At 66.5% G+C, this 54,904-nt stretch carries 57 protein-coding genes, 1 pseudogene and 1 riboswitch (1 of these 59 cut by a window edge); of the genes and pseudogenes, 36 read left to right on the top strand and 22 right to left on the bottom strand.

The window, feature by feature from the left end:
• The 5 genes from ACQR0U_RS31745 to ACQR0U_RS31725 all read right to left on the bottom strand — a co-directional run.
• Positions 1 to 968 carry the beginning of a putative bifunctional diguanylate cyclase/phosphodiesterase gene (locus ACQR0U_RS31745; protein WP_315753881.1) on the bottom strand. It extends 994 nt beyond the left edge of the window, so only the first 968 of its 1,962 coding nucleotides appear in the window; the start codon lies at positions 966 to 968; the stop codon falls past the left edge of the window.
• Positions 969 to 1,217: 249 nt separating this feature from the next.
• Positions 1,218 to 1,775: an HNH endonuclease gene (locus ACQR0U_RS31740; protein ID WP_006610584.1), complete on the bottom strand. Its 558-nt coding sequence runs from the start codon at positions 1,773 to 1,775 to the stop codon at positions 1,218 to 1,220.
• Positions 1,776 to 1,998: 223 nt separating this feature from the next.
• On the bottom strand, positions 1,999 to 2,970 hold the full coding sequence (locus tag ACQR0U_RS31735) for a peptidyl-alpha-hydroxyglycine alpha-amidating lyase family protein (RefSeq protein WP_434843712.1): 972 nt from the start codon (positions 2,968 to 2,970) through the stop codon (positions 1,999 to 2,001).
• Positions 2,971 to 3,045: 75 nt separating this feature from the next.
• On the bottom strand, positions 3,046 to 4,137 hold the full coding sequence (locus tag ACQR0U_RS31730; protein WP_316186179.1) for a DUF2855 family protein: 1,092 nt from the start codon (positions 4,135 to 4,137) through the stop codon (positions 3,046 to 3,048).
• Between the two features lie 109 nt (positions 4,138 to 4,246).
• Entirely contained in the window at positions 4,247 to 4,900 is a 654-nt protein-coding gene (locus ACQR0U_RS31725; RefSeq protein ID WP_316171817.1) for a DNA-3-methyladenine glycosylase family protein, read from the bottom strand.
• A 93-nt stretch (positions 4,901 to 4,993) separates the two neighbouring features.
• Between ACQR0U_RS31725 and ACQR0U_RS31720 the strand changes: the two genes are divergently transcribed.
• From ACQR0U_RS31720 to ACQR0U_RS31710, 3 genes are all read left to right on the top strand, one after another.
• Positions 4,994 to 5,860: a nucleotidyltransferase domain-containing protein gene (locus ACQR0U_RS31720; RefSeq protein ID WP_434843711.1), complete on the top strand. Its 867-nt coding sequence runs from the start codon at positions 4,994 to 4,996 to the stop codon at positions 5,858 to 5,860.
• On the top strand, positions 5,860 to 6,729 hold the full coding sequence (gluQRS, locus tag ACQR0U_RS31715; protein ID WP_315826746.1) for a tRNA glutamyl-Q(34) synthetase GluQRS: 870 nt from the start codon (positions 5,860 to 5,862) through the stop codon (positions 6,727 to 6,729). Before ACQR0U_RS31720 ends, gluQRS begins: the two co-directional genes overlap by 1 nt.
• Before the next feature lie 324 nt (positions 6,730 to 7,053).
• Positions 7,054 to 8,442, top strand: coding sequence for an ATP-binding protein (locus ACQR0U_RS31710; RefSeq protein WP_434843710.1), 1,389 nt, complete (start codon positions 7,054 to 7,056; stop codon positions 8,440 to 8,442).
• Here ACQR0U_RS31710 and ACQR0U_RS31705 read toward each other — a convergent pair.
• Positions 8,369 to 9,262 (bottom strand): YihY/virulence factor BrkB family protein, encoded by an 894-nt coding sequence (locus ACQR0U_RS31705; protein ID WP_315718152.1) that lies wholly within the window; start codon positions 9,260 to 9,262, stop codon positions 8,369 to 8,371. The genes ACQR0U_RS31710 and ACQR0U_RS31705 overlap by 74 nt on opposite strands.
• Before the next feature lie 130 nt (positions 9,263 to 9,392).
• On the opposite strand from ACQR0U_RS31705, the gene ACQR0U_RS31700 reads away from it, so the two are divergent.
• The 6 genes from ACQR0U_RS31700 to ACQR0U_RS31675 all read left to right on the top strand — a co-directional run bounded on the left by ACQR0U_RS31700 (position 9,393) and on the right by ACQR0U_RS31675 (position 13,288).
• Complete coding sequence (locus ACQR0U_RS31700; RefSeq protein ID WP_315718162.1) at positions 9,393 to 9,587, top strand: twin transmembrane helix small protein; 195 nt, start codon at positions 9,393 to 9,395, stop codon at positions 9,585 to 9,587.
• A 45-nt stretch (positions 9,588 to 9,632) separates the two neighbouring features.
• Positions 9,633 to 10,205, top strand: coding sequence for a cob(I)yrinic acid a,c-diamide adenosyltransferase (locus ACQR0U_RS31695; RefSeq protein ID WP_315736202.1), 573 nt, complete (start codon positions 9,633 to 9,635; stop codon positions 10,203 to 10,205).
• Positions 10,206 to 10,338: 133 nt separating this feature from the next.
• A complete protein-coding gene (locus ACQR0U_RS31690; protein ID WP_315718150.1) occupies positions 10,339 to 11,088 on the top strand; it encodes an electron transfer flavoprotein subunit beta/FixA family protein in 750 nt (249 codons plus the stop codon).
• Positions 11,088 to 12,032, top strand: a complete 945-nt coding sequence (locus ACQR0U_RS31685; RefSeq protein ID WP_316226864.1) for an electron transfer flavoprotein subunit alpha/FixB family protein — start codon at positions 11,088 to 11,090, stop codon at positions 12,030 to 12,032. The genes ACQR0U_RS31690 and ACQR0U_RS31685 overlap by 1 nt, the downstream gene beginning before the upstream one ends.
• Before the next feature lie 99 nt (positions 12,033 to 12,131).
• Positions 12,132 to 13,010, top strand: coding sequence for a 3-hydroxybutyryl-CoA dehydrogenase (locus tag ACQR0U_RS31680; RefSeq protein WP_315718147.1), 879 nt, complete (start codon positions 12,132 to 12,134; stop codon positions 13,008 to 13,010).
• An 80-nt stretch (positions 13,011 to 13,090) separates the two neighbouring features.
• Positions 13,091 to 13,288, top strand: a complete 198-nt coding sequence (locus tag ACQR0U_RS31675; RefSeq protein WP_315718145.1) for a putative motility protein — start codon at positions 13,091 to 13,093, stop codon at positions 13,286 to 13,288.
• 10 nt (positions 13,289 to 13,298) lie between these two features.
• On the opposite strand, the gene tlpA is transcribed toward ACQR0U_RS31675, so the two are convergent.
• Positions 13,299 to 13,988: a thiol:disulfide interchange protein TlpA gene (gene tlpA, locus ACQR0U_RS31670; protein ID WP_434843709.1), complete on the bottom strand. Its 690-nt coding sequence runs from the start codon at positions 13,986 to 13,988 to the stop codon at positions 13,299 to 13,301.
• A gap of 98 nt (positions 13,989 to 14,086) precedes the next feature.
• Here tlpA and argH point away from each other — a divergent pair, with 98 nt between their 5' ends.
• The 5 genes from argH to ACQR0U_RS31645 all read left to right on the top strand — a co-directional run bounded on the left by argH (position 14,087) and on the right by ACQR0U_RS31645 (position 18,252).
• Positions 14,087 to 15,478 carry an argininosuccinate lyase gene (argH, locus tag ACQR0U_RS31665; RefSeq protein ID WP_315826620.1) on the top strand — a complete coding sequence of 464 codons (1,392 nt, stop codon included), beginning with the start codon at positions 14,087 to 14,089 and terminating at the stop codon, positions 15,476 to 15,478.
• Positions 15,479 to 15,561: 83 nt separating this feature from the next.
• Positions 15,562 to 15,855, top strand: coding sequence for an LPS translocon maturation chaperone LptM (gene lptM / locus ACQR0U_RS31660; RefSeq protein ID WP_315718142.1), 294 nt, complete (start codon positions 15,562 to 15,564; stop codon positions 15,853 to 15,855).
• A 275-nt stretch (positions 15,856 to 16,130) separates the two neighbouring features.
• On the top strand, positions 16,131 to 17,396 hold the full coding sequence (gene lysA / locus ACQR0U_RS31655; protein WP_434843708.1) for a diaminopimelate decarboxylase: 1,266 nt from the start codon (positions 16,131 to 16,133) through the stop codon (positions 17,394 to 17,396).
• Positions 17,397 to 17,629: 233 nt separating this feature from the next.
• Entirely contained in the window at positions 17,630 to 17,926 is a 297-nt protein-coding gene (locus ACQR0U_RS31650; protein WP_315826622.1) for a type II toxin-antitoxin system RelE/ParE family toxin, read from the top strand.
• 2 nt (positions 17,927 to 17,928) lie between these two features.
• Positions 17,929 to 18,252, top strand: a complete 324-nt coding sequence (locus ACQR0U_RS31645) for an addiction module antidote protein (RefSeq protein WP_315826623.1) — start codon at positions 17,929 to 17,931, stop codon at positions 18,250 to 18,252.
• A gap of 116 nt (positions 18,253 to 18,368) precedes the next feature.
• Here the strand turns inward: ACQR0U_RS31645 and ACQR0U_RS31640 are convergent, their stop codons facing one another.
• The 3 genes from ACQR0U_RS31640 to ACQR0U_RS31630 all read right to left on the bottom strand — a co-directional run bounded on the left by ACQR0U_RS31640 (position 18,369) and on the right by ACQR0U_RS31630 (position 20,686).
• Positions 18,369 to 18,923 (bottom strand): hypothetical protein, encoded by a 555-nt coding sequence (locus ACQR0U_RS31640; RefSeq protein WP_316204202.1) that lies wholly within the window; start codon positions 18,921 to 18,923, stop codon positions 18,369 to 18,371.
• Between the two features lie 111 nt (positions 18,924 to 19,034).
• Entirely contained in the window at positions 19,035 to 19,421 is a 387-nt protein-coding gene (locus ACQR0U_RS31635; protein ID WP_316192054.1) for an NUDIX hydrolase, read from the bottom strand.
• Between the two features lie 278 nt (positions 19,422 to 19,699).
• Entirely contained in the window at positions 19,700 to 20,686 is a 987-nt protein-coding gene (locus ACQR0U_RS31630; protein WP_434872391.1) for a zinc-dependent alcohol dehydrogenase family protein, read from the bottom strand.
• A 132-nt stretch (positions 20,687 to 20,818) separates the two neighbouring features.
• Between ACQR0U_RS31630 and ACQR0U_RS31625 the strand changes: the two genes are divergently transcribed.
• The 7 genes and pseudogenes from ACQR0U_RS31625 (at position 20,819) to ACQR0U_RS31595 (ending at position 27,576) form a co-directional block, all read left to right on the top strand.
• A complete protein-coding gene (locus ACQR0U_RS31625; protein WP_434872390.1) occupies positions 20,819 to 21,673 on the top strand; it encodes a LysR family transcriptional regulator in 855 nt (284 codons plus the stop codon).
• Positions 21,674 to 21,770: 97 nt separating this feature from the next.
• Positions 21,771 to 22,034, top strand: a pseudogene (locus ACQR0U_RS31620) (N-acetyl-gamma-glutamyl-phosphate reductase); the annotation flags it as partial.
• Between the two features lie 121 nt (positions 22,035 to 22,155).
• Positions 22,156 to 22,557, top strand: a complete 402-nt coding sequence (locus ACQR0U_RS31615) for a hypothetical protein (protein ID WP_434843705.1) — start codon at positions 22,156 to 22,158, stop codon at positions 22,555 to 22,557.
• 139 nt (positions 22,558 to 22,696) lie between these two features.
• Positions 22,697 to 23,080 (top strand): hypothetical protein, encoded by a 384-nt coding sequence (locus ACQR0U_RS31610; protein ID WP_434872389.1) that lies wholly within the window; start codon positions 22,697 to 22,699, stop codon positions 23,078 to 23,080.
• Positions 23,081 to 23,095: 15 nt separating this feature from the next.
• The gene (locus ACQR0U_RS31605; protein WP_434872388.1) at positions 23,096 to 23,476 is read left to right on the top strand and encodes a hypothetical protein; all 381 of its coding nucleotides are present in this window, start codon (positions 23,096 to 23,098) and stop codon (positions 23,474 to 23,476) included.
• Positions 23,477 to 23,606: 130 nt separating this feature from the next.
• The gene (locus ACQR0U_RS31600; protein ID WP_434843703.1) at positions 23,607 to 23,975 is read left to right on the top strand and encodes a hypothetical protein; all 369 of its coding nucleotides are present in this window, start codon (positions 23,607 to 23,609) and stop codon (positions 23,973 to 23,975) included.
• Positions 23,976 to 24,945: 970 nt separating this feature from the next.
• Positions 24,946 to 27,576, top strand: coding sequence for a TIGR02302 family protein (locus ACQR0U_RS31595; RefSeq protein WP_434872387.1), 2,631 nt, complete (start codon positions 24,946 to 24,948; stop codon positions 27,574 to 27,576).
• A gap of 65 nt (positions 27,577 to 27,641) precedes the next feature.
• Here ACQR0U_RS31595 and ACQR0U_RS31590 read toward each other — a convergent pair whose 3' ends face one another.
• Positions 27,642 to 28,472, bottom strand: coding sequence for a MurR/RpiR family transcriptional regulator (locus tag ACQR0U_RS31590; RefSeq protein ID WP_434872386.1), 831 nt, complete (start codon positions 28,470 to 28,472; stop codon positions 27,642 to 27,644).
• Positions 28,473 to 28,683: 211 nt separating this feature from the next.
• Here ACQR0U_RS31590 and ACQR0U_RS31585 point away from each other — a divergent pair, with 211 nt between their 5' ends.
• Positions 28,684 to 31,032, top strand: a complete 2,349-nt coding sequence (locus ACQR0U_RS31585) for a phosphocholine-specific phospholipase C (RefSeq protein WP_434872385.1) — start codon at positions 28,684 to 28,686, stop codon at positions 31,030 to 31,032.
• A 54-nt stretch (positions 31,033 to 31,086) separates the two neighbouring features.
• Here ACQR0U_RS31585 and ACQR0U_RS31580 read toward each other — a convergent pair whose 3' ends face one another.
• Both ACQR0U_RS31580 and greA read right to left on the bottom strand, forming a co-directional pair.
• Positions 31,087 to 31,551: a metallophosphoesterase family protein gene (locus tag ACQR0U_RS31580; RefSeq protein ID WP_434872384.1), complete on the bottom strand. Its 465-nt coding sequence runs from the start codon at positions 31,549 to 31,551 to the stop codon at positions 31,087 to 31,089.
• Positions 31,552 to 31,580: 29 nt separating this feature from the next.
• Positions 31,581 to 32,063, bottom strand: coding sequence for a transcription elongation factor GreA (gene greA / locus ACQR0U_RS31575; RefSeq protein WP_315753843.1), 483 nt, complete (start codon positions 32,061 to 32,063; stop codon positions 31,581 to 31,583).
• Positions 32,064 to 32,284: 221 nt separating this feature from the next.
• Between greA and ACQR0U_RS31570 the strand changes: the two genes are divergently transcribed.
• From ACQR0U_RS31570 to ACQR0U_RS31540, 7 genes are all read left to right on the top strand, one after another.
• Positions 32,285 to 33,100: an IclR family transcriptional regulator gene (locus ACQR0U_RS31570; protein ID WP_434872383.1), complete on the top strand. Its 816-nt coding sequence runs from the start codon at positions 32,285 to 32,287 to the stop codon at positions 33,098 to 33,100.
• Positions 33,101 to 33,128: 28 nt separating this feature from the next.
• The gene (locus tag ACQR0U_RS31565) at positions 33,129 to 34,073 is read left to right on the top strand and encodes a dihydrodipicolinate synthase family protein (protein ID WP_434843701.1); all 945 of its coding nucleotides are present in this window, start codon (positions 33,129 to 33,131) and stop codon (positions 34,071 to 34,073) included.
• 72 nt (positions 34,074 to 34,145) lie between these two features.
• Positions 34,146 to 34,973: an ABC transporter ATP-binding protein gene (locus ACQR0U_RS31560; RefSeq protein ID WP_316202579.1), complete on the top strand. Its 828-nt coding sequence runs from the start codon at positions 34,146 to 34,148 to the stop codon at positions 34,971 to 34,973.
• Positions 34,966 to 35,805, top strand: a complete 840-nt coding sequence (locus ACQR0U_RS31555; RefSeq protein ID WP_316226857.1) for an ABC transporter permease — start codon at positions 34,966 to 34,968, stop codon at positions 35,803 to 35,805. Before ACQR0U_RS31560 ends, ACQR0U_RS31555 begins: the two co-directional genes overlap by 8 nt.
• A 21-nt stretch (positions 35,806 to 35,826) precedes the next feature.
• Entirely contained in the window at positions 35,827 to 36,897 is a 1,071-nt protein-coding gene (locus tag ACQR0U_RS31550) for an ABC transporter substrate-binding protein (RefSeq protein WP_434843700.1), read from the top strand.
• A complete protein-coding gene (locus tag ACQR0U_RS31545; protein WP_315718115.1) occupies positions 36,894 to 37,601 on the top strand; it encodes an SDR family NAD(P)-dependent oxidoreductase in 708 nt (235 codons plus the stop codon). Before ACQR0U_RS31550 ends, ACQR0U_RS31545 begins: the two co-directional genes overlap by 4 nt.
• A gap of 34 nt (positions 37,602 to 37,635) precedes the next feature.
• Positions 37,636 to 38,805 (top strand): mandelate racemase/muconate lactonizing enzyme family protein, encoded by a 1,170-nt coding sequence (locus ACQR0U_RS31540; protein WP_315826641.1) that lies wholly within the window; start codon positions 37,636 to 37,638, stop codon positions 38,803 to 38,805.
• Between the two features lie 389 nt (positions 38,806 to 39,194).
• Here ACQR0U_RS31540 and ACQR0U_RS31535 read toward each other — a convergent pair whose 3' ends face one another.
• Both ACQR0U_RS31535 and ACQR0U_RS31530 read right to left on the bottom strand, forming a co-directional pair.
• On the bottom strand, positions 39,195 to 39,575 hold the full coding sequence (locus tag ACQR0U_RS31535) for a response regulator (protein WP_315718112.1): 381 nt from the start codon (positions 39,573 to 39,575) through the stop codon (positions 39,195 to 39,197).
• Between the two features lie 54 nt (positions 39,576 to 39,629).
• Positions 39,630 to 40,484 carry an MJ0042-type zinc finger domain-containing protein gene (locus tag ACQR0U_RS31530; RefSeq protein WP_434843722.1) on the bottom strand — a complete coding sequence of 285 codons (855 nt, stop codon included), beginning with the start codon at positions 40,482 to 40,484 and terminating at the stop codon, positions 39,630 to 39,632.
• 214 nt (positions 40,485 to 40,698) lie between these two features.
• On the opposite strand from ACQR0U_RS31530, the gene ftsE reads away from it, so the two are divergent.
• The 4 genes from ftsE to ACQR0U_RS31510 all read left to right on the top strand — a co-directional run bounded on the left by ftsE (position 40,699) and on the right by ACQR0U_RS31510 (position 44,068).
• Positions 40,699 to 41,358, top strand: coding sequence for a cell division ATP-binding protein FtsE (gene ftsE, locus ACQR0U_RS31525; RefSeq protein WP_006615648.1), 660 nt, complete (start codon positions 40,699 to 40,701; stop codon positions 41,356 to 41,358).
• Positions 41,351 to 42,319 (top strand): cell division protein FtsX, encoded by a 969-nt coding sequence (locus ACQR0U_RS31520; protein ID WP_316186161.1) that lies wholly within the window; start codon positions 41,351 to 41,353, stop codon positions 42,317 to 42,319. The genes ftsE and ACQR0U_RS31520 overlap by 8 nt, the downstream gene beginning before the upstream one ends.
• A 255-nt stretch (positions 42,320 to 42,574) precedes the next feature.
• On the top strand, positions 42,575 to 43,288 hold the full coding sequence (locus tag ACQR0U_RS31515; protein ID WP_315718108.1) for a YdcF family protein: 714 nt from the start codon (positions 42,575 to 42,577) through the stop codon (positions 43,286 to 43,288).
• A 12-nt stretch (positions 43,289 to 43,300) separates the two neighbouring features.
• A complete protein-coding gene (locus tag ACQR0U_RS31510; protein WP_315718107.1) occupies positions 43,301 to 44,068 on the top strand; it encodes a lysophospholipid acyltransferase family protein in 768 nt (255 codons plus the stop codon).
• A 3-nt stretch (positions 44,069 to 44,071) separates the two neighbouring features.
• On the opposite strand, the gene ACQR0U_RS31505 is transcribed toward ACQR0U_RS31510, so the two are convergent.
• A complete protein-coding gene (locus ACQR0U_RS31505; RefSeq protein ID WP_409977989.1) occupies positions 44,072 to 44,668 on the bottom strand; it encodes a gamma-glutamylcyclotransferase in 597 nt (198 codons plus the stop codon).
• 99 nt (positions 44,669 to 44,767) lie between these two features.
• On the opposite strand from ACQR0U_RS31505, the gene ACQR0U_RS31500 reads away from it, so the two are divergent.
• Complete coding sequence (locus tag ACQR0U_RS31500; RefSeq protein WP_315826643.1) at positions 44,768 to 45,952, top strand: DUF2125 domain-containing protein; 1,185 nt, start codon at positions 44,768 to 44,770, stop codon at positions 45,950 to 45,952.
• 2 nt (positions 45,953 to 45,954) lie between these two features.
• Here ACQR0U_RS31500 and ACQR0U_RS31495 read toward each other — a convergent pair whose 3' ends face one another.
• From ACQR0U_RS31495 to ACQR0U_RS31485, 3 genes are read right to left on the bottom strand one after another with little or no spacing between them, the layout of a single operon-like run.
• Complete coding sequence (locus ACQR0U_RS31495; protein WP_315753824.1) at positions 45,955 to 46,890, bottom strand: prephenate/arogenate dehydrogenase family protein; 936 nt, start codon at positions 46,888 to 46,890, stop codon at positions 45,955 to 45,957.
• Complete coding sequence (gene hisC, locus ACQR0U_RS31490; RefSeq protein ID WP_316176006.1) at positions 46,887 to 47,984, bottom strand: histidinol-phosphate transaminase; 1,098 nt, start codon at positions 47,982 to 47,984, stop codon at positions 46,887 to 46,889. The genes ACQR0U_RS31495 and hisC overlap by 4 nt, the downstream gene beginning before the upstream one ends.
• A 37-nt stretch (positions 47,985 to 48,021) precedes the next feature.
• Positions 48,022 to 48,855, bottom strand: a complete 834-nt coding sequence (locus ACQR0U_RS31485; protein WP_315718102.1) for a chorismate mutase — start codon at positions 48,853 to 48,855, stop codon at positions 48,022 to 48,024.
• Positions 48,856 to 49,052: 197 nt separating this feature from the next.
• Positions 49,053 to 49,132: riboswitch (SAM riboswitch) on the top strand.
• 91 nt (positions 49,133 to 49,223) lie between these two features.
• Between ACQR0U_RS31485 and metX the strand changes: the two genes are divergently transcribed.
• Together metX and metW are read left to right on the top strand one after the other, a co-directional pair.
• Positions 49,224 to 50,438: a homoserine O-acetyltransferase MetX gene (metX, locus tag ACQR0U_RS31480; protein WP_315718101.1), complete on the top strand. Its 1,215-nt coding sequence runs from the start codon at positions 49,224 to 49,226 to the stop codon at positions 50,436 to 50,438.
• A gap of 3 nt (positions 50,439 to 50,441) precedes the next feature.
• Complete coding sequence (gene metW / locus ACQR0U_RS31475; RefSeq protein WP_315718100.1) at positions 50,442 to 51,107, top strand: methionine biosynthesis protein MetW; 666 nt, start codon at positions 50,442 to 50,444, stop codon at positions 51,105 to 51,107.
• A 709-nt stretch (positions 51,108 to 51,816) separates the two neighbouring features.
• Here metW and ACQR0U_RS31470 read toward each other — a convergent pair.
• The 3 genes from ACQR0U_RS31470 to ACQR0U_RS31460 form a co-directional block, all read right to left on the bottom strand.
• Positions 51,817 to 53,856, bottom strand: coding sequence for a S8 family serine peptidase (locus tag ACQR0U_RS31470; RefSeq protein WP_434872382.1), 2,040 nt, complete (start codon positions 53,854 to 53,856; stop codon positions 51,817 to 51,819).
• Between the two features lie 52 nt (positions 53,857 to 53,908).
• Positions 53,909 to 54,139 carry a hypothetical protein gene (locus ACQR0U_RS31465; RefSeq protein WP_315753814.1) on the bottom strand — a complete coding sequence of 77 codons (231 nt, stop codon included), beginning with the start codon at positions 54,137 to 54,139 and terminating at the stop codon, positions 53,909 to 53,911.
• A gap of 114 nt (positions 54,140 to 54,253) precedes the next feature.
• The coding region (locus ACQR0U_RS31460; protein WP_434845282.1) for a hypothetical protein at positions 54,254 to 54,904 on the bottom strand (651 nt) is incomplete at its 5' end.

The raw sequence follows: 54,904 nt of genomic DNA, 5'->3' as shown, positions 1-54,904 counted from the left end.
TGCGCGAGGGCGGCCATCAGCCATTCGGCGAGTGCGACGGACCGGCTCGCCACGTCGTCGCCCTGCATGACGACGACGAACTCGTCGCCGCCGAGGCGGACCGGCAGATCGTCGCCGCGGCAGGCGGATTGCAGCAGTGCGGCGATGGCCTGAATGACCCGGTCGCCGGCATCGTGGCCGCGCGCGTCGTTGATGGTCTTGAAGTTGTCGACGTCGATCAGGAGGAATGCGACCCCGCGTCCGGAACGGCACGCCGCGGCGGCCACGGTGCGGAAGTGGCTGCGATTGGCGAGCCCGGTGAGCGAGTCCGTGCGAACCAGACGCTCCAAAGCGTGGTTGGCCTCGGCGACGGATTCCGCCAGCACGGTCGCCTCGATGGCGGTCTTCTGGCTCGCGATGAAGTTGCGCTCGCCGAGCCGCGCTGCGCGGAACAGCATGAAGGTCAGGAAGGCGACGTCGACCGCGACGATGTAGTCGACGTCGCTGCCCGAGATCAGCATCCGCAGCACGGTCGCGCCCATCAGCGGCGCGCCGAACGCGATCGCCATCCTCGAATAGGCGAGACTCTGGATGATGGCTCCGGTGGTGGTGCCGGCCATGATGAAGACGACGTCGTTGACGTTGTGCGCGTGGGAGAAGGCCGGCAGCGCGATCGGGACGATCGCCCACAGCACGCCGCTGGCGAAAGCCATGATGGTGAGATTGCGCAGCACGCGCTGTGGATCGCGCTCGATCCGTCCGGACGATTTCAGGTACGACACCCATCCGGCGCGGAACGCGGCGAAGACGATGGCGGCGCCCAGCCACCAGAAGATGAGGGTGCCGCCCTCCCTGAGATACAGCAGCAGCGCCAGCGACGTTGCGATCGCCACATTGGCGAACATCGTGAGGGAAATGTTCTGCAGCGAGCTGGCTGCCTGGGCTTTCGCGAGCGCCGCCGCTTTGCACTCGGTGGTTGCGGTCTGCATGCGCGGAACGGACGGCCCTGCTGGATCGGTGACGGAAGCGGGCAGCCATGGCGGCGGCCCATGCGGCAACGCGCGAGCATGCTGAACAGGGACCTAAAGTGGAGTTAATCCAGTCCGATATATGGCCGGACGGCCGGGCCATTCGGGCCTGCGGATCTGGCGGCCGGGCGTTCGCAGACTCCAGCGAGAGCAGCATGTCGCCGCCGCCGGGGCGATGTCCAGCATCAACACCGACAACGGGCCGATCCGCTACGGATCGAGCTCGGTGTCCCAATAGAGATAGTCGAGCCAGCTGTCGTGCAGGTAGTTCGGCGGGAACAGCCGGCCGTTGCGATGGAGCTGGTGGACGGTTGGCGCATAGGGCGCCTGCTTGGGGAACATCTTGGCCTGCTGTGGCGTCAGATTGCCCTTCTTCAGATTGCAGGGCGAGCAGGCGGCGACGACGTTCTCCCAGGTGGTCTGGCCACCCTTGCTGCGGGGGATGACGTGATCGAAGGTCAGGTCGTCGCCGGAGTGGCAGTACTGGCAGGCGAAACGGTCGCGGAGGAAGACGTTGAAGCGGGTGAAGGCCGGATGCGTCGACGGCTTTACGAAGGATTTCAGCGAAACCACGCTGGGCAGCTGGATTTCGAAGGACGGACTTCGGATCGCGCGGTCGTAGTATTCGACAATGTTGACGCGATCGAGAAACACTGCCTTGATCGCGTCTTGCCACGACCAGAGAGACAGCGGGTAGTAACTCAGCGGCCGGAAGTCCGCGTTCAGCACCAACACCGGCCAACCGCCTTGCGAGACATGTGCGTTCAAGTAACGCTCCTGGCCTCCATAACGGCTGCGAAGCAGCATGCCCTGACATACTACATGCAGCGTGACGGGATTGTGAAGCCCCAAGAATGGCTTGACATGGCTTCTCCCGCCTTTGGAGCTGCCGTCCAAAGCGCGTCAGAACCGTGGCAGAGCGCCCGATCCGCCGCACTGCAAATCAGTTGCATGTCTTTCGGCACGACGACGACCAGCAGGACGACCAAGGTCAGCCCGGGACCCGCTCCAGCTTCTGCAGGCAGCGGTGGATCCTGACCTCGTCCGGCATCGGCCGGTCCGGGAAGCTCGTGCTCCAGTTGGTGACGCCGACCTCGCCGACATAGATGTCGCCGCGGCTGTCGATGGCGAGGCCGTGCGGGGCCAGGAAGCGGCCGGTTTCCAGGCCCGGACCGTGCTCGCCGCCGAGCCGGGCGATGCGCTGGCCGGTGGCGTCGGTGATGGTCAGCCGCGGTCCGAGATTGGGAACGTTGAGGTTGACCGGCATGCCGGGACCGAGCTCGCCGATGATGAAGGTCTTGCGCCCCGCGCCGCAGGCGCACAGCGCGCAGGGCCGGTGCAGATTGTTCCACTGCGTCTCGTAGCGGCCGTCGCCGTCGAAGATCTGGATGCGGTGGTTCTCGCGATCGGCGACGTAGACAAAACCGTCGGCATCGGTCGCGATGTTGTGAACGATGTTGAACTGGCCGGGATCGGAGCCGGGCTCGCCCCAGCTGCGGATCAGCCGGCCGTCGGGTGTGTATTTGTGGACCCGCGCATTGCCGTAGCCGTCGGAAACGTAGATCTCGCCCGAGGGCGACAGCGCGGTGTGGGTGCAGCGGTTGAACGGCTCGCCGCTCATGAACGGCGCCGGACGCTCCGGCAGGCCGATGGTCAGCAGCACCTTGCCGTCATCCGTGCATTTGCGCACGGTGTGGTCGCCATCGTCGGTGCAGTAGAGATTGTCCTCGCTGTCGATCGACAAGCCGTGGGCGCGGCTGAACAGGCCCTCGCCCCAGCTCTTGATGAAATTGCCGTCGCGGTCGAACACGATCATCGGATGGGCGCCGCGATTGAAGGCGTAGACGCGATCCTTGCTGTCAACGGCAACCGAGGCGACGTCGGTGAGCGCCCAGCCCTCGGGCAGCTTGGCCCAGTCCTTGACGACGCGATAGCTGTAGTTGCCCGTTCCGAGAATGGACATCGCCTCGCCTCCCTGCCTCTGCGCAACCTCGGTCCGGGCAACGCTACACGGGTTTGGTCGCGGGTGAAAACCTGCTTACGTCGCCATCGTCAGCATGTGGCCCTCATGCGGCGGAATATGACCTTGCAAGGTGTCGAGATAGACGCGCTGTACGGCCTCCGGTCCGCGTCCTTCCGTGATCGTGAGCCAGCCGTCGAGCCGCGGAGCGAAGTCCCGCCACGCCGCGCCGAGCCGGCTTTCGATGCCGCCGGGTCCCCATTCCCTGGCACGCTTCCTGATCTGGTCGGGCGCGAAGAACCAGGTGGGCGGGGCACCGGGAAGCATCTCTGCATCATCGCTGCCGTCCTGATGCGTCAGCCCGACGCGGCCGGAATAGACGAGGTTGTCGCCGTAGTGCCGATGCAGCGCGGCGCGGAGGCTGGCGTTGCCGGCCATGTCGACGAACGCCGCGCGCACCCCAGCGTCGAGCCCGTTGACCGCGTCGTAGGTCACGACCGCGTCGTAGCAGCCGAGCGAGCGGACGAAGGCCGCATTCGATGGCGAGGTCAGCCCGATCACGCGGATGCCCTTGCGCCGCGTATGCAGGAGGTGGGCGAGACCGAACGCGGTCTTGCTCGAGGCCGAGGACAGGATGACGGTTGTGGCGCCGAAATGAGCCTGTTCGGCGAGAAAGTCGTCGACCAGGAACGACAGCATGAACAGCGGGCGCAGCAGCGCCTGATCATCGCCTTGCCGTCCGGCAAAGGCGGGATCGTCGCCCACCCGCGCATAGGCGTTGTAGACCGGCGCGACGCCCTGGCGGTGCGCGGCCGCGTCGCGCAGGCCGCGCTTGCCGACGTCGGCGGCCTCGATGACGAGATGCGTCGCCATCGGGAAGTAGCCGAACAGGCGCTCGCCTTGCGCGACGGCAGGATGGCGGGACGCGATCACGTCGCCGAAGCCCCACACGGGAATGATGCCGAAGCCGTCGGGCGCGGGAAACAGTTGCCAATATTTCAACTGCTCGCCGAGCAGCGCGTAGGTGATGTTGTTGGCGGTGAAGGCGAAGCGGTCGACCTTCACCAGCAGCGCCTCGGCAGGAAGCGCGTCGCCATCGGGAAGCTCGGTGACGATCGTCTTGCACTGCTGCAGATCGCCGCGTGCGACGATGAAATCGGACGATTGCATGATGAAGACCTCGGCCGTTCGTTTGCTGTGCGTCGTGGCGCGATCCTGGCCGACATCGATGACCGTTTTGCAACCCCAACTTTGTTTGAAACGCCGTTCACCGGAGTTGTTAGTTCGCCGGCGTGATCACGCCCTCGCGCTTCTTGACCACGCGGTAATAGCTCCACCACAGGTGCGCCGCCGCGCCGCGCAGCGGGCGCCAGCCTTCCGCAAGCGGCATCATCTGCTTGGCCGTAGGCCGCGTCGCAAGCCCGAGCCCGACCTTGACCGCCTCCTGCACGGCGAGGTCGCCGGACGGCCAGGCGTCGCCATGGCCGAGGCAGAACAGCAGGTAGACGTCGGCGGTCCACGGCCCGATGCCGGGCAGGGCGGTCAGGGTGGCGTGCGCGGCGTCGGCGTCCTCATTGGCGAGCACGTCGAGGTTCAGCCGCCTGGCGCCGAGCTCGCGCGCGATGTGCTTCAGCGTCTTGATCTTGGCGGCAGAGAGGCCGAGCCGTCCCAGCCGGTCGGCGCGGGCGCGGCGGACGGCGTCGGCATCGAACGGATCGAATGCCGCCTGCAGCCGGCCCCAGATCGCGGCCGCGCTCGCGGTCGAGAGCTGCTGGCCGCAGACGATGTGGGCGATCCCGGCGAAGCCCGGCTCACGCCTCCGGAGCGCCGGCATGCCGGTCGCTTCGAGGACGGGCGCCAGCCGCGCGTCCTGCTTCACCAGGTCGCGGATCGCGTCCTCGAGAACGGCTTGGCTGTCGAGGTGAAGGGTCATGGCGTCGCCGAACGCAAGGCTGGGCCATGTCGCGCCGGGTGGACGGCAGGAAGGCCCAGGGCTAAGGCAGCATCAGTCACGGCTGGAACTCTCATGAGCTTGCGTAGCATCCCCTCCGACATGGCCCGCCACAAGGTCGCCGGGATCGACTCCCTGCTGGATCGCGTCGTTGCCGAGTACGGCGTGTTTCTGCCGCTCGCCATCGAGAGCGGCAGCCGCGCCTGGGGCTTTGCCTCGCCCGACAGCGACTATGATTGCCGGTTCGTCTATGTGCGGCGCGCCGCCGATCATATCAAGCCATGGCCGGTGCGCGACGTCATCGAGTTTCCGCTCGAAGATGATTACGACGCCAACGGCTGGGACCTGGCCAAGGCGGTACAGCTGCTGCTGAAGGGCAATGCGGTCATCATCGAATGGCTGCGGTCGCCGGTGGTGTATCGTGGCTCCGCTTGGTTTCGTGATGACTTTCTCGCCTTCGCCAGGAGCGTGGCGAGCCGCGATGCCGTGGCGCGGCACTATCTGCATCTCGGTGAACGGCAACGCCGCGCGTATTTCGGCGACGGCACGGAGGTTGCGCAGAAGAAGATCTTCTACGCGCTGCGGCCAGCCGCGACGCTGCGCTGGCTGCGCCTGCACCCAAGGGAAGCGGTGGCGCCGATGCATTTTCCGACCTTGATGGCGGAGTGCGATCCGCCCGCGGCCTTGCAGGCGGAGGTGGCCGAGCTGATGCAGCGGAAAGCCTCGACCCGCGAGCTCGGCACCGCACCGCTGCCGCCCGTGGTGGCCGCGTTCGTCGATGCCGAGTTCGAGCTGGCCCGGTCGGCCTTCAGCGAATGCCGCAGCAGTACGGCCGAGATGATGCAGCAGGCAGAGCAGTTCTATCGGACCGTGGTCGAGCGTCTGGAACGCGAAACGCAGGCAGGAGAGGCGCAGGGCTCTGTGGCGTCGAACTCATCATGATGCCACCCGTTTTCCGATTTGCCCCCAGCCCCAACGGCTATCTGCATCTCGGCCACGCTTTTTCGGCGCTGTTGAACTTCCAATGTGCGCAGCGGAGCGGCGGCCGCTTGCTGCTGCGCATCGAGGACATCGATCCGACCCGCTGCCGCCCCGAGTTCGAGCAGGCGATCTATGAGGACCTCGCCTGGCTCGGCATCGCCTGGGAGCAGCCGGTGCGGCGGCAATCGGAGCACCTTGCCGAGTACCGCGCTGCGCTGGACCGGCTGCGGGGCATGGGGCTGGTCTATCCGAGCTTCGAGAGCCGGGCCGAGGTCGCGCGGATGGTCGCGCAACGGGATGCAGAGGGGGCTTGGCCGCGCGATCCGGATGGCGCGCCGCTCTATCCGGGGACGGCGACCTCGCTCTCCGAGGCGCGCCGTGCGGCACTGATGGCCAGCGGCGCGCCCTATGCCTTGCGGCTCGACATGGCCGCCGCGGTCGCGCGCGCCGGCCGGCCGGCCTGGGACGAGCATGGCGCCGGGCCTTCGGGCGAGAGTGGCAGGGTCGAAGCAAGGCCGGAGGCCTGGGGGGATGTGGTTCTGGCGCGCAAGGAGACGCCGACCAGTTATCACCTCTCCGTCGTGCTCGACGATGCCCTGCAGGGGGTGACCGAGGTGGTGCGTGGGCAGGACCTGTTTCATGCCACGAGCGTGCACCGGCTGCTGCAGGTCCTGCTCGGCCTGCCGGCTCCGGCCTATCGGCATCACCAACTGATTCGCGACGCGCAGGGCCACAAGCTGTCCAAGTCCTCCCGGGCGACGGGATTGCGCGCCTTGCGTGCGGAAGGCGTCTCGCCGGCGGAAATCCGACACAGGATCGGCATGGTCTAGCCGCGTCCTGCCGCAAGCCCTGATGTCTCCCCACGTTTCCGGCGGGGACAACCTCCGGGGCATCGTGACACCCGGAAACGACCGTGCCATGCTGCTCAATGGCGCGGGTAATCGGGAGCTTCAATCGAAAGCGGCACGACGAGACATGACAGTACAAGTGCCCCTTCGTTTTTCGGAGTTCATGTCACAGGGGCCATGATGAAGCGCGTTCGGAAGATGAGTACGGGGCGTCGGGCCCGACCGGCCAAGCCGGCTGCGCCCAGGTCCGCCGGCGCGTCCAGAGCGCCCGCGGAAAAGGCGCCCTCCAGGACGACATCCCCGAGGATGCCGTCGTCCGTAGCACAAGCGCCGAAGACTCAAACGCAGAAGACCAGGGCCGCGAAGGCGGCGCCGGCCAAGGAGCGCACCAAGGCGCGACCGCTCAAGAAGCACGTTCCTCAGGTCACGGCGATGGCGGGGAGCCGGCGAAGCGCGGCCAAGTCCGGAGTGAGGAAGCCCGAGACCGCGAAGTCCGTGCCCAAGGCTGCCGCTGGATCACCAGGAGTCGTCGAAGCCGCGCTGGCGGTGTTCGCCCATGAAGTGCGCACGCCGCTGACTGGCATTCTCGCCATCAGCGACCTGCTCGCCACCTCCGAGCTTGGCGAGCGCGAGCGGCGCTGGGTCGATACGATCAAGGCCGGCGCGGAGCATCTGTCGAGCCTCGCCACCCTGTTCGTCGATGCCGCCAAGGACGAGACCACCGGCGCGCTGCCGCGTGAGGATCTGTTCGATCTGCGCGTGCTGGCGCGGGCCGCCGGAGACTCGCTGTCGGGCCGCGCCGCCGCCAAGGGGCTGGATGTCAAGGTCCACGTTTCCGACGACTTGCCGGGACTCGTGATCGGCGACCCCGTGCGGCTGCGCGCTGCGCTCGAGAACCTGATCGACAATGCGGTGAAGTTCACCGAGCAGGGGGGCGTGGCGCTGGAGGTCGTTCCGGCACGCCGCGGCGGTCGCGGCAAGCCGAGCAGGGGCGCAGGCCGAGGCGCGGGCAGGGGCAGCGCCGCGATCGCCTTCCACGTCTCGGATTCGGGCATCGGCCTGACCCTGAAGGAGATCAAGCGGCTGTTCCGGCCGTTCAGCCAAGCCAATGTTTCGATTGCCTCGCGCTTCGGCGGGGCCGGACTCGGACTGTCCTCGGTCCGGCAACTGGCGCGCGCCATGGGCGGCGATGTCGCAGTGGCGCCGCATGAAGGCGGCGGCACGACCTTCACCCTGACGGTGACGCTGACCGTTGCGGCCACACCGCACGCCACCGCCGGCGGATCGGAAGATGGTGTCGCCCTCGCGCCGGCGCGGCCCCTGCGGATCCTCGGGGTGGAGGACAATCCGTTCGGCCGCGTGGTGCTCAACACCATCCTCAATGAACTCGGCCACCAGGCCGAGTTCATTGGCCGCGGCGAGGCGGCGCCGGAGCGGATCGCGGCCGGCAATTACGATGCGGTGCTGATGGACATGGTGCTGCCCGGCATCAACGGCGTCGAGGCGATTGCTCGCATTCGCAAGCTGGACGCGCCCCACGGGACCATCCCGATCATCGGCGTGTCCGGACGCGGCGAGGACGAGGCGGCCTCGCGGGCTGCCGGCGCGGACGCGTTCCTGCTCAAGCCCGTTTCGCCGCGGGCTCTAGCGACTGCGCTTCTTGGAGCGACACGCCGCGCGGCAGCCGCGACTTGATGATCGAAGCGTTCAATTCGCCGCCATACACGAAGATCGCGGCGATGAAATACAGGAACACCAGTGCGATGATCACCGATGCGAGCCCTGCATACATCGTGACGTAGTTGTTGGCGAAGCGCGCCAGGTACTGGCCGAACACGATCCCTGACACCAGCGAGGCGATGAAGGTGAAGACGATGCCGGGCAGGATCTGCATGAAGCTGCGCCGCCCCGCCGGCAGCCAGGCGTGCAGGATGAACAGCGCGACGACCAGCGCGCTGATGGTGATGCCGTAGCGCGTCAGGTTGACGAAGCGCTCGTTGGCTTCGACCGCCAGCGGCAAATAGCGCCGGGCGGTGGCGAGCATCAGCGGGCCGAGCACGATCAGGAACGACATCGCCAGCGCCGTGAACGCGGCGACCAGGGTATAGCCGATCGATTCCAGCCGCAGCCAGTACCAGCGGCGCTGTTCGATCACGCCGTAGGCGCGGTTGAGCGCGACCCGCAGCGCCTCGACGCCGTTCGAGGCGAAGTAGACCGCGAGCACGGCGCCGATGGTCAGCGCATCGGTCCGGGTCGTGGTCAGCACGTCGTGGATCTCGCCGGTCAGCGCATCCGCCACCTGCGCCGGCCAAGTCTCGAGCATCAAGGTGGCGGCCTGGTCGGCCAGGTCCTTGGAGCCGAGAAAGCCGGCGAGCGAGGTCAGGACGATCAGGAAGGGAAACAGCGCCATCAGGGTCGACAGCGCGATATGGCTGGCGATCGCCCAGCCGTCGTCGGCGAGGAAGGTGTAGAACGCGTCCATGACGACGTGGAAGATGTAGCGAAGCGCCTTCACCTGTCCCTGCACTCCGCGAAAGAACGTGATTTGTACAATCCGATATTACGGGTCCAAAAGCCAGAAGTTGCAGCGCCGGCTGCGCGGATCCGCCATGGCGCTCTTGCGTTTGCGGTGTTATCTAGCACCGATGGCTTCACTTCTTGGTAAATTCATCCTTCCCATCGCCGTTGGCGCGGTCGCCCTGGTGCTGTTTCTCGGCCTCGTCAACATGACGCGCGGCGGCTCGCCGAACCTGTCGCAGAAGCTGATGCGCTGGCGGGTGATCCTGCAGTTCGTCGCGATCGTCGTTGCCATGGCGGCGATCTGGGCAATGGGGCGCTGAGACCGAGACGCCGAGGCGTCGAGAAACGGACGTTGAGAACGCAGCATGGTGGTCCTGAATCGCATCTACACACGGACAGGTGACGACGGTACGACCGCGCTCGGCAATGGCGAGCGGCGTCCCAAGTACGATCTGCGCGTCTCCGCCTATGGAACCGTTGACGAGACCAACGCTGCGATCGGCGTGGTCCGGCTGCATCTGGCCGATGCGCCCGAGATCGATGCGATGCTCGGCCTGATCCAGAACGATCTGTTCGACCTCGGCGCCGATCTCGCCGTGCCGCAGCGCGAGGGCAAGGCGGAGCGGCTGCGCGTCGTCGCGAGCCAGGTCGACCGCCTGGAGCGCGACATCGATACGCTGAACGAGCGGCTCTCGCCGCTGACGTCGTTCGTGCTGCCCGGAGGGACTGCGGCGGCGGCGCATCTGCATGTGGCGCGTACCATTTGCCGCAGGGCGGAACGGATCATGACGGAACTCGCCGGCAAGCCTGACGAGCCGGTCAGCGAGGCCGCCATTCGTTATATGAACCGGTTGTCGGATTTCCTGTTCGTGGCCAGCCGGGCGGCAAACCGGAACGGCGCCGGCGACGTGTTGTGGGTGCCGGGCCAAAACCGTTAACCCGCAAAACCGTTAACGCGGGGGCGTGCGGGCCTGCGTTTTTTCCCCCTCGCGCGTTGACCGGGGGGTACGGGGGCTTTAGGTTCCGCGCCCGAAAGGTCAACCCCGGACAATTTAGAGCGAAAGAGGATCGATGAAGGTTCTGGTGCCGGTCAAGCGGGTGGTCGATTACAACGTCAAGGTCCGCGTCAAGAGCGACGGATCGGGCGTTGAGCTCGCCAACGTCAAGATGTCGATGAATCCGTTCGACGAGATCGCCGTCGAGGAAGCGCTGCGGCTGAAGGAAGCCGGCAAGGCGACCGAGGTGGTGGTGGTCTCGATCGGGCCCGCGCAGGCGTCCGAGACGATCCGCACCGCGCTCGCGATGGGCGCCGACCGCGGCATCCTGGTCAAGGCCGAGGGCAACGTGGAACCGCTGGCGGTCGCGAAGATCCTCAAAGCCGTGGCGCAGGACGAGCAGCCGGGTCTGATCATCCTCGGCAAGCAGGCGATCGACGACGATTCCAACCAGACCGGCCAGATGCTGGCCGCGCTGCTGGGCTGGGCGCAGGCGACCTTCGCCTCCAAGCTCGAGGTCGAGGGCTCCGATTTCAAGGTCACCCGCGAGGTCGACGGCGGCCTGCAGACCGTGAAGCTCAAGGGGCCGGCGATCGTCACCACCGACCTTCGCCTCAACGAGCCGCGCTACGCGTCGCTGCCGAACATCATGAAGGCGAAGAAGAAGCCGATCGCCGAGAAGACCGCCGCCGACACCGGCGTCGATCTCACGCCGCGGCTCGAAGTGCTCAAGACCACCGAGCCGGCGGGCCGCAAGGCCGGCGTCAAGGTCAAGGACGTCGCCGAGCTCGTCAACAAACTCAAGACCGAGGCGGGGGTGCTCTGATGGCCACGCTGCTGATTGCCGAACACGACAATGCATCCATCAAGGACGCCACCAACAAGGCGCTGACGGCGGCGACAGCCCTCGGCGCCGATGTCGACGTGCTGGTCGCGGGCCAGGGCGCCAAGGCTGCGGCCGAAGCCGCCTCCAAGCTCGCCGGTGTCAAGAAGGTGCTGCTCGCCGATGACGCGGCCTACGCGCATGATCTCGCCGAGCCGCTCGCCGACCTCGTCGTCAAGCTCGCCGCGAACTACGACGCGATCGTCGCGCCCGCGACCTCGCGCTTCAAGAACGTGATGCCGCGCATCGCCGCTTTGCTCGACGTGATGCAGGTGTCGGAGATCATCAAGGTCGTCGCGCCCGACACGTTCGAGCGGCCGATCTATGCCGGCAACGCGATCCAGACCGTGAAGTCGAAGGACGCCAAGAAGGTCATCACCGTGCGCACCTCGACCTTCGCCGCCGCAGGCGAGGGCGGCAGCGCGTCGGTCGAGACCGTGGCGGCGGCCGGCGATCCGGCGCTGTCGACCTTCGTCGGCGAGGAGGTCGCCAAGAGCGACCGTCCCGAGCTGACCTCGGCCAAGATCATCGTCTCCGGCGGCCGCGCGATGCAGAGCCGCGAGAACTTCGCCAAGTACATCGAGCCGCTCGCCGACAAGCTCGGCGCCGGCGTCGGCGCCTCGCGCGCCGCGGTGGATGCCGGCTATGCGCCGAACGACTGGCAGGTCGGCCAGACCGGCAAGGTGGTCGCGCCGGAACTGTATGTCGCGGTCGGCATTTCAGGCGCCATTCAGCATCTGGCCGGCATGAAGGACTCCAAGGTGATCGTCGCGATCAACAAGGACGAGGACGCGCCGATCTTCCAGGTGGCCGATTACGGTTTGGTGGCCGATCTCTACCAGGCGGTTCCGGAGCTGACCGAGGCGCTCGGCAAGCTCGGCAAATAACGCTGCTGGCACCGGCCGCGTGGGACCGCGGCGGCCGGTGTTCTCACTTCCAAGGGCATGGGCGGGCGCAGCAGGCGTGCCGTTCGGGTGGATGACAACATGGCTCAGATCAACAAGCTCGGAGTGATCGGCGCAGGACAGATGGGCAACGGCATCGCGCACGTTGCCGCGCTGGCCGGCCTCGACGTGGTGCTCAACGACGTCACTGCCGACCGGTTGAAATCGGGCATGGCGACCATCAACGGCAATCTGACCCGCCAGGTCGCGAAGAAGGTGATCTCCGAGGACGCCCGCAACCAGGCGCTCGGCCATATCTCGATCAGCGAAACCCTCGATGGCCTCGCCGATTGCGATCTCGTCATCGAGACCGCGATCGAGAAGGAGGACGTCAAGCGCAAGATCTTCCACGATCTCTGCGCGGTGCTGAAGCCGGAGGCGATCATCGCCTCCAACACCTCGTCGATCTCGATCACCCGGCTCGCCGCCTGCACCGATCGCCCCGAGCGCTTCATCGGCATTCATTTCATGAACCCGGTTCCGCTGATGGAGCTGGTCGAGCTGATCCGCGGCATCGCCACCGACGACGCCACCTTCGAGGCGGCCAAGGAGTTCGTCGGCCGGCTCGGCAAGCAGGTCGCCGTTTCCGAGGACTTCCCGGCCTTCATCGTCAACCGCGTCCTGCTGCCGATGATCAACGAGGCGATCTACACGCTCTATGAGGGCGTCGGCAATGTCGAGGCGATCGATGCGGCGATGAAGCTCGGCGCGCATCACCCGATGGGGCCGCTCGAGCTGGCCGATTTCATCGGTCTGGATACCTGTCTGTCCATCATGCAGGTGCTGCACGAGGGGCTGGCGGATTCCAAATACCGGCCGTGCCCGCTGCTGGTGAAATATGTCGAGGCCGGCTGGCTCGGCCGCAAGACGCAGCGCGGCTTCTACGACTATCGCGGCCCCAAGCCGGTGCCGACCCGCTGATTTTACCGCCGCCGGGCTCGAGCGATACGCTTCGTTAAGGCACACGGCTTAACCTCGCCGTAACGAGAGGTTGTACGCGTATGGACATGAGCTTGGTGGCTGCGGTCATGGCGCAGCAGGCGAGTGCGACACAGCAGCAGGTCGCCACGTCGGTGCTGAAGCAGAACCTGAACGCCCAGAAGGATGCGGTGCTGACGCTGCTCGGCGGCGCGCAGCAGACATTGTCGCTCGCCAATGCCGGCCCCGGCGTCGGCGGCAACCTCAACATCGCCGCCTGAGCTCTCCCGATTAGAGTCCCGCGGCGGCCTTCGATGTCGCCGCCTGGATCAGCTTGACCGCGTCGGCGCTGTCCCACTCGGCGGGACCCGCGATGGTCGCGATCTCGCATCCATTGCCGTCGACCAGCACCGAGGTCGGCATCCCCAGCGCGCGGCCGACCGCCTTCAGATCCTGGAACACCTTGGCCTTCGGGTCACTGAAATAGGTGAGCTGCGTCAGCTTGGCGTCGGCGAGGAACGTCTTCGGCTTCTCCGGGTCGCGGGTGTCGATGTTGACCGCGACCACCTGGAAGGCGTCGCTGCCGAGCTTGGCCTGCAGCCCGTCCAGCGCCGGCATCTCCTTGCGGCAGGGCACGCACCAGGTCGCCCACAGGTTCAATAGCACCGTCTTGCCGCGGAAATCCGACAGCTTCTTCGCTGCCCCCGTGCCGTCCTCGAAGGCGAGATCCGGCAGCCGCAGCGGCACTGTTGCCGCCGTCAGCGCCGCCACCTCGCCCTTGATCAGCGGTGCGATCCGCTTGGCGGTGTCGACCGCCGCCTGACAGGCCTGGTCGCCCGCCGGCCGTCCCTTCAGCAATCCGCCAAGGGTCACCGCCGCGATACCGGCCACGGCGACCACCGCCACGGCACCGGCCGCGAGCAGCGTCCGCCGCGAGGATGCGGGGCGGGCAGGGGACGGGTCAGGCTTATCGTTTGTCATCTCGGGTCGGTTGCGGCTATCAGAGGCGCGAATTTCGGGATACCGGACGGTGTGTCCCATCCAGCGGCGGTCAGCAAGGTCTTGGAAGCGGTTCAGGCATGAGCAACACGATGTGGGGCGGACGGTTCTCGGAGCGTCCCGACGAGATCATGGAGGACATCAACGTCTCGATCGACGTCGATCGCCACCTTTACGCGCAGGATATCGCCGCTTCCAAGGCGCACGCCGCCATGCTCGCCGCCCAGGGCATCATCACCGCGGGTGATGCGAAAAATATGGCTAAGGGTCTAGACACGATTTTGTCAGAGATCACCAAGGGTTCGTTCGAGTTCAAGCGGGCCCTGGAAGACATCCATATGAATGTCGAGAGCCGGCTCTCCGAGCTGATCGGCCCCGCCGCCGGCCGCCTGCACACCGCGCGCTCGCGCAACGACCAGGTCGCGACCGACTTCCGCCTGTTCGTCCGCGACACCATCGACGACATCGACGCGGCGCTCGCCGCCTACCAGCACGCGCTCGCCACCCGCGCGCTCGAATACGCCGGCACGGTGATGCCCGGCTTCACCCATCTGCAGACCGCCCAGCCCGTCACCTTCGGCCACCATCTGCTCGCCTATGTCGAGATGGCCGGGCGCGACCGCGGCCGCTTCATCGATGCCCGCAAGCGCCTCAATGAATCGCCGCTGGGCGCCGCCGCGCTCGCCGGCACCTCGTTCCCGATCGACCGCCACGCCACCGCGGAAGCGCTCGGCTTCGACCGCCCGATGGCCAATTCGCTCGACGCCGTGTCGGACCGCGACTTCGTGCTGGAGACCTTGTCGGCCGCCTCGATCTGCGCCGTGCATCTGTCGCGCTTCGCCGAGGAGATCGTGATCTGGACCTCGCCTTTGGTCGGCCTGATCAAGCTGTCGGACAAGTTCACCACCGGCTCCTCGATCATGCCGCAGAAGCGCAATCCGGACGCCGCCGAGCTGGTGCGCGCCAAGACCGGCCGCGTCATCGGCGCGCTGAACGGGCTGCTGATCGTGATGAAGGGCCTGCCGCTCGCCTACCAGAAGGACATGCAGGAGGATAAGCAGGGCGCGATGGAGGCGTTCGCGGCGCTGTCGCTCGCCATCCGCGCCATGACCGGCATGGCGCTCGACCTCGTGCCGGACGAGGCCCGCATGAAGGCCGCAGCCGGCGAGGGCTACGCCACCGCGACCGACCTCGCCGACTGGCTGGTGCGCACCCTCAAGATGCCGTTCCGCGAGGCCCACCACGTCACGGGCCGGATCGTGGCCTTGGCCGCCAAGCAAGGCGTCGCCCTGCACGAGCTGCCGCTGAAGGCGATGCAGGAGGTCGAGCCGAAGATATCAGCCGAGGTGCTCGGCGTGCTCTCGGTCGAGTCCTCGGTGAAGAGCCGCACCAGCTACGGCGGCACCGCGCCGAAGAACGTGGCCGCGCAGGCCAAAGCCTGGCTGAAGCGGCTGGAAAAACAGCGAAAGTAGGGCTCGCGTTCGAAATTTGATCGGCCCGGCGTGGCACTCCCGCACTCGTCAGGCCGGTGCATTCTCTGTATGGTGCCGCCCGCATGGGGATTTCACACGTGAATCGCGCTCGCCGTCCAACCTCCGCCGCCCGGGTCCTGCTCGTCCTGGGCGCTTCAGCCCTTCTGCTGGCCGCCTGCGGCCGCAAGGGCCCGTTGGACCTGCCGGCCAACTCCCCGCCGGCGCCGCAGATGTCGGCCGCTCCCGCCGACACCGCCACGGATGCCGCCAACAAGCCCGGCCTGTTCAACTCCGGCTACGGCGCCGACGCCGCCCCCGCCGCCACCCGCGGCCAGAAGAAACCCTTCATCCTCGACCCGCTGCTCGACAGCAAATAGAGCTCGAACTCCCTCTCGATCAGCGCTCGATGCCACCCTCCCCTGGAGGGGGAGGGTCGCCTCACGGTGAGCGAAGCGAAACGCGAGGCGGGGTGGGGTGATCTCTCCACGCGCACCGTCCTCGCGGCTTCACCCCACCCCGCTCGCCCGCTTCGCGTGCGATCGACCCTCCCCCTCCAGGGGAGGGTGGCAGCGCGGGTTTGACAATCCGCCCCATTTCCCGGCAATTCGCCGCCACAATCATTCATCTCGCAGCCCGCGCGCGGACCTGACCCATGAACCACTTCGACTACCGCGACGGCGTGCTGCACGCCGAGGCCGTCAATCTCGCCGAGCTCGCCGCCACCGTCGGCACCCCGTTCTACTGCTACTCCACCGCCACGCTGGAGCGGCACTACCGCGTGTTCGCGGACGCCTTCGCCGGCCAGGACGTGCTGATCTGCTACGCGATGAAGGCCAACTCCAACCAGTCGGTGCTGCGGACGCTCGCCAAGCTCGGCGCCGGCGCCGACGTCGTCTCCGGCGGCGAATTGAAGCGCGCGCTGGCGGCTGGCATCCCCTCGCGCAAGATCGTGTTCTCCGGCGTCGGCAAGACCGAGGCCGAGCTGCGCGCCGCGCTCGCGGCCGACATCCACTGCCTCAACATCGAATCCGAGCCCGAGCTCGATCTGCTGGCGCGCCTCGCGGTCGAGACCGGCCACACCGCCCGCATCTCCGTGCGCGTCAACCCGGACGTCGATGCCGGCACCCACGCAAAAATCTCGACCGGCAAGTCGGAGAACAAGTTCGGCATTCCGCTGGAGCACGCCCGCCGCGTCTACGCCCGCGCGGCGAAGATGCCGGGCATCAAGGTCACCGGCGTCGACGTCCACATCGGCAGCCAGATCACCGATCTCGGCCCGATGGAGACGGCGTTCCGCATCCTCACCGAGTTCGTGCAGACGCTGCGCGCCGACGGCCACGACATCTCCCATGTCGATTTCGGCGGCGGCCTCGGCATCCCCTATCACATGGACCGCGCGGTGCCGCCGGAACCCGCCGCCTATGCCGCGATGGTCAAGCGCGTCAGCCACAATCTCGGCTGCACCCTGATGTTCGAGCCGGGACGGATGATCGTCGGCAATGCCGGCATCCTCGTCGCCAAGGTGATCTACGTGAAGCACGGCGAGGCCAAGAACTTCGTCATCATCGACGCCGCGATGAACGACCTGATCCGCCCGACGCTCTACGAGGCCCATCACGACATCCTGCCGGTGATCCAGCCCGCGCCAGGTGCGCCGTCGTTCGTCGCCGACGTCGTCGGCCCGGTCTGCGAAAGCGGCGACTACCTCGCGCTCGACCGCACACTGCCCGAGCCTGCGCCCGGCGACCTCCTCGCCATCATGACATCAGGCGCCTACGGCGCCGTCCAGGCCTGCACCTACAACACCCGCGCGCTGGTGCCCGAGGTGCTGGTCAAGGGCGACCAGTCCGCCGTGATCAGGCCGCGGATCGAGGTGGAGCAGCTGATCGCGATGGACACGCCGGCGCCGTGGCTGTGAGGGGCTGCCGCGCATTGAGCTGACAGCGTTGTGCCCGTCTGCTTCCACATCGTCATGGCCGGGCTTGTCCCGGCCATCCACGTCGTCCGGCATCCTGGGAACGACGTGGATGCCCGGGACAAGCCCGGGCATGACGGAGTAACTCATCGGCAGGCGTTCCTGCCGCGATTGCTCGGTTCAGGCTTGCACATCGTGCTCTTGTGCGTCTGTAATCCATAGATTACATTCCCCAGATGGTCGACGTTCGCGAAACGCCCGGCTTCTCGCGTTGGCTGGCCGCGTTGAGCGATCAGCGCGCTCGTTTGTACATCGTCCGGCGGATCAGCCGGGTGGCCGCCGGAAACTTCGGCGATGCCAAGTCCGTTGGCGGTGCGGTCAGCGAGCTTCGCGTCGACTACGGCCCGGGCTACCGCATCTACTTCACGAGGCGCGGCAAGACCGTCGTCATCCTGCTCTGCGGTGGCGACAAGCGGACCCAGGCGAGGGACATCGAGAAGGCCCAGGACCTCGCGGCGACATTGGAGGATTGAGGATGAAGGTCAGCAAGCTGAAGAAGTTCGACGCCGCCGAGCACCTCCGCACACCGGCCGCCCGCGCGGAGTATCTCAACATCGTGCTTGCCGACGGCGATCCCGCCGAGGTCCGCGACGCGCTCAATCTGGTCGCCCGCGCGCAGGGTATGAGCCAGGTCGCAAAGGCCGCCGGCGTGACCAGGGAAGGGCTCTACAAGACGCTCGGCGAAAACGGCAACCCCGAATTCGCAACCGTCCTGCGCATCATCGCCGCGATGGGAATCCGGCTGACCGCCGAGCCGGCCCAAGCCAAGCCGAATACGAAAGCCGCGGCGTTGCGGTGACGATGAGAGACTGCGGAGAGGGCGGTCTTCTGGTCGGGGATCGAGATCGAGACCTCATTTTCAATTGATGCGCGGGAGTCCGGGCTGTCAGGCAAGCTATCGCCATTGGACTACGGCTATGGTGCCCTTCGGTACGGCCCACGCGGTGAGATGGATTGGTGAGGCCACGGCCGCTCGAAGACCGGGCCCTCGAACCTCGTCCGGCCGTCACATGACTTCACCACGAAGCGGAAGCGGCCGTACATCGGAAAGTTCCTGTCGCAGCCCCGGGCGCATTGGGCCGAACAGGACATGCCGGTCCACGGCTTCGGTCGCAGACCGCGTTCGTCGATCCTCACGCATGTACCGGGCGGTTGGTCGCACGACGCCACGAGCTTGAGCGAGTCGCGATCGAGATCACCAGCGCGCTCGAAGGTGCCGTCGGCGCGCTGCTCCTCGACGATCAGTTCGGAAGCGAGCTCGACCGTTCCATGAGCGCGAAGTTCGAGTTCGCCGAACGTCGGTCCGTTGCGAATTTCGACGGCGGCGTCACCTCCGGCGTCTGCCGCGGGCGCGCGCGCCGGCCAGGCGAGCAGCATGGCACAGCTCAGCAGGCCGATCAGAGCACGCATCGGCGCCGCGATCGTCCTCCGCCTAAGCGCCAACTGCGCGATCGACATGGGCATGGCCATGATGCTCCTGGCTCGCCTGATCATGCGCATGGCCTACGGTGACAGTGCGCCCGATCAAAGGCCAACGCAGCGGGACCCAGGACTTGAGGGCACTGTTGCGCACTCCTCGACTCAGCGCTCGCGGCGCAGGGCCCGCACAGCCTGCTGCGTTGCCAGCGTGAGTGGATTCGGAAGCTCGTGCAAGGCGAACCAGCCGAACGCGGCGTGCTTGTCGGGCTCGGCCAGCCTCGGCTCACCCTTGAAGCCCGAGGCGAGATAGACCGGCGCAACCCAATGTTCGCCCCTCAGCCGGTCGATCTGGTCGACAACGCAGATCAGCCTGAGATCGCCAAGCGTGATGTTGAGCTCCTCTGTCGTCTCGCGCCTGACGGCGTCCTCCACCGGCTCCAGCCAGTCGACCTTGCCGCCCGGCAGGCCCCAGCAGCCGGCCTCCGGGTCGCGAAGGCGCTGGACGAGCAGGATCGCCCCGCCATCAACGATCACAACACCGCAGCCCAACCGAGGCTCGTTCATCGCCATGTGTCGGCCGCTGAATCCATTTCGTCGTTGAGGCGGATCGTAGCAGAATTGATGTGGGAGGCCTTGGCAGTTTCGGATGTCTGGGCGCACTCACTGTCCGGTCTCGTCATTCTGGTGTGGTGCAGTCAACTGCCCGTCCGCCTCACATCCATCCGAAACGGGTCGAGAAAACTGCAGCGTCACCGTAATTCGTCCATGAAGTCGGTCCGGAAGAAGCCCGGCTCGATCGCCGTGTGAGGCTCGTGGGTCGCGCCGGCTCATGCCGCCGCGATGTCGATGGCGATCTTGCCGGTGCCGCCCGTCTTGAGCGCGTCATAGGCCGCACCGACGTCCTCGAGCGCGAACCGGCGTGGGTCGAGCAGCGGCGTGAGCTTGCCGGCTTCCACCAGCTGTGCGGCCTGGGCGAGGATCTCGCCGTGATGCCGCCGTCCCTTGCCGTCGAGCAGCGGCAGCAGCGTGAAGACGCCGGAATAGGTGCCGCCCTTGAACGACAGCGGCGCCAGCGGATGGGTGCCCCAGCCCAGCGACGAGGTGACATGGCCGAACCGCGCGACCGCGGCGAAGGCGGTGTCGAGCGCGCCGACCGTGTCGTAGACGATGTCGAAGCCGCGGCCCGCCGTGATGCGCTCGACGGCGTCGGCGATCGGTTCGTTGCGGTCGATGAAAACAGCGCCCAGGCGCTCGATCACCGGCCGGCTCTCTGGACGTCCCGTTGCGAAAACCGTTGCGCCGAAGGCGAGGCCGAGCTGGACGACGATGTGACCGACACCGCCGGCGCCGCCCAGGACGAGCAGCGTCTGTCCCGGCCGGATGCCGACGCGATCGACCAGACCTTCCCAGGCCGTGATCGTCACCAGCGGCAGGACGGCCGCCTCGCGCATGCTGAGGTTCGCCGGCTTGGCCGCGAGCAGATCCGCGTCGGCGCTGACATATTCGGCCAGCGTTCCCGGGTGGCCGCCGACCCCGCCGACCATGCCGTAGACCTCGTCGCCCGGACGAAACCGGGTGACGCCTTCGCCCGTGGCCTCGACCGTGCCGGCCATGTCCAGGCCGAGGATGGCCGGAGCCGGTTGCCTGGCATGCGCGGCCTGGCCGGCATGGATCTTGGTATCGAGCGGGTTGGTGCCGGCCGCGGCGATGCGGACGAGGACCTCGCCGCGTCCCGGCGCGGGGCGGCTGATCGCGGTGACGCGGAGCGGCGCGCCGGTTTCGTGGAGAATGGCAGCCTTCATCGAGATGGTCATGGCGACCTCCTGTTGTGATGGAGGCATCATCGGCCGTCGTGCCATGAATGGACATCATCGAGTTCGTATGTAATCCATTCAGTTTTGAATGGGCGTCTCGTGTCCGTCGCCCCCGTCGTCGAAAGGCCTCGCATGGAGTGGAGCGACCTGCGGATCTTCCTCGCCATCGCGCGCGAGGGCACGCTCGGCGCGGCCGCGCGCCGGCTCGGCCTGTCGCAGCCGACCATGGGACGCCGCCTGGCGGCGCTCGAAGCGGCCGTGAGCCAGACGCTGTTTCAGCGCACGGCCGAAGGCTTCGTGCTGACTCACGAGGGCACGGCGGTGTTGGCCCACGCCGAGCGGATGGAGGAGGAGGCGCTCGCGTTCGAGCGGCGCCTGGCGGGCGCGCAGGCGCAGCTCGACGGTTTTCTCAGGATCTCGTCGTCGGATTGGTTCGGCCGCCTGATGCTGACGCCGGTTCTGGCCGAATTCGGCCGGCTGCACCCGCGCGTCTGTGTCGAGCTCTTGACCGACGCGCGGCTCTACAGTCTTCCCCGCCGCGAGGCCGATCTCGTGTTTCGCATCCGCGCGTTCGACGAGCCGGAGGTGATCTCGCGCCGGCTCCTGCACATCCCCTATGCCGTGTACGGCCCGCTCGACGGCCCGCAGGCCGTCGAGGGCGATGGCCAGGGGGTCAGGGTCGTCACCATGGACACGGCCTTCGCCGACATGCCCGATGCGCGCTGGCTGGCGAAGCGACTGCCGAAGGCCGAGGTCGCGATGCGCAGCAACAACCGCGACGTTCAGGCCATGCTATCAGCGCAAGGCGCGGGGCTCGCCGTGCTGCCCCGGCCGCTCGGCGACGCGACGCCGGGCCTGCGGCCCGTCGACATCGGCGAGCAGCCGCCGGGGCGGGACACCTATGTCGGCTATCACCGCGATCTGCGCCGGCTCGCCCGGCTGCGGGCGCTGCTCGACCTCGTCATCTCGCAACTGGCGTCCGCGTGAGATACGTTTGACACTGCGGCGCTCTCGATCTCGTCGGCGCTCCGGATCTCGTCCCCCGCGTGCCTCAATTTTTATGCAGTGTCACCGTAATCCAGCGCAGGGCCTCGACGCCGCCCGCCGCTTCTATGCCGACAGCGCCTTCGTCCGCGTCACCGACCAGCCGCCGCAGACCAAATGGGCCACCGGCTCCAACCTCGCCTTCGTCAGCTACGCCGCCGACCCCGACCGCAACCTCGTGATCGCGCTCGGCGTCGTCGACAATCTCGGCAAGGGCGCGGCCGGGCAGGCGGTGCAGAACGCGAACCTGATGTGCGGGCTGCCGGAGACGGCGGGGCTGGAAGGGGCGCCGGTTTGGCCCTAAGGCGGCAAGCGCTTCGATAATGCTGCGCTGCATCAGCGGTTGAGCGCTAGTCACAATGAATATGCCCGCGTAGTGATTGTGATAGACGGTAGTTCATTTGAGCGGCCGAGGGGGGAGCAAGATGAAAGCTATTCACATCATCTGCCGTCGTGAAGGTATCTCACTGCGCAATTTAACCCACTCAAAGAACGAAAAGGGCGTCTACACTTCTAAGTGTTGGGCGCTTCACAAGCGCGACGACCCACAAGAACTCGTCGGCGGCTGGATATATCTCCATCCGACGAATAAGAACTCTCCTTCTGAAGTGGGCGGACTTGTCATCGCCGTGGCAAGCTGCATTAGAGAAGACGCAGCAACGGAAGGAGGCTTTTCCTTTACTTTTCTGCTTCGAGCAGAGGGAAGAGGACAGCACTGGCGCGGAGCCGACCACGGAATGGCGTGGACGGGCGGCATCGTTGAAGCCAACCTGCCGCACGAAGTAGTTGTCTCCACAAAAGCTTCCGGAAATGTCTCGCCTGGATGAGTAACGCCCCCACACACATACACACACACGTCAATCGCGATGAGGGCTGTGCCTGTAGAGCGACGAGTTTTGGAGAGCTGAGTACAATAATTTGGTGAGCAAGAGGCTTATCAGGGAAGCCCTGTCGAGGTGAAGCCGAATGAAATCGCTGTACACGATAGCGCAGTTGATGACCGCAATCGAAGGTTTGTCGGCCCGAACCCCACTCTCCGATGAGCTGCCGCTGCCTACTGGTCACGTCAATTTCCGCAGCCAGTGGCTCGCCTGGTTGAGCGAGTATCTCACGCCGGGCTACTACGATCGAAACAACGCTGTCGACGATGCGAAATGGGCCTACAACCATCTTGGTAATGGCAAGATGATTGTGTGGCTCAACGAGGCGGCCGGTGAGGATTCTCGCATTATCCGCGCAGCTATAGTTGCAATGGAGGAGCGCGAGCCGCCGCAGACTCGAGCAAGCTATGCGCGCCGTGTCCTGCCCTGGGAAAGTGCGGCAGGTCTGCTATTCCGGCCGAAGACGTGAAACGCAGTGCCTTCAATGGTTGCATTGTATACCGCTGGCACGATGCGCTGGACGCTTTGCATTGGCTCCTTCGCTTTCAAGTTCGCTAGATCGGACAGAGGCCGCGCAGCGAACCAGCGCGAATATATTGAATGGGACCGGGCTACGCCTATCCGGCGTGAAATGCTTTGCCCGATAATTTGGGCGGCGCCCTACGGTCTGTTCAATGTCATGAGACGGGCGGTGCCTCTGACGCCGGAAGACCAACAGAAACGTCTCGATTCCGGCGATTTTCCAGACTGGGATTACATGCCGGGTGGGCCGAAAGAGCCGTTTGAATATAAGGAGAGCGATTGGGGCTACTTGAACGGCAGGTTAGTTTCTCTAGACTATGCTGGATGGGATCGCGACGAGTGACGGTATTTCTGTCGCTTTGCTACATGGCAGCGCGGGGTGGTTCTTGCGTGGCCGATCACGCTTCACGGTACTATCAATATGCCTATTCTTTGGAAGATTTCCCACGATCGATTTATTCCCGGAGAAGCCAATGCGGAAATTTAATCCGAAAGCGACCCACCCTGCTCGCGCCATTCAGGCGTGGCAGATACTGATTGGAATGGCAAAGAATAGGCAGACTACCACTTATCAGGGTCTATCTGTTCTAATGTTTGGGAAAGAGGCCGCCGGAGTCTTGGCGCAGATTCTAGGTCATATTGCATTCTACTGTATGGATAATGATCTCCCGCCTCTTACGTCTATTGTTGTTGATAAAGGGCGGGGAACTCCTGGGCATGGTTTTCCTATTGAAGCTCCGAGCCTGGATCAGCGACGCGAGCAAGTTTATGCTTATAATTGGTACGATGTGTATCCACCCTCAGAAGAGGAATTGGCAGTGTCTTACTCCAATCATCAATAGACGCCTGATATGGCGACAGTGCGTTAAGTGGCCTGTTGAGACATGCCTCGATCTCGGCTAACGGCACGGCTCTCGCCGCGTTCGATCTCGACGATCGCCGTCTTCGGTACGGACACGGCGAGCCGCTCACAGCAGATGAAAAATATCGCGCTTCACCCGATCTTCGTTGTTGCGCTTTATCCGAAATCATGCTCTACTCTCCGGCATCCCGTCCCGCTGAGGGGGCGCTTCGCGATCGTCACGGACGTCGGGTGCGGGATGCGGTGGGCGCATTGGGACGCAGCGTGGGCTTGCTCGCGCGGACGAACGATCCCGGTGCGACGACGAAGTCGCGTGGTTCTGGCATCCCGGTGCTGATGCCAAGTGGGCGATGACGTGTCGTCCGCGACGGGGCCAACAAGCCGGTCCCCGGGAAGAGCGCGTATAAGTCGTAACACCATCGCGCAGGGAAGGCCGGGTGATCTCGGCTGAGCCTGTGGTTCTGCCGCGTGCTTTTTGTTGCACGCGGACCATGGGCGCCGGCCGGCGCCCGGTCTTCCCTGCGCCCTCTGTTCGAGGAGGGTGAGATGTCGGGCATCACTCGGGCGCGGATCGCGTCGCGAGAACGACGGTGCTCGTCTCGCCGATGGTTTCTCCGCGGGGATGTTTGATCATGTGCAACGTGACGTTCGCCACGACGTCATTGCGAGGAGCGCAGCGACGAAGCAATCCAGAGTCCCGCCCGCAGCCCCTGGATTGCTTCGCTGCGCTCGCAATGACGGGAGTTTGGGGTGGGCGGCGGGCGTCACACTCGGATGTCGATGTCGTCGGGATGCCCCGCTGTCGTCTGGATGCCCCCGTAGCTTTCCGGGAACCCGGCCGGTCACACTCCCGTGTGAACCGCGGCCGGCGGCGGGAAAGCCCGCGCAGAGCGGGTGCCTCACGGCTGCCTTTGTGCTAGGGTGAACATCCGGGCAACCTGGAGAGATTGTTGAGCGGCATCACCCCCGAGCCGGCCGGGCCGGCAAGCAGCACGCCCGATGGCCTTGCGCATGATGGCCTGGCGCGGCTGAAGCTGGCGCAGGCGCTGAAGCGGGCGCGTCTCGCCATCGCCTGGGAGCGCGGCTGGCCGCATCTCGCCCGGCTGCTCACGGTGGTCGGTCTGTTCCTGATCGTCTCCTGGGCCGGCCTCTGGCTCGGCCTGCCGTTCGCGGTCCGCATGATCGGCGTCGGGCTGTTTCTGCTGCTCCTGCTCGGCGCCGCCGTGCCGATGCTTGGATATCGCTGGCCGACCCGCGACGAGGGCCTGGCGCGGCTCGATCGCGGCTCGGGCATCGCCCATCGCCCCGCCACCGCGCTCACCGACACGCTGACCACCAAGGATCCGATCGCGCACGCGCTGTGGCAGGCGCAGCGCGAGCGCACTTTGGCCTCGATCAAGCGCATCCGCGCCGGCACGCCGCGGCCGCGGCTGTCGCTGCACGACCCCTGGGCGGTGCGCGCGCTGGTGATCGTGCTGCTGGTCGCGACCTCTATCGCGGCCGGCGACGAGCGGGCACTGCGCGTGGCCTCGGCGTTCGACTGGAACGGCGTGCTGACGCCGGTCACGGTCCGCGTCGATGCCTGGGTCAAGCCGCCGCTCTACACGGCGAAGCCGCCGATCATCCTGTCCGCCGCCAACAAGGAAGGCGCGGTGCCGTCGAGCGGCCCGATCGTGGTGCCCCAGGGCTCGACGCTGATCGTGCGTTCCAGCGGCGGCAATCTCGACATCATCACGTCAGGCGGCGTCGCCGAGGCGGCGCCCGGCGAGGTCGCGGTCGGCGAGGCCGCGCCGAAGGGCACCACCGAGAAGCACTACACGATCAAGACCGACGGCACCGTTCACGTCCGCGCGCCCGCAGGGCAGCCGCAATGGGTGTTCGCGGCGACGCCAGACAAGCCGCCGGTCATCAGCATGGCCAAGGACCCCGAGCGGCAGGCGCGCGGCTCGCTGAAGCTGTCCTACAAGCTCGAGGATGATTACGGCGTCACCGAAGCCCGCGCCAAGGTGGCCGCGCGTGCGACGGAGACCAAGCCGGACGCCAAGACTGCCGACACGCCTGCGGTACGGCCGCTGTTCCAGCCGCCGGAGTTTCCGCTGGTGCTGCCGAACGCACGCACCCGCAACGGCGTCGGCCAGACCGTCAAGGATCTCAGCGAGGACCCGTACGCCGGCGCCGACGTCACGCTCACGCTGACGGCCAAGGACGAGGCCGGCAACGAGGGCACCAGCGAGCCGTTCGAGACCAGGCTGCCGGAGCGGCTGTTCACCAAGCCCCTGGCGAGGGCGCTGATCGAGCAGCGGCGTCTGCTGGCGCTCGACGGCAACCGCAACGGCGACGTGTTCACCGCGCTCGATGCGCTGGCGATCGCGCCGGAGCTGTTCACGCCCGAGCCCGGCCAGTATCTCGGCCTGCGCTCGGTGACGCGCCAGCTCGAGGCGGCGCGCACCGACGATGCGCTGCGCGAGGTGGTGGCGAGCCTGTGGGCGCTCGCGGTCACCATCGAGGACGGCAACATCTCCGACGTCGACAAGGCGCTGCGCGCGGCCCAGGACGCGCTGAAGCAGGCGCTGGAGCGCGGCGCCAGCGACGAGGAGATCAAGAAGCTCGCCGAGGACCTGCGCAAGGCGATGGACAACTACATGCGCCAGCTCGCCGAGCAATTGCGCAACAACCCGCAGATGGCGCAGCGGCCGCTCGATCAGAACACCAAGATCCTGCGCCAGCAGGATCTGCAGAACATGATCGACCGCATGGAGCGGCTGTCGCGGCAGGGCGACAAGGAGGGCGCGCGCGAGCTGCTCGAGCAGTTGCAGCAGATGCTGGAGAACCTGCAGATGGCGCAGCCCAACCAGGGCGGCGACAACGACATGGAGCAGGCGCTCAACGAGCTCGGCGACATGATCCGCAAGCAGCAGCAGCTCCGCGACAAGACCTTCAAGCAGGGCCAGGACTCGCGCCGCAACCGCAACAAGCAGCAGGGCGACCAGGACCAGGGCATGGGCGACCTGCAGCAGGACCAGCAGGCGCTGCGCGACCGCCTGAAGCAGTTGCAGGACCAGCTCGCCAAGCGTGGCATGGGCCAGCAGGGCGAAAAGGGACAGAAGGGTCAGAAAGGCCAGAAGGGGCAGCCCGGCCAGCAGGGCGAGCAGGGGGATCAAGGCGACCAGGGCGATTCCGGCGACGGGCTCGACGACGCCGACAGCGCGATGGGCGATGCCGGCAGTCAGCTCGGCGACAACAATGCCGACGGCGCCGTGGAATCGCAGGGCAAGGCGCTGGACGCGCTGCGCAAGGGCGCACAGAGCCTCGCCGAGGCGATGCAGCAGGGCGACGGCGACCAGCCCGGCGACGGCCCCGGCCAGCGCGCCGGCCGCCAGCAGGGCGCGCAGCAGACCGATCCGCTCGGACGTCCGATGCATCCGGGGCGCGACATCGACGATTTCTCGCAGAAGATTCCCGGCGAGATCGACGTGCAGCGCGTCCGCCGCATCCTCGAGGAGCTGCGCCGCCGGCTCGGCGATCAGTCGCGGCCGCAGCTCGAGCTCGACTACATCGAGCGGCTGCTGAAGGACTATTGAGGATGGATCGGCCACGGGAGATCATCCCCGTGGCTCATCGTTGTTTTGACCGGAGGCCGCGCAGTTCAGTAGCGCTTCTCGGACAGGATGCGCGCCGCGTGCTGCAGCCGGTCGACCGAGCGCTCGGTGTCGGTCAGCGCGCAGCAGCTGACCAGCGTGTCGATGATCGCGAGCTGCGCGACACGGCTGCTCATCGCCTCCGGGCGATAGCGCGTCTCGTTGGCGACGGTGTAGAGCAGCACCTCGCAATGCGCCGCCAGCGGCGACTTGCCGAGCCGGGTGATGCCGATGGTCCGCGCGCCCGCCGCCTGCGCCAGCCGCGTCGCCAGCACCGTCTCGACCGTGCTGCCCGAATGCGACACCGTGACGGTCGCGACGTCGGGCCCGGTCATCCCAGCGCTGACCGCCTGGACATGCGAATCGACGATCGCATTGGCCGCCAGCCCGAGCTGCAGCAGCCGGTACGACAGGTCCTGCGCAATCGGCGCCGAACTCCCGATGCCGTAGATCTCGACGCGCCGCGCCTCGCGCAAAAGTCTGGCCGCCTGCGCCAGCGCGTCCATCGACAGCAGCCGCCGCGTCTCCTGCAGCGAGGCGGCATGGGCGGCGAAGATGTGGTCGGTGACCGTCGCCGGATCATCGCCGCGATGCAGGTCCTCCTGGATCAGCCGGACCGGCTCGATCAGGTCCCGCGCCAGCATGATCTTGAGCTCCTGGAAGCCGCGTACTCCCACCCGCCGGCAGAACGACACGATCGTCCCCTCGCTCACGCCGCAGGCTTCCGCGACCTCGGTGATCGACATGTGGATGAACGGCTCCGGCCGCGCGACCACCAGCTCCGCAATCTGCCGCGCCTTTGGCGGCAGCTCGTTCTGCAGCTCCCGAATACGAAACAAGATGCCGTTCACGCCCGGCCCAGAACGAAAGGTCGATCCCGTCACGCTGTGCCCCGATACTGAGGAAATCTCATTCAGTTTCATTTCGTAAATAAAAATTTCACAGCTCTGTCAAGTCGCGCTGATACGCCAGGGACGTTCGCAGGAGCAGGTCGGGCTCGCCCCGCCAACCCTGAATACGTTCTTCAAGATTTCAAAAGGTCGTATCAGCATGACAACACGTCGCGATTTCTTGGCAGGCGCCACGGCGGCGGCTGCCTTCGCCAGCATCCGCCAGGCGCTGGCCATTCCGGCACGGCGCCGGACCGGCACCATTCAGGACGTCAAGCACATCGTCATCCTGATGCAGGAGAACCGCTCCTTCGATCACTACTTCGGCACGCTGCGCGGCGTCCGCGGCTTCGGCGACCGCTTCCCGATCCCGCTGGAGAGCGGCAAGCCGGTCTGGTTCCAGTCCGACGGCAGCCGCGAGATTCCGCCCTATCACCGCGACTCCACGACCTCGAACGCGCTGGTCGGCTACGGCACGCCGCACTCCTTCGGCGACAGCCAGGCGGCGTGGAATCAGGGCAAGATGGGCTATTGGGCGAAGTACAAGACGCCCTATGCGATGGGCTATTTCGGCCGCGACGACATTCCGTTCCAGTTCGCGCTCGCCGAGGCGTTCACGATCTGCGACGCCTACCACGCCTCGATCACCACCGGCACCGATCCCAACCGCATCGTGTTCTGGTCGGGCTCCAACTTCAATCCGGCGCTGCGCGCGCAGGGCATCAACTCCACCACCAACGATTCCGAGCCCAACAACCTGCGCTGCTGGCCGAACCCGCACAATTGGGTCGCGGGTCAGGCGCAGCCACAGGCGACCTACAAATATGTCGGCAGCGACTTCGCCTGGGACACGCTGCCCGATCTGCTGAACAAGGCCGGCGTCAGCTGGCACATCTATCAGGACATGAACGACAACTGGACCGGCGCGATGCACGGCTGCCTGGCGTTCTCCAGCTTCCGTCATGCCCAGCCGGGCGATGCGAACTACGTGCACGGCCTGACCGGCGGCCCGGATTATCTCGACCGGCTGAAGGCCGACGTGATGGCCGGCACCTTGCCGCAGGTGTCGTGGATCCTGCCGACCCAGGCCAACTCCGAGCATCCCGGCGGCGGCAGCCCGACCCGCGCCGGCAATTTCACCGACCAGGTGCTGGAAGCCCTGACCGCCAATCCCGAGGTCTGGAGCCAGACCGTCTTCTTTCTGACCTTCGACGAGAATGACGGCTTCTTCGATCATCTGCCGGCGCCCGCAGTGCCGTCCTACGACATCAACGGCAAGCTGATGGGCAAGGCGACCTTGCCGCTCGACGGCGAGTATTTCTCCAACACCGTCGGCAACGTGCTGACTGCGACCGACACCATCAGCGGCAACATCCGTCCCTGGGGCCTCTCCGCGCGGGTGCCGATGTACGTCGTTTCACCCTGGAGCAAGGGCGGCTGGGTCAACTCGCAGGTGTTCGACCACACCTCGATCGGTCGTTTCCTCGAGAAGCGCTTTGCGATCAAGGTCGACGCCATCAGCCCCTGGCACCGCGCCGTCTCCGGCGATCTCACCTCGGCGTTCGATTTCGCCAGCCCGAACGATCCGCGCTTCCCGGAGTTGCCCGACCAGAGCAACTGGCAGGCCTCGGACGCGCACCAGAAGACGTTGCCGGCGCCGGTTGCGCCCGCGACGCCGCAGCCGCTGTTCCAGGAGAGCGGCGCGCGCTATTCGCGCCCGCTGCCCTATATCCTGCACGCCACCGCGAAGGTCGACGCCGCCGCGGGCAAGGTGAAGCTGTTGTTCGCCAACACCGGCTTTGCCGGCGCCGTGTTCCACGTCTACGACAAGCAGCATCTCGATCTCATTCCGCGCCGCTACACCGTCGAGGCCGGCAAGATGATCGACGATGAATGGAGCGTCGGCAGCGATGGCCTGTATGACCTCTGGGTGCTCGGCCCGAACGGCTTCCATCGTCATTTCAAGGGCGACCTCGACAAGGTCAGGCCGTCGAATGCCGCCAACCCGGAGATCTTCGTCGGCTACAATGTCTTCGAGGGCGGCCTGCACATGCAGCTGCGCAACGACGGTCATGCCCGCGTGAGCTTTACGGTGAAGTCCAACGAGATCTATGGCCCGTTGCAGGCCGTCACCGCCTCGGTCTCGGCCGCGCTGGAGCCGCAATGTCCCGGCTTCGGTCCGCGCCCGGGCTTCCATCCGGTGGGTTTTGGCGTGGTGCCGGGCTTCCGGTCGGCGCCCGACTTCGATGCTCCCGGCTTCGGCTTTGGCGCACCGACCTTCTTCCCCGGACCGAGCCATGGCGGCCCATCGACGTCGTGGACCGTCAAGGTGTCTGCGCCCGGCCGCCACGGCGAGCTCTACTGGCATTTGCGCAAATCCGGCCTGTGGTACGACTTCGTCGTCACCAGCGACACCGACGACAGCTTCTACCGGCGCGTCGCCGGACATGTCGAGACCGGCCGTCCCTCGTTCAGCGATCCCGGCATGGCGCTGGCCGACCGCTTCTGATCCCTGCATCCACGAGACTTGCGGAGGGCGCCCATGGGCGCCCTTTCGCTTGCGTCAGGCGCTGCCGAGATCGTGGATCGCGGGTGACAGTTGGCCCGAGGAGATGTTCAGCGTCGCCAGGGTGATCGGCAGCCTGAAGCGGCGCGGCCCTGCGCTGCCCGGATTCAGGTAGAGCACGCCGTCGCGTGTCCCGACGCCTGCGCGATGCGAATGACCGGACACGACGATGTCGATACCCGCCGTTGCAGGGTCGATCGCGAGGTCGTGGACGTCGTGCACGACATGGACGGCACGCGTGCCAAGCCTGACGGTCTCGGTTGCAGGATATGCATTCGCCCAGTCTGCCGTGTCGATGTTGCCGCGGATCGCAGTCACCGGTGCGATCAGGCGAAGCCGCTCGACGATCTCGTGCCGGCCGATATCGCCGGCGTGGATGATGTGTTGGACGCCCGACAGACATCGCACTGCCTCCGGCCGCAGCAGCCCATGAGTGTCGGAGATGATTCCAACTTTGAGCATCGTTTCCTGCCGGCGTGATTGGCATCGCCTCAGGCGATCGTGAGAATCTCCAGCTCTTGTCCGGTGACCTCGACCATGTCGCCGGCCGATTTGCCCATCAGCAGGCGAGCCACAGGGGAGACATAGGAGATCATGCCGCGCTTCGGATCGGCCTCGTCCTCGCCGACGATGGTGTAGGTCTGGACGCGGCCGTCGCCGCGCTTGAACGTCACCGTGCTGCCGAACGCGATCTGCTCCGTCGATGTCGGCGCCGGCATCACCTGCGCGGTCCGCACCCGCGCTGCAAAGTAGCGCGCGTCGCGCAGCGGCAGCGCCGACTCCCGTCGCCGCTCGTTGACGTCCTCGATTCCCTGGGCCGCTTCAAACGCCGCCTGCGCTTCGCGCAACTGCTCCTCGAGCGCCTTGAGTCCGGCCGCGGTCACGAGGTTCGGATGCGGCGAGACCGGCCGGTCGGGCAGTTGCGTTTCGGCCGCCGTCTCGGCGCTCTCTTCCTTGGTGAATGCGACGCTCACGCCGGACTCCTGAAAAGGGCCGCGAGATGCCGCGGCCCTCAGGGAGAGATCATGCCGGCTGTGCGGATTTCAAGCCGTGCCGCATGCCGCGCGTGAGCGTGCTTGACAGCAGCGGCGACGCGCATTCTAATATACGAACTATAGTTCGCAATCCGAACCTTAGTCAATCCAAATGCCGGTCGTCAAGGCCGGCGTCAAGCAGGAAACGTCGGAGCCTCCACGTGGACGAGGACAGCAAGGCTGGCAAAAGCGTCGTGCTGTCGCTGGCCAAGGGCTTTCAGGTGCTGAATGCCTTCACCAGCGAGGAGCCGGAGCTGGTGCTCGCCGACGTTGCGCGCCGCGCCGCGCTCGACAAGGGCACCACGTTCCGCCTGCTCAACACGCTCGTGATGCTCGGCTATGTCGAGAAGGTCGGCGACTCCAGGTGCTTCCGCCTGACGCTGAAATGCCTCGATCTGGGCTTCAACGCGATCGCGCGCTCGGAGCTACGCACACAGGCGCGCCCGATCCTGCGCAGCCTGGTCGGCGAGATGAACGAGGCTGCCTCGCTCGCGGTGCTCGACGGCAGCGACATCGTCTATGTCGAGCGCATCCAGGCGGGCCTCGTCCGGCTCGGCGTCGACGTCCGCATCGGCAGCCGCGCGCCGGTCTATTCGACCGCCGTCGGCCAGGCGATCCTGTCATTGCTGCCGGTCGAGACGCAGATCGAGGTGCTCGAGGCGCAGCCGCGCATCAAGCGCACCGAAACCACGATCACCGATCTCGACGCGCTGCTGCAGCGCCTGCGCCAGGTGAAGGCTGCCGGCTACGCGCTGTCAAATCAGGAAAATGCGCCGGGGCTGTGCGTGCTCGCCGGGCCCGTCATCGACCGCGACGGCATTCCGCTCGCGGCGATCAGTATCGCTGCGCCCACCATGCGCATCACCGCGGACGACTTCGAGCGGCTTGGCGTGGCGCCGCTGCTCAGAGCGGCAGCCCAGCTGTCCCGGGCTCTGGAGGCCATGGGCGGGGCGACTGCGACGGTCGCGAAACGATGAACGTCGATGTGACGAAACAGGAGCAAGCATGAGCGTCATGACCAATTTCAAGGGGATCATCCCGGCGATCGCCGTCCCCTTCAACGCCGACCACAGCATCGATGAGGTCGAGCTGTCGCGTTACGCAGCCTGGCTCGGCAAGCGTCGCGGCATCGTCGGCATCATGACCAACGGCCACACCGGCGAGGTGTTCAGCCTCACCGCGAAGGAGCGCGCGGAGGTGACGCGCATCGTCGCCAAGGCGCTCACCGGCATCTGCCCGACCATCTCCTCCGTCGTGTGCGAAGGCATCAAGGACGGCATCGAGCATGCGCTGATGGCGAAGGAAGCGGGCGCGACTGCTCTCGACATCATGCCGCCGCATCACTGGCTGCGCTTCGGCTTCAAGCGCGAGCACTGCCTGGATTATTTCAGCGCCATCGGCGAAGCCGCCAGGCTGCCGCTGATCGTGCATGTCTATCCCGCCTGGACCCGCGCCTCGTTCTCCTCGGAGCTGCTCGCCGAGCTCGCCCGCCTCGACCACGTGCAGGCGTTCAAGATCGGCACCCGCGAGATGAACAAATACGCCCGCGACCTCAAGGCGATCCGCGCCGCGGCGCCGCACAAGGCGCTGCTGACCTGTCATGACGAATATCTGCTGGCCTCGATGGTGCAGGGCGTCGATGGTGCGCTGGTCGGCTTCGCCTCGCTGATTCCGGATCTGATCTACGATCTGTTCGCTGCCGTCACCGCTGGCGACCTTAAGCTTGCGATGAAGCTGCAGGCCATGATCGATCCGCTCAAGGACGCGGTGTATGGCGGCGGCGAGCCGACCGGGGAGGCGCATGGCCGCATGAAGGCGGCGATGCAGGTCGCCGGCGTGATCCGCGATGCCACCGTGCGGCCGCCGACGCATGCGCCGAGCGCCGAGGAGATGGCCGCGATCCGCGCCGCGGTGGCCGCGGCCGGGCTGACGGTGAAGGCTGCGGCCTGAGCTTGCGAGAGGCGACGGCCGGTGCCGGCCGTTGCCCCGTGATCACAACAAAAAGACACCGGGTGGACGCTGATGCTGACGATGGATGTCGACGATGCAACCCGGCGCGCTGCGGCTGCGCCCGAGGCTGTGCTCATCGCGATCGATCAACTGTCAAAGACCTATGTCTCGGCCTCCGGCGCGACGGTCCATGCGTTGAGCCGGATCTCGCTGGATATCAAGCCGGGCGAGTTCGTCTGCGTCGTCGGTCCCTCCGGCTGCGGCAAGAGCACCTTGCTGCGTCTGCTCGCGGGGCTTGATAGTTACAGCGACGGCCGGCTGCTGCTCGATGGCGAGCCCGTCGCCGGCCCCTCGCGCAAGGTCGGCGTCGTGTTCCAGGCGGCCAACCTGTTGCCGTGGATGACGGTGCGCGACAATGTCGGGCTGCCCTTGCGCGTCGGCGGCAAACATGCGCCGGCCGGCGATCGCATCGAGCGGCTGCTCGCCGTTACCGGTCTCGGCGATTTCGGCGACAAATATCCCTATGAGCTGTCCGGCGGCATGCAGCAGCGCGCCGGGATCTGCCGCGCGCTGGCGCGCGATCCCGAGATCCTGCTGATGGACGAGCCGTTCGGCGCGCTCGACGCACTGACGCGCGAGCGGCTGAACCTCGAGCTGCAGCGAATCTGGCAGGAGAACCGCAAGACCGTCCTGCTGATTACGCACTCGATCTCGGAAGCCATCTTCCTGGCCGACCGCGTCATCGTGATGTCGGCGCGTCCCGGCCGCATCCTTGCCGATCTCCACGTGCCGATCCCGCGGCAGCGCAGCTTCGACGACATCGTGCTGCATCCGGACTATGCGCGGCTTGCCAGGGAAGTTCGCGGGCTGCTCAATGCACAGGAGCACGGCCATGACTGATCTCGCCAACGTCGCCGTTTCAGCCCTGTCGCAGAAGCCCGCAAGCCCCCGGCGCCGCGTCAGCCTGGGCTCGCCGATCGCCTGGATCGGCCTCGCGGTGCTGATCCTGAGCTGGATCGCCGCGGTCAACCTGCTGAACATCCCGTCCTACATCCTGCCGAAGCCCGAAGCGGTCGTTCGTGCGTTGTGGTCCGGGCTCGCGGTCAGCCCGGCCAGCCCGCTCGGCTATTACCTGCCGCTGTGGAGCACGCTGAGCAACGCCGCCGCCGGCTGCGCCATCGGCGTCGGGCTCGGCCTCGTCATCGGCTCCTTGATGGCCGAGGTCGAAGCCATCGAGCGCCTGGTGATGCCCTATGCGTTCGCGCTGCAGAGCCTGCCCAAGGTGGCGATCGCGCCGCTGATCGTGATCTGGTTCGGCTTCGGTGACGGCTCGAAGGTCGCGATCTCGGCGCTGCTGTCGTTCTTCCCGGTGCTGATCAACAGCTTCACGGGGCTGCGCGCCGTCGAGCCCGAGCGTATCGACCTGATGCGCTCGCTGTCGGCCTCGCGCTTCGAGACCTACCGCATCGTCAAGCTGCCCAACGCCGCGCCCTTCATTTTCGCGGGCCTCGACATGGCGGTGGTCTATGCACTGCTCGGCGCGATCGTGGCCGAATTCCTCGGCGCCCAGCGTGGCATGGGGGTCGTCATCACGCAGGCGCAGGCGGTGTCGGACGTCGCCGGCGTGTTCGCCGCGCTGATCATTCTCGGCGTGCTCGGCATCGTGCTGCATGGGATCGTGCGCTGGTGCGAGGCCAAGATCGTGCACTGGGGCGCCAACCGGAAAAAATAGGACAACAGGGAGGAACGAAGGATGGTTTCGCGCAGGTCATTCCTGAAGAGCAGTGCCGGCGCGGCGCTGCTGATGAGCGGCGCGCCGGCCGGCCTGATGGCGGCGGACGCGAAGAAGCTTCGCTTCGGCGTCGGGCTCAAGGCGCTCAACGCCACCATCATCAATTGCGTGATCGGCGAGGCGCTCGGCTACAACGCGCAGGAAGGGTTCTCGCTCGACGTCCAAGCGCTCGGCACCAATGCCAACGTCCAGGTCGCGACCGACCGTGGCTCCGTCACCGTCGGCGTCGGCGTGCCGTCGACAGCGCTGCCGCTGCTCGCCAAGGGCGAATGGGGTGGCGCGAAGCTGTTCTATCAATATACCTATCCGTACAAATGGGACATCGCCGTCCCGCCTGGCTCGGGGCTCAAGAGCTACACGGACCTCAAGGGCAAGAAGATCGGCGTGTCCGACTTCGGTGCCACCGAATATCCCGTCACCAAGAACGTGCTGAAGGCGCTGGGCCTGGATCCCGAGAAGGATGTGAGCTGGGTCGCGGTCGGCAACGGCACGCCGGCGGGCGTCGCCCTGCAGCGCGGCGTGATCGATGCGCTCGCTTATTTCGATACTGGCTTCGGCCAGATCGAGGCGGCCGGCATCGAGCTGGCCTATCTGCCGCGTCCGACCACGATCCCGATGGTCGGCGGCCAGTTCCTGATGGCGATGCCGCAGACGTTCGAGAAGGACAGGGATCTCCTGGTCGGCTTTGGCCGCTCGGTGTGCAAGGCGTCGCAATTCCTGCTCGCCAATCCGACCGCCGGCGCCAGGGCCTTTCTCAAGATGTACCCGGAGACGGCGCCGCGCGGTGCCAGCGAGGACGCGGCGGTCAAGGCCGTGCTGCAGTCGATCAGCCGCCGCATCAAGCTCTACGCGCCGCCTTATGCCGATACGAAGATGGGCGGGATCAACGAGCAGGAGTTCCGCACCGAGGCCGCGATGAACGGGCTGGACATCAAGGACTATGCTGCGCTCTACACCAATGAGCTGATCGACAAGATCAACAATTTCGATGCGGTGAAGGTCAAGGCCGAGGCGGCTGCGTACAAGGGATGACGGCACAGGACCACGACAGCAGCTCGGGCCTTCGCCATGCGGTGGTGACCGGAACCAGCTCGGGCATCGGCCGCGCCATCGCCGAGCGTCTGCTGGCGGACGGCTGGCGCGTGACCGGCATCGACCGCGCGGCCTCGGTGCTGTCGCACGAACACTTCGGTGGCTTCGAGGCCGATCTCGCCGAACCGCAGACGCTGATCGCGCGCCTTGCTGACGTCGGCGCCGTGACCGCGCTGGTCCACGCCGCCGGCTACATGCGTGTCGGCCGTCTCGGCGAGTTGCAGGCCGAGAGCAGCGAAGGGATGTGGCGCGTCCATGTCGGCGCCGCGGAGGCGCTGGCCAATGCGCTGGCGCCGCGCCTGCGCGAAGGCGGGCGCATCGTGCTGATCGGCAGCCGCACCGCCAATGGCGCGGCCGGCCGCAGCCAATACGCCGCGACCAAGGCGGCACTCACCGGCCTCGCGCGCTCCTGGGCGATCGAGCTGGCGCCGCGCCTGATCACCGTCAACGTCGTCGCACCGGCTGCGACCGACACGCCGTTTCTGCGCGATCCCAGCCGCGCCGGCATCGCCCCGGTGCTGCCGCCGATGGGGCGCTACGTCGATCCGGTCGAGGTGGCTGCGCTCACCGCCTTCCTGCTGTTGCCGGAAGCGGGCGCCATCACCGGCCAGACCATCACCATCTGCGCAGGCGCCTCGCTCTGAAACGGCGCGTGCGACCCCGACCAGGAGAATGACCATGACCGTTCGTATCGTCGACGTCCGCGAGGTGACGAAGCCGATCTCGTCGCCGATCCGCAATGCCTATATCGACTTCACCAAGATGACGTCGAGCCTGGTCGCGGTCATCACCAATGTCGAGCGCAATGGCCGGCCCGTGGTCGGCTACGGCTTCAACTCCAACGGCCGCTACGGCCAGGGCGGCTTGATCCGCGAGCGCTTTCGCGCGCGCCTCGTGGAAGCTGACCCGACATCGTTGCTCGATGCCAGCAAGGACAACATCGACCCGGACAAGGCCTGGGCGGCGATGATGATCAACGAGAAGCCCGGCGGCCACGGCGAGCGCTCGGTCGCGGTCGGCACGTTGGACATGGCGATCTGGGATGCGGTCGCCAAGATCGCCGACAAGCCGCTGTTCCGTCTGCTCGCGGAGCGGCACGGCCGCAAGGCCGAACCGCGCGTCTTCGTCTACGCTGCCGGCGGCTACTACTATCCCGGCAAGGATCTCTCGGCGCTGCGCCGCGAGATGCGCGGCTATCTCGAGCGTGGCTACACTGTCGTGAAGATGAAGATCGGCGGCGCGCCGATCGACGAGGACCGCCAGCGCATCGAGGCCGTGCTCGCGGAGATCGGCCCCAACAATCAGCTCGCGGTCGACGCCAATGGCCGCTTCGACCTGGAGACTGCGATCGCCTACGCCAAGATGCTGCGCGACTATCCGCTGTTCTGGTACGAGGAGGCGGGCGATCCGCTCGACTATCACCTGCAGGCGACGCTGGCCGATTTCTATCCCGGCCCGATGGCGACCGGCGAGAACCTGTTCAGCCACCAGGACGCGCGCAACCTCATCCGCTACGGCGGCATGCGCCCCGATCGCGACTGGTTGCAGTTCGACTGCGCGCTGTCCTACGGCCTGTGCGAGTATCTGCGCACGCTCGACGTGCTCAGGATCTATGGCTGGTCGCCGTCGCGCTGCATCCCGCATGGCGGTCACCAGATGTCCCTCAACATTGCCGCCGGCCTCGGCCTCGGCGGCAATGAGAGCTATCCCGACCTGTTCCAGCCCTATGGTGGCTTCCCCGACGGCGTGAAGGTGACCGACGGCCACATCACGATGCCCGACCTCCCCGGCATCGGTTTCGAGGGCAAATCCGATCTCTATGCCGAGATGCGCGCGCTCAGCGCGTGAAGCTGAGCGGGGCGTCCGACGGCCGCCCCAGCGTCATTGCGAGCGCAGCGAAGCAATCCAGATGGTCTCCGCAGAGGGATTCTGGATTGCTTCGCTGCGCTCGCAATGACGGAGGAGAGAGGATCAGTTCCTTCAGCGACCTTTACGCAGGCGCGAGCCCATCAGGCACGTCCGCGCTCCATCGCACCCATCGCTGTCGTCCCGGGCAAGCCGCGATGGCGCGAAGCGACGGCGTGGCGCCGACCCGGGACCCATACCCCCAGGGAGATGTGATGGCGCGAGATGTGGGACCAGTCTTGTCCCTCAACGGCGGCCGGTGGCTATGGATCCCTGCGTTTGCAGGGATGACAGCGCGGACTGCAGCAACGTCGAGGATCATCGTTGGCGCCCTACGCCTTCGCAGCCTTTGACGCCAGCGCGTCGGCGACCGCGGTGCGGATGTCGGCGATCGAGAACGGCTTGGTGATGACGTCGTGAGCGATCGCGCTGAGATTCGACGCCCGCTCGCGCTGATGGGCAAAGCCGGTCATCAGCAGGATGGTCAGGTCGGGAAAATCGCGTGCTGCCGACAGCGCCAGCGCGATGCCGTCCATGATGGGCATTTGGATGTCGGTCAGCAGCAGGTCGAAGGCGCCGGCCTCGCGCGTCAGGATGTCGAGCGCCTCGGCACCGTCCTGCGCCGTCACGATCTCATGTCCATCCATGGCAATGGCGCGCGCGACCAAGGTCCGCATCGAATCTTCGTCGTCGGCGATCAGCACGCGCGACATGTCGTTTCGTCTCCGTCTCGTGGGCCCCGCGGGCGACCCACGAGACCGGAACCATCATGCACTGCCGGCGGCGAGATCGCGCCGGTTGAAGAACCGTATATCGATATTGCGGCCTTCGGGAGGGGGCGAGGCGAGCCGCGACTTGAACGTCGTGCGCTCGCCGGGCTTGAGCGCGGTCTGCTCGAGCAGCGTGTTCCAGGCGTAGATCTCGGTGCCCTGCGCGTCACGGACGCTGAAGCGCAGCCGCGGCAGGTCGACCGATTTCTTCGTCAGGCTGACGATCGTCCCCTCGATCACCAGCACCGGCTTGCCGTCGACGGTTTCGGTCGCCACCTTCAGGTCCTTGAAGGTCAGGCCGCGCAGGTTCACCTCGAGCCCGACCAGCTTGTAGAACGAGGCCGTCTGCGGCAGCAGCCTGACGACGTCGGCGCGCCACACCACCAGCGCAATTGTGAGCGCCGCCATGGCGGCCGTCAGCACCGGCAGGTTCAACACCTTGTTGCCTGGGAAATCCGGCAACGTCGGGCGCCTGATGAGCTTGCGGAGACCGGCGAGGCGCGAAGCCCCGCTCTGCAACGGCTGCTCGGCATCGGCCGTGTCGTCGTCGGACTCGGCGAGGGCATCCTCGGGCCAGCCGGCAGCCAGCGGCGGACTTTCCACGTCGGGCGTCCGTTCGTCGTCGTCTTCCTGGCGCGCGAGGGCTTCCCACTCGTCGGCCGCGTCACGGGGCGCGGCCGCCGCGCCGGCCTCCGCCATGGCAGGCATGGGGGCGGGCGCCTCGACCGCATCCTCCGGTCGCGCCAGCCAGACCTCCTTGCAACGGGAACAGCGTACGCTGCGTCCAGCCATACCCAGGGTTGCCACGTCGATGGCATAAGATGTCGTACAATGAGGGCAAACGATGAACATCGCGCCTGTTCTCCAACGGCCATTGCCGCTTTGTTTCCGACAGTTCGTGCTACAAGGACCGCCATGTCGACGAACTTCGGAACTCAATCGCGCGAATGGTACACGGCGACCGTTAACGAACCGGAAACCATAACGGGCGCTCAATCGGGCCATCGTACCGCTGAGCTTGGAGCGTGCGGGTCTGCCGCGCACGCGGTCGAACGGAGCTGACGCTTTGGTTCGGTTCGAAAATGTTGGGCTGCGCTATGGATTGGGGCCGGAGATCCTCCGCGACCTCAGTTTCCAGATTCCGGCCCATTCCTTCCAGTTCCTCACCGGCCCGTCGGGCGCGGGCAAGACCTCGCTGCTCAAGCTGTTGTTTCTATCGCTGCGGCCGACCCGCGGCCTGGTCAATCTGTTCGGCTACGACATCTCGCTGCTCAGCAAGGAGGAGATCGCCGATCTGCGCAAGCGCATCGGCATCGTGCTGCAGGACTTCCGGCTGCTCGATCACATGACGACCTATGAGAACGTGGCGCTGCCGTTTCGCGTCATGGGGCGGGATGAATCGAGCTACCGCAAGGAGGTCATCGACCTCCTGAAATGGGTCGGCCTTGGCGAGCGCATGGACGCGCTGCCGCCGATCCTGTCGGGTGGTGAGAAGCAGCGCGCGGCGATCGCGCGCGCCGTGATCTCGCGGCCGCAACTGCTGCTCGCGGACGAGCCGACCGGCAACGTCGATCCGACGCTCGGGCGCCGCCTGCTGCGGCTGTTCATCGAATTGAACCGCTCGGGGACGGCGGTCATCATCGCAACCCATGACATCACGCTGATGGACCAATACGAGGCCCGCCGGCTGGTGCTGCATCAGGGACGATTGCACATCTATGAGTAGCGTAGACGATCGCGGCCTCCTGGTCGATCTCGGCGACGACCGCCCGCAACTGCCGGCGCAGGCCCGCATCGTGTCACCGATCGTGCCGCGCGCCTCCATCGCCGGCCGCGCGCTGGTCGCCGTGGTGGCGATCATGACCTTCCTGGCCTCCATCACGACCGGCGGCGTGCTGCTGGTCAGCGAGTCCGCGGCCGAATGGCAGTCGGAGGTGTCGAGCGAGATCACCGTCCAGGTTCGCCCCAAGACCGGCCGGGACATCGAGCGCGACATTGCCCTGGTGACGGAGGCGATGCGGGCGCAGTCCGGAATCGTCGAGGTCCGGCCGTTCACCAAGGAGGAATCCAGCAAGCTGCTGGAGCCGTGGCTCGGCAGCGGCCTGTCGTTCGACGAGCTTCCGGTGCCGCGCGTCATCATCGCGCGCGTCCAGCCCGGCACCAGCTTCGATCTCAACGCGCTGCGCAGCCGCGTGACCCAGGTTGCGCCGACCGCCAGCGTGGATGACCACCGCGCCTGGATCGAGCGCATGCGCTCGATGACAGGCGCGACGCTTTTCGCAGGCTTCGGCATTCTGGTGCTGGTGATCGCGGCCACCATCATCTCGGTGTCGTTCGCGACCCGCGGCGCGATGGCCGCGAACCGGCCGATCGTCGAGGTGCTGCATTTCGTCGGCGCCGGCGACCGCTACATCGCCAATCACTTCCTGCGGCATTTTCTGCAGCTCGGACTGGAGGGGGGCGTGATCGGTGGCGGCCTTGCGATGCTCGGATTCGGGTTCTCGGAGTCGATCGCCAACTGGTTCTCCGGCACTCCCGTCGGCGATCAGTTCGCGGCGTTGCTGGGGACATTCTCGCTGCGCCCGCTCGGCTATGTCGCGATCGCGCTGCAGGCCGTGGTGATCGCCGCGGTGACCGGCTGGGCCGCACGCCGGACCCTGTTCACGACCCTGGCGAGCATCGACTGATGGCGGCTTCTATCCCCAGCCGTCTCGTTGCGGATTTCACTTGGCCCGAAAACCGCCTAAAATCGTCTGCGCCGGGGTGAGGCAGGACGGGGTGAGCTGGGTCACGAACACGGCGGAGGTCGCGCGCCAGGATCGGCGGCGAGCGAACGTGATCGGGAGGCCGGCGAAACCTGCCTGCGTTCCCGGACTTGAACGACGGGATCGCGCGACGGCATGGCGCCGCGCGCAGGCAGGCAAGGACAAGCCAGGCGTTGCATGGAGCCGGAGACTGACCATAGCAGGCGAAAGCTGCCGCTCACCGTCGCGGTGTGGCGGACGCTCGCGGGCGCCGTGGCGACGCTCGGGGTCGGCTTCTTCGTCGCGGCGGTCGGCTTCGTCGGCTTCCTCTCGCAATTGCGGGGCGCCGAGATCCAGCCCGAGCGCAAGGCGGACGGAATCGTGGTCCTGACCGGCGGCTCGTCACGCGTATCGGACGCGGTGGAACTCCTGGCGGGAGGCTATGGCCGGCGGCTGCTGATCTCCGGTGTGCACCCGACCAACGAGGCCAGCGACATCACCCGGTCGCTGCCCGAGGCGCGATCATTCATCAACTGCTGCGTCGATCTGGATTATTCGGCGATCAACACCCGCAGCAACGCTGCGCAGACGCGGCGATGGGCGAGCGAGCGCGGCTTCAAGTCGCTGATCGTCGTGACGTCGAACTATCACATGCCGCGGGCCATCGTCGAACTGTCGCATGCGATGCCGAGCATGGATCTCATTCCCTATGCGGTCGTTGGCGAGAAATGGCGCGACGAGCCGTGGTGGACCAGCGCGCCGACGGTGCGGCTTCTGCTGTCCGAATATGCCAAATATGTCGCCGCCGAGATGCGGCTGCGGCTGGCCGATCTCGGCCTCGATCTCGCGCCCGAGTTCGATCCGCCAACCGGCTCGGTGTCGCGCCGACCGACGACGGCGCAAGCCAATTGAACTGGGTTTCTGATGGTCTCGATCTTCCTGCGTTCGCTGCTGTTCAACATCCTGTTCTACCCGAACTTCGTGCTCTGGGCGCTGATCGCGTTGCCGACCCTGGCTATGCCCCGCAAGGCGCTGCTGCGCGTCGCCAACTGGTGGGCGCAGAGCAACATCTTGTTGATGCGCGTCGTCTGCAACATCCGCGTCGAATATCGCGGCGTCGAGAAGATCCCGAAGGGGCCGCTGATCGTCGCCGCCAAGCATCAGTCGATGTGGGAGACGATCTCGCTGCTGCATTTCTTCGATGCGCCGTTCTTCGTTCTCAAGCGCGAGCTGCTGCGGATTCCCTTGTTCGGACAGTATCTCGTCAAGGCGGACATGATCGCGATCGACCGCAGCTCCGGCGCCCGCGCGTTGAAGCAGGTGATGCGGCGGGCGGCGGAGGAGGTGAAGCACGGCCGTCAGTTTGTGATCTTCCCGGAAGGCACCCGGCGTCCGGCGGGCGCACCGCCGGACTATAAGGGCGGCGTCGGCCTGATCTACACGGATTGCGGCGTACCCTGCCTGCCGGTGGCCCTGAATTCGGGTCTGTTTTGGCCACGCCGCACATTTCTGCGCTATCCGGGCACGCTCGTCGTGGAGTTTCTCGATCCGCTGCCGCCTGGCCTGCCGCGCGATGAGTTCATGGCGCGGATTCAGAGCGTCATCGAAGAGGCGACCGGCCGGCTCGTCGCCGCGGGGCAGGCGGAACAGGCGCAGTTGTTTGGCCGGGTGCCGGCACCGGTGAAGGCTTGAGGGCTATGTCTTGCTTGGCGCAGGATGCAGCGAGTGGCCGTCATCGTGCAGCATCGTCGCCAGCCGATGCAACTGCGCGTCGCGAAAGCCCTGCGCCTCGATCGCCTTCACGGTCGAGATCACGTAGTCGCGATTGGCGCCGGACTGGCCGTGACCCTGGCGTACATGGCGCAACTGCTCCTGCGGCGACAGCCGGCCTGCATATTGCACATGGCCGCGATCGACCACGTAGACCAGCGCGCTCACCCGCTCGCGCGCGTCGTTTTCAAGCCAAACCGAGCGCGTCACTTCGCGATATACCGAGGTCACCTGCTCACGCGCCCGCAAATAGGCGATGGTCTCGTCGCGCTTGTCTGCTGCCACCCGGAACGCAATGCCGCGACACGCGCCGCCGCGATCGAGACCGAGCACGAGGCCCGGCTTCTCCGGCGTTCCGCGGTGGACGAACGAATACACACAGAGCGCGCGATGCTCGCCGATCAGCCGCGCCGGCACCTGCTCGAGAAAAGCGAATCCGGGCCGCCACATCAGCGAGCCGTAGCCGAAGACCCAGAGGTCGCCGTGGGGAAGGTCGCGTTCGGAGAGGGTCATTGCGGACATCAATGCGGAAGCCTAAGTGTGATGCTCGCGAATTGTTAATTTAGATACACAATCCGTGATCGCCGAATTGCCAAAATTGCTGCCCAAAGGGTGTCCTGCATGTCTCGTTTGCCGCAAGCGCGCCGCAGGCGCTCTCGTTGGGGGCTCTTCATAGCTCCCGTTCTGCTCCTGATCGCCGCTGTTGCGTGGAGCGCATTCTGGTTCTTCGCCGCTTCGCAAGTGGATGTCCAGGCCGACGCTTGGCGTGCGCGCGAAGCAAAATCGGGACGCGTCTATGACTGCGCGAAGCGCTCGGTCGCCGGCTTCCCGTTCCGGCTCGAGGTTCGCTGCACGGATCCGAGCGTGGCCCTGTTCTCGCAGGCCGCGGGCACGCCTTTGATGAATGCCAGGCTCGACGAGATCCTCGTCGTCGCCCAGGTGTGGGACCCGAAGCGGCTCATCGCGGAGTTCAAGGGACCCGCTATGATCGCCGACGGTCGCGGACCCGCCTCGTTCTCCGTGAACTGGCGCGTCGGTGAGGCCAGCGTCCGCGGTCTGCCGGGGTTGCCGCAGCGCGCCGACCTCGTGTTCGAACAACCGACCATCGACCGCATCGAGGGCGGGACAGCCGTGCCCGCCGCGCGCGCCGATCACGTCGAGTTGCACGGCCGCTTCGCCGACGGCACGCCGTCCGACCATCCGGTGCTGGAGACTGCGCTGCAGATCGAAAGCGGCAGCATCCAAGGCAGCCATCCTCTGCTTGCCGAACCGTTCAATACCGACATCCAGGCCCGCGTCACGGGTCTCAAGGACTTCCGGCCCAAACCCTGGCCGGAGCGGTTTCGCGAGATCCAGGCGGCGGGCGGTCATGTCGAGATCGTCCAGTCGCGCATCCAGCAGGGCGAGCTGCTGGCCGTTGCGTCGGGCACGCTCAGCCTGACCGCCAATGGCGGCATTGATGGCGAAGTGCAAATGACGGTGGCCGGGATCGAAAAGGTCATTCCGGCGCTCGGTCTCGACAAGATGCTCGAAAACGGCGTGCCGCAGGGGACGCTCGATCGCGTAGCGCCGGGTGTGAAGTCGCAGGACGTCAACAACCTGCTCGGTGCGCTCGACCGCGCCATTCCCGGCCTCGGCAAGGTCGTCAAGCAGAACGCCAATGTCGGCGTCGCGCTCGGTATCAATGCGCTCGGCAAGGAGGCCACCCTCGAAGGGCGCAAGGCGCGGACCTTCCCGTTGCGCTTCTCCGATGGCGTCGTCGTGCTCGGTCCGTTCAAGGTCGCCCGCGTCCCGCCGCTGTTCTGACCTCAGCTCTTCTTCAACTGCGGCAGCGGCCGGCCGAAGTCCGGCGCCGCCGAATCCTGGCCGATATCGACGATGCCGCGGCGGATCGCACGGGTGCGGGTGAAGTGATCGAACAGCGCATCGCCGTCGCCGCGGCGGATCGCCCGCGTCAGCTTGGAGAGGTCCTCGGTGAAGGTGCCGAGCATGTCGAGCACCGCATCCTTGTTGCTCAGGAAGATGTCGCGCCACATCGTCGGGTCGGAGGCGGCGATGCGGGTGAAATCGCGAAAGCCGCCGGCCGAGAACTTGATCACCTCGGACTCCGTGACCTGCGCCAGCTCGTCGGCGGTGCCGACGATGGTGTAGGCGATCAGATGCGGCAGATGGCTGGTGATCGCGAGCACGCGGTCGTGGTGATCCGGCGTCATGATCTCGACCTTGGCGCCGAGCGCCGCCCAGAACGCGCGGAGACGATCGATCGCGTCGGCATCCACACCGTCGGGTGGCGTCAGGATGCACCAGCGGTTGATGAACAGCTCGGCGAAACCAGAATCCGGTCCCGAATTCTCGGTGCCGGCGACCGGATGCGCCGGCACGAAATGAACATGCGCTGGCAGATGCGGCGCCATGTCGCGAACGATGGCGCCCTTCACGGAGCCGACGTCGGAGACGATGGCTCCGGGCTTCAGGTGCGGCGCGATCTCGGCCGCGACCGGACCGCACGCGCCGACGGGAATGCAGAGGATGACGAGGTCGGCATCCTTGACCGCCTCCGCATTACTCGCCACGACGCGGTCGACGAGGCCGAGTTCGGCGACGCGCGCGCGCGTCTTTTCCGAGCGCGCGGTGGTGACGATCTCGCCGGCCACGCCCTGCAGCCGCGCCGCCCGCGCGATCGAGCCGCCGATCAGGCCGAAGCCGATCAGCGCGATGCGTTCGAACCGCCCCGCGACGCTCATTTCGCCCTCATGAATTCGCTGAGAGCCTCCACGAACAGACGATTGGCTTCCTCGGTGCCGATCGTCATGCGCAGCGCGTTCGGCAGCTTGTAGTTGGCGAGCGCGCGCAGCACGAGGCCGCGCCGGGTCAGGAATGCGTCGGCCTCGACCGCGGTCTTGCCCTTGTCGGTCGGGAAGTGGATCAGGATGAAATTGGTGACGCTCGGCGTCACCTTCAGCCCGAGCTTGCCGATCTCCTCGGTCAGCCAGTTGCGCCACGTTTCCGTGTGCGTCTTCGACATCTGCTGATGCGCGGTGTCCTCGATCGCGGCGACCGCGGCGAGCATCGCCGGCGAGGAGACGTTGAACGGCCCACGGATTCGGTTGATCGCATCGACGATGTGCGCCGGGCCGAACATCCAGCCGACACGGAGCGCCGCGAGGCCGTGGATCTTGGAAAAGGTATGAGTGACGACCGTGTTCTCGGTCGTCGCCACCAGCTCGAGCCCGAACTCGTAGTCATTGCGCGAAACGTAGTCGGCATAGGCGGCGTCGAGCACCAGCAGGACATGCGACGGCAGGCCGGCACGCAGCCGCTTGACCTCGTCGAACGGGATGTAGGTGCCGGTCGGGTTGTTCGGGTTGGCGAGCCAGACCAGCTTGGTGCGCGGCGTCACCGCGGCAAGGATGGCGTCGACATCGGTGCGATACTCCGTCTCCGCGGCAACCACGTTCCTGGCGCCGCAGGCCATGGTCGCGATCGGATAGACCAGGAAGCCGTGCGCGGTGGAGATCGCCTCGTCGCCTTGGCCGAGAAAGGTGTGTGCCAGCAGATTGAGGATCTCGTCGGAGCCGGCGCCGCAGACGATGCGGTCGGGATCGAGGCCGTAGGTGCGGCCGATCGCCTCGCGCAGCACCCGGGAAGTCCCTTCCGGATAATCTTCCAGATGCGTGGCCGCGCTCTTGAACGCCTCGATCGCCCTCGGCGAGGGACCAAACGGGGTCTCATTGGCCGACAGCTTGAAAACCTTGCGGCCAGGCTCCGGCTTGGGACTCTTGCCCGGCGTGTAGGGCGCGATGTCGAGGATGCCGGGGTTCGGCACGGGGCGGTTCATCATCAACTCCGGAAAATCATCACTGGCGCGAGGCGTCTCAGCTCGGAACCGTATAGCGTTTCGCATGGCCGCCGACGAGGGCCGTCGAGCGGACCGAGGCGCCCGCCGCGATCAGGGCAGCCTTGATCTTGTCGAGGTTCGACGGCGCCTCGATCGACACCAGCAGCGCGGCGCCGTCGAAGGCGGTATCGGGCACTGCGACCACGTCGGCCAGCGGCGACAGCGCGCGCGACACCTGCGCATTCCAGCCGGAGACGCGGATGCTCCAGGTCTCGACCTCCAGCACGAGCGCGTCGTCGGCGACCCGCGACACCGCGAACACCGGCAGCGCCGCCGGATGGTCGGCACGCTCGATGAACGGCATCCGGGCGATGATCTTCGGCGCGCCCACGGGCTCGAGCGTGATCCACCACGGCGTATGCCCCGATGTCGTCGACACCAGCGCAAGATCGCCCTTCGAGCGCGCCACGGCTTCGACGGCGGCCTGGGCGCTGAAATGGGCGACATAAGGCACCACGAAGCCGAAATGGAACCTGGCGGAATCGCGCATCGCGGATTCGCCGACCGACACGTCGGCGTGAACCGAGAACGGCGCCTGCACGTAAGTGAACGTCGAGACGATCACGCGCCAGATGCCCTCGACGGTGTCGAGCGGCAGGATGCCGCGATGGCGCTGCACCAGGCGCCGCATCATGTCGGCCTCTCGCGCCGGCCGGAATGCCGAGCCGACCTCCTGGGTCTTCTTGACCTTGATCAGCCGGTCGATGATGTCGGCCCTGTTCATCAGGAGCTGATGGACCTGCTCGTCGATCGCGTCGATCTCCTTGCGCAAATCGGCAAGCGAAGGCGGGGCAGGCGGTGGGTTGGACATGGGCTGGTCACTCTTCGCAGGCCACCGGTTAACGTGCGGCCGACTGGAACGGATGTCGTTCTCTCCGATGCGGGAGACGCGCGCAACAGCAAGTTTACCTTGTGCCGCCTAGGCTTGGCTGGTTTGCAGCCGTGGGGCGCCCGATCGGCGGTCAACCCCAGCTTGCCTTGACGCGGAGCGCCCGCGGGACTAGTTTCTGCCTGTTCCGTGGTCATTTGAGCCGGCCGGCTTGCAGCCACGTTAAAAAACTCGCTAAACAGGCCGGGGACGTTATCGATCCCGGCCGAACCCCAGTTCAGGCCGGGTTTTTCATGGCCTGATGTGTCACGTGGTTCGGGAGCCCTTGCCGGATGGCCGGGGTGAGAGACATGACAGGCCTGACGCCGAAACCCACCTCCGCGCTGCGCACGATTGCGCCCGAAGAGCGCTCGCACGAGGTCGATCATCCGAGCTCGCTGGTCGCGCAGTTCGGCGCCGACAAGCCGCTCAGGCTCGATTGCGGCGTCGACCTGTCGCCGTTCCAGATCGCCTACCAGACCTATGGCGAGCTCAACGCCGACAGATCGAACGCGGTCCTGGTCTGTCACGCCCTGACCGGCGACCAGCACGTCGCCAACCGCCATCCCGTCACTGGCAAGCCCGGCTGGTGGGAGACGCTGGTCGGCCCCGGCCGCCCGCTCGACCCGAGCCGTTATTTCATCATCTGCTCGAACGTGATCGGCGGCTGCATGGGCTCGACCGGCCCGGCCTCGCTGAATCCCGCCACCGGCAAGGTCTGGGGCCTCGATTTCCCGATCATCACCATCCCCGACATGGTGCGCGCGCAGGCGATGCTGATCGATCATCTCGGCATCGACACGTTGTTCGCCGTGGTCGGCGGCTCGATGGGCGGCATGCAGGCGCTGCAATGGACGGTGGCCTATCCCACCCGCGTGTTCGCGAATCTCGCGATCGCCTGCGCCACCCGGCACTCGGCGCAGAACATCGCCTTCCACGAGCTCGGCCGCCAGGCCGTGATGGCCGATCCCGACTGGGACCACGGCCGCTACGGCGACAAGGGCACTCATCCGCATCGCGGCCTCGCGGTGGCACGGATGGCCGCGCATATCACTTATCTGTCGGATGCCGCCCTGCATCGCAAGTTCGGCCGCCGCATGCAGGACCGCGAACTGCCGACGTTCTCGTTCGACGCCGATTTCCAGGTCGAGAGCTATCTGCGCTATCAGGGCTCGTCCTTCGTCGAGCGCTTCGACGCCAACTCCTATCTCTATCTGACGCGGGCGATGGACTATTTCGACATCGCCGCCGATCATGACGGCGTGCTGGCGGCGGCGTTCCGCGGCATCCAGACCCGCTTCTGCGTGGTGTCCTTCACCAGCGACTGGCTGTTTCCGACCGCGGAATCGCGGGCGCTGGTGCATGCGCTCAATGCCTCCAGCGCGCGGGTGTCGTTCGCGGAGATCGAGACCGACAAGGGGCACGACGCGTTCCTGCTCGACGTCCCCGAGTTCTTCGAGATCGCCAGCGCCTTTCTCGATTCCGCCGGCAAGGCGCGCGGCCTCAACGCCGCGAACGGAGGCTGAGCCATGAGCATGCAGGGCGTGTTGCCGCTGAACGGCTTTTCCGGCGGCGAGGTGCTGGCCTATCGGCCGGATCATCTGCTGGTCGCCGGCATGGTCGAGCGCGACTCCAAGGTGCTCGACATCGGCTGCGGCGACGGCGATCTCCTGCAACTGCTGGAGAGCCGCGGCATCGACGGCCGCGGCATCGAGCTGTCGCGCGAGGGCGTCAATCATTGCGTCGCCAAGGGGCTCGCGGTGGTGCAGGGCGACGCCGACACCGATCTCGTCGACTATCCCGACGATGCGTTCGACTATGTGATCCTGTCGCAGACCTTGCAGGCGACGCGGCAGCCCAAGGTCGTGCTGGAGAATCTGCTGCGCATCGGCCGTCGCGCCATCGTCACCTTTCCGAATTTCGGCTTCTGGCGGCTGCGCCTGCAACTGCTCGTCGGCGGCCACATGCCGCGAACCGACAATCTGCCCTTCACCTGGTACGACACGCCGAACATCCATTTCTGCACCATCAAGGACTTCGTGCAGCTCTGCGATGAGATCGGCGTCAAGATGGAGCGCGCCGTCGCGCTTGATAGTTACGGCCGTCCCTTGCGCGTCGCGATGCCCTGGTGGTTCTGGAACATGTTCGGCGAGCAGGGCGTGTTCCTGCTGAGCCGGGCGGAGAAGGGGCGGTAGAGCGCGCTCGCTGCTGCAGCGGGGCGCGGTCTAAGTTGATGGCTCGCTCTCTCCACGTCATGGCCGGGACAAGCCCGGCCATGACGAGCTTGGGGTTGGCGGTTTTTACTTTTCAAAGAGCCGAGAGCGGTTGATACAAAGTGCTGCGTTCCCGCGGTGCGTCTACACCCGAGCTTTGCATTAGTCCTGCCTCCGATAACGAAGAGGCGCAGGGAAGGCCGGATGCTGGCCGCACCCATGGCCCGCCTGCGGAAAAAATGCAGGCGGCAGGAACCACAGGTACGAGCCGGAACACCCGGCCTTCCCTGCGCGATGGTTGAACGGCTGCTTCGCGTTCTCCCCGGTGCGCCGGGCTTTCTGGCCACCGTCGTCCGAGTGATGCAGAACACCACAACAAACTTGGCATCAGCGTCGGGATGCCAGGACCGCGCGACTTGACCGTGCGCATCGGAATTGTTCGTCCGCGCGAGGCAAGCCCCACGCGCAATCCGACACGCCCATCGAATCCCACACTCAGCGTTCGTGACGACCGCGATACGCCCCTCTTGCTGCGAGGCGGGACGCGCGGAAATCTGCGCCTGATTTGCCCGACGGCGCAAGTGCCAAACGTGCGACGAACTAACACGACGGGCAATTCGCGCATGACGCTCATGCGCAAACTGCCCGTCGTGCAACGACGCCGCTTCGTCGCTGTGGCTGGGCCGGCAATCTACAGCAAGCCGACCTTGTGCATGATGTCGCGGATCTGCGCCGGACTGGGATCACCGACCGCCGGGCTGGACCACTCGCCGGTGGTCGTTGCCGGGCCCCGGGCAACCGAACCGGATCCGTTGAGCTTGCCATTCGGCGCCTGCGGCGCCAGCGTCGGAGACATCGCGCCGTTCGGCGCGCCGCGCGCCAGTCCCAACAGGCGACGGAGCACGTCGAGCGAGGGATCGGCCGCGGGCGCGGAGGCCACGCTCGCCTCCAGGCCGAGGGCGCGCATCGCATTCGGCAGCCCGGCTCCTGCACGATTGGGATCGCCGAATTGCAGCGGCGTCGATGTCTCCTTCAGGATCTGGAACAGCCGCTCGACACGCCGCGCGTCGCGCGTCGCGAACTGGCCCTTGAAGTCGGGATGATGCGCCAGCACGAGCGCGGCGAGACCGGTGACGTGCGGCGTCGCCATCGAGGTGCCGTCCCAGGCGCCGAAGCCATCCGCCGGCAGCGAGGACACGATGCCGACGCCCGGCGCGCAGACGTCGATCTCCGGCCCGAAGCAACTGAACTTGGCCGGAAAATATCCGTCGGTGCTGCGGAAGCCATCCAGCGCCTGCTGGGCGTGGAAGCTGTCCTCGGGAAACTCGCCCCATTTGCCCATCGCGGCGACCGACAGGCAATGCGGCGTCGAGCCGGGAAACTGGACCGGCCCCGACGAATTTCCCGCGGCGACGATACAGGCGAGGCCCATCTGCTTGGCCCGCAGAATCCGCTCCTCGATGATCTGCGACGGCTCGCCGCCGCCCAGGCTCATGTTGGCGACGTCGATGCCGTTCTCCATGCAGTAGTCGAGCGCCGAGACGAGATCGCTGAACCGGCCCCCCGGGAAGATCCGGCAGACATGGATTTCGGCCGCCGGAGCGAAGCCGCGAATGCCTCCGCCGCTGCCGACAGGCCCGCCGGCGATGATCCCGGCGCAATGCGAGCCGTGGCCAATCGTATCGATGGTCCAGCTCGCGGGATCATTGCCGACGATGCTCTTGCCGATCGTGACGCCGTGCAGATTGCGATGGGTTGGTGCTGCGCCGGAATCGATCACCGCGATCTTCACGCCTGCGCCATTGTAGGCGAGGGGAACGCGGTCGAGGCCCATCGCGCGCTGGCCCCATCCCAGCAATTGCTGCCCGGGAAAGCCGCGCAGGTAGGCGCCCAGCGTCTTCGCGGCGATGCGGTTCACGCTGTCGGGGGTCAGTTGCGGACGATCGAGCCAGAAGGTCCAGTAATCGACCCGCGGCTTGATCAGGATCGAGCGGATGGTGTCGGGCGTCTCGCCCTGAATCTTGAGCGTGACGTGGCCGCTGGCGTCGGTGACGCCCTGAACCGGCCATACGCTGCCGAACACGTACACTTCCACCTCCGGCAGCGGGCCGCTCTCGCCGACCACTTCGATCGTCGTCGAGAACCCGTCGGCCAAGGGAATGAGAACGCCGGGATTGGGAAGCTGATGCGGCGCCGGCACCTGCGGGACGGTCGGATCGAGCATGTAGGTGAGCGGCGCATCGCGCTCGACCGCGAGCCGTGCGCCGGCCTGGGCCTTCAGCAATTCGGCCTTGTCGGGCGCCATGCGGGCCAGCACCATCGGGCCGAGCGGGGCCTGTCCCGGGTCGGCGCTCTGGAAGCCGAGCAGGCGCGGCGGCTGGATGGTCTTCACCACGTCGATGTCCGGAGTGTTTGTCAGTTGCTGGACGATGAAGTCGGCGCTGAAGGTCGCAAGCCCCGTCTGCTGGCGCGGGGCCAGGATGTACTGCGCCCGTCGCTGCGAGATCGTTGCGACGGGTTGGTCCGCTGCCGGCGGCGCCGTGCCGCCGTCGCTGCGGCTGGTCCCTTGTGCGGCTGGGGCTGATGCGGCGGTCACCCGTGCTGCGGCCTGCGGTGCGGCAGCGGCCTCGGCTGACGGCTGCGCCGCTCGGGGTTGTGCTCCGGTGCCGTTGACGGCCGTGCCGGCCGCATCCTTCGGATCCGAGATTTCAGGTTTGCTTCGTGCGGCCATTTGCGGGCTCCTTCATCCTCGCTCGTGACATCGTCGGGGGGCGCGGCTGAAGTCAGTCGGCGCCAAAGGGTTTCAGCGGAGCATTCGGCTCCACCACGATCGTGCTGAAAGTCGATCGGAGGCGGTCGGCCTGGCTCTTCGTCATCGACAGGATGACGACGTCGGGCGCGACCTGACCGACGCGTTTCACGCCGGGCTCGCGGCTCAAATGATCAGCAAGCTGGCCGGACTTGACCGGCTCGCCTTGCACGATGAATTCCTGCTCTGAGTTCGGATCCGCCATGCGTCGCTCCCTCCATGTCAGGTCGGCGGTGGGCGGACTGTTCGTGCGCCCACCGCCTTGCTTGCTTGGACCCGCGTTGCGAATGGCGCGGGTCGCTGCTTCAGATCCGCCGTCCTAGTGCATCGTGCCTGCGGGCTGGCCGGTGCTGAAGATGCCGAGCGTGTGCCCGATGTTGAGGCCGGTCTGCGCGCCCTGTCCGATCTTCTTGAGCACGCTCCAGAAGCCCTGCAGCTCCATGTCGGTCGGCTGCGCGGCCGCCGCCTGCTGGCCCGGCTGGCCGGCGCTGAAGATGCCGAGGTCGTGGCCGACGTCGAGGCCGGTCTGGACGCCCTGTCCGATCTTCTTGAGCACGCTCCAGAAGCTCTGCAGCTCCATGTCGGTGGGCTGCGCGGCCGCCGCCTGCTGGCCCGGCTGGCCAGCGCTGAAGATGCCGAGGTTGTGGCCGACGTCGAGGCCGGTCTGGACGCCTTGACCGATCTTCTTGAGCACGCTCCAGAAGCCCTGCAGCTCCATGTCGGTCGGCTGCGCCGCTGCGGGTGCGGCTTGCGGACCGGTGCTGAAGATGCCGAGGTTGTGGCCGACGTTGAGGCCGGTCTGGACGCCCTGACCGATCTTCTTGAGCACGCTCCAGAAGCCCTGCAGCTCCATGTCGGTCGGCTGCGTCGCGGCGGGTGCGGCTTGCGGACCAGCGCTGAAGATGCCGAGGTTGTGGCCGACGTCGAGGCCGGTCTGGACGCCCTGTCCGATCTTCTTGAGCACGCTCCA

This window comes from Bradyrhizobium sp. HKCCYLRH3097, from assembly GCF_051167875.1.
GTDB lineage: Bacteria > Pseudomonadota > Alphaproteobacteria > Rhizobiales > Xanthobacteraceae > Bradyrhizobium.
This window is presented reverse-complemented; position numbering and strand designations above follow the sequence as displayed.

Coding starts and splice junctions, on each gene's coding strand:
- ACQR0U_RS31735 (WP_434843712.1), bottom strand. CDS start 2,970: ATGTCCATTCTCGGAACGGGCAACTACAGCTATCGCGTCGTCAAGGAC.
- ACQR0U_RS31730 (WP_316186179.1), bottom strand. CDS start 4,137: ATGCAATCGTCCGATTTCATCGTCGCACGCGGCGATCTGCAGCAGTGC.
- ACQR0U_RS31725 (WP_316171817.1), bottom strand. CDS start 4,900: ATGACCCTTCACCTCGACAGCCAAGCCGTTCTCGAGGACGCGATCCGC.
- ACQR0U_RS31720 (WP_434843711.1), top strand. CDS start 4,994: ATGAGCTTGCGTAGCATCCCCTCCGACATGGCCCGCCACAAGGTCGCC.
- gluQRS (WP_315826746.1), top strand. CDS start 5,860: ATGCCACCCGTTTTCCGATTTGCCCCCAGCCCCAACGGCTATCTGCAT.
- ACQR0U_RS31710 (WP_434843710.1), top strand. CDS start 7,054: ATGCCGTCGTCCGTAGCACAAGCGCCGAAGACTCAAACGCAGAAGACC.
- ACQR0U_RS31700 (WP_315718162.1), top strand. CDS start 9,393: ATGGCTTCACTTCTTGGTAAATTCATCCTTCCCATCGCCGTTGGCGCG.
- ACQR0U_RS31695 (WP_315736202.1), top strand. CDS start 9,633: ATGGTGGTCCTGAATCGCATCTACACACGGACAGGTGACGACGGTACG.
- ACQR0U_RS31690 (WP_315718150.1), top strand. CDS start 10,339: ATGAAGGTTCTGGTGCCGGTCAAGCGGGTGGTCGATTACAACGTCAAG.
- ACQR0U_RS31685 (WP_316226864.1), top strand. CDS start 11,088: ATGGCCACGCTGCTGATTGCCGAACACGACAATGCATCCATCAAGGAC.
- ACQR0U_RS31680 (WP_315718147.1), top strand. CDS start 12,132: ATGGCTCAGATCAACAAGCTCGGAGTGATCGGCGCAGGACAGATGGGC.
- ACQR0U_RS31675 (WP_315718145.1), top strand. CDS start 13,091: ATGGACATGAGCTTGGTGGCTGCGGTCATGGCGCAGCAGGCGAGTGCG.
- tlpA (WP_434843709.1), bottom strand. CDS start 13,988: ATGACAAACGATAAGCCTGACCCGTCCCCTGCCCGCCCCGCATCCTCG.
- argH (WP_315826620.1), top strand. CDS start 14,087: ATGAGCAACACGATGTGGGGCGGACGGTTCTCGGAGCGTCCCGACGAG.
- lptM (WP_315718142.1), top strand. CDS start 15,562: ATGGGGATTTCACACGTGAATCGCGCTCGCCGTCCAACCTCCGCCGCC.
- lysA (WP_434843708.1), top strand. CDS start 16,131: ATGAACCACTTCGACTACCGCGACGGCGTGCTGCACGCCGAGGCCGTC.
- ACQR0U_RS31650 (WP_315826622.1), top strand. CDS start 17,630: ATGGTCGACGTTCGCGAAACGCCCGGCTTCTCGCGTTGGCTGGCCGCG.
- ACQR0U_RS31645 (WP_315826623.1), top strand. CDS start 17,929: ATGAAGGTCAGCAAGCTGAAGAAGTTCGACGCCGCCGAGCACCTCCGC.
- ACQR0U_RS31640 (WP_316204202.1), bottom strand. CDS start 18,923: ATGGCCATGCCCATGTCGATCGCGCAGTTGGCGCTTAGGCGGAGGACG.
- ACQR0U_RS31630 (WP_434872391.1), bottom strand. CDS start 20,686: ATGACCATCTCGATGAAGGCTGCCATTCTCCACGAAACCGGCGCGCCG.
- ACQR0U_RS31625 (WP_434872390.1), top strand. CDS start 20,819: ATGGAGTGGAGCGACCTGCGGATCTTCCTCGCCATCGCGCGCGAGGGC.
- ACQR0U_RS31615 (WP_434843705.1), top strand. CDS start 22,156: ATGAAAGCTATTCACATCATCTGCCGTCGTGAAGGTATCTCACTGCGC.
- ACQR0U_RS31610 (WP_434872389.1), top strand. CDS start 22,697: ATGAAATCGCTGTACACGATAGCGCAGTTGATGACCGCAATCGAAGGT.
- ACQR0U_RS31605 (WP_434872388.1), top strand. CDS start 23,096: ATGGTTGCATTGTATACCGCTGGCACGATGCGCTGGACGCTTTGCATT.
- ACQR0U_RS31600 (WP_434843703.1), top strand. CDS start 23,607: ATGCGGAAATTTAATCCGAAAGCGACCCACCCTGCTCGCGCCATTCAG.
- ACQR0U_RS31585 (WP_434872385.1), top strand. CDS start 28,684: ATGACAACACGTCGCGATTTCTTGGCAGGCGCCACGGCGGCGGCTGCC.
- ACQR0U_RS31580 (WP_434872384.1), bottom strand. CDS start 31,551: ATGCTCAAAGTTGGAATCATCTCCGACACTCATGGGCTGCTGCGGCCG.
- ACQR0U_RS31565 (WP_434843701.1), top strand. CDS start 33,129: ATGAGCGTCATGACCAATTTCAAGGGGATCATCCCGGCGATCGCCGTC.
- ACQR0U_RS31560 (WP_316202579.1), top strand. CDS start 34,146: ATGCTGACGATGGATGTCGACGATGCAACCCGGCGCGCTGCGGCTGCG.
- ACQR0U_RS31555 (WP_316226857.1), top strand. CDS start 34,966: ATGACTGATCTCGCCAACGTCGCCGTTTCAGCCCTGTCGCAGAAGCCC.
- ACQR0U_RS31550 (WP_434843700.1), top strand. CDS start 35,827: ATGGTTTCGCGCAGGTCATTCCTGAAGAGCAGTGCCGGCGCGGCGCTG.
- ACQR0U_RS31545 (WP_315718115.1), top strand. CDS start 36,894: ATGACGGCACAGGACCACGACAGCAGCTCGGGCCTTCGCCATGCGGTG.
- ACQR0U_RS31540 (WP_315826641.1), top strand. CDS start 37,636: ATGACCGTTCGTATCGTCGACGTCCGCGAGGTGACGAAGCCGATCTCG.
- ACQR0U_RS31535 (WP_315718112.1), bottom strand. CDS start 39,575: ATGTCGCGCGTGCTGATCGCCGACGACGAAGATTCGATGCGGACCTTG.
- ACQR0U_RS31530 (WP_434843722.1), bottom strand. CDS start 40,484: ATGTTCATCGTTTGCCCTCATTGTACGACATCTTATGCCATCGACGTG.
- ACQR0U_RS31520 (WP_316186161.1), top strand. CDS start 41,351: ATGAGTAGCGTAGACGATCGCGGCCTCCTGGTCGATCTCGGCGACGAC.
- ACQR0U_RS31515 (WP_315718108.1), top strand. CDS start 42,575: ATGGAGCCGGAGACTGACCATAGCAGGCGAAAGCTGCCGCTCACCGTC.
- ACQR0U_RS31510 (WP_315718107.1), top strand. CDS start 43,301: ATGGTCTCGATCTTCCTGCGTTCGCTGCTGTTCAACATCCTGTTCTAC.
- ACQR0U_RS31505 (WP_409977989.1), bottom strand. CDS start 44,668: ATGTCCGCAATGACCCTCTCCGAACGCGACCTTCCCCACGGCGACCTC.
- ACQR0U_RS31500 (WP_315826643.1), top strand. CDS start 44,768: ATGTCTCGTTTGCCGCAAGCGCGCCGCAGGCGCTCTCGTTGGGGGCTC.
- ACQR0U_RS31495 (WP_315753824.1), bottom strand. CDS start 46,890: ATGAGCGTCGCGGGGCGGTTCGAACGCATCGCGCTGATCGGCTTCGGC.
- hisC (WP_316176006.1), bottom strand. CDS start 47,984: ATGAACCGCCCCGTGCCGAACCCCGGCATCCTCGACATCGCGCCCTAC.
- ACQR0U_RS31485 (WP_315718102.1), bottom strand. CDS start 48,855: ATGTCCAACCCACCGCCTGCCCCGCCTTCGCTTGCCGATTTGCGCAAG.
- metX (WP_315718101.1), top strand. CDS start 49,224: ATGACAGGCCTGACGCCGAAACCCACCTCCGCGCTGCGCACGATTGCG.
- metW (WP_315718100.1), top strand. CDS start 50,442: ATGAGCATGCAGGGCGTGTTGCCGCTGAACGGCTTTTCCGGCGGCGAG.
- ACQR0U_RS31470 (WP_434872382.1), bottom strand. CDS start 53,856: ATGGCCGCACGAAGCAAACCTGAAATCTCGGATCCGAAGGATGCGGCC.
- ACQR0U_RS31465 (WP_315753814.1), bottom strand. CDS start 54,139: ATGGCGGATCCGAACTCAGAGCAGGAATTCATCGTGCAAGGCGAGCCG.